Source organism: Vibrio sp. Scap24 (genome assembly GCF_013394185.1).
Taxonomy (GTDB): domain Bacteria; phylum Pseudomonadota; class Gammaproteobacteria; order Enterobacterales; family Vibrionaceae; genus Vibrio; species Vibrio pomeroyi.
The window spans coordinates 2,940,838-2,998,508 of record NZ_CP041332.1; the positions used below are offsets into that span (position 1 = coordinate 2,940,838).

General features: G+C 44.8%; 55 protein-coding genes (1 of these 55 running past the window's edge). 36 read left to right on the forward strand and 19 right to left on the reverse strand.

Annotated features, from left to right (window positions below; all coding sequences use genetic code 11):
- Nucleotides 1–380 precede the first annotated feature (380 nt).
- The 5 genes from cyoA to cyoE are packed head-to-tail and all read left to right on the forward strand — an operon-like array spanning nucleotide 381 to nucleotide 5,160.
- Nucleotides 381–1,277 carry a ubiquinol oxidase subunit II gene (gene cyoA, locus FLM53_RS13170; protein ID WP_080968015.1) on the forward strand — a complete coding sequence of 299 codons (897 nt, stop codon included), beginning with the start codon at nucleotides 381–383 and terminating at the stop codon, nucleotides 1,275–1,277.
- Nucleotides 1,278–1,282: 5 nt separating this feature from the next.
- A complete protein-coding gene (cyoB, locus tag FLM53_RS13175) occupies nucleotides 1,283–3,364 on the forward strand; it encodes a cytochrome o ubiquinol oxidase subunit I (protein WP_176681675.1) in 2,082 nt (693 codons plus the stop codon).
- Nucleotides 3,354–3,971, forward strand: a complete 618-nt coding sequence (gene cyoC / locus FLM53_RS13180; RefSeq protein WP_010439790.1) for a cytochrome o ubiquinol oxidase subunit III — start codon at nucleotides 3,354–3,356, stop codon at nucleotides 3,969–3,971. Before cyoB ends, cyoC begins: the two co-directional genes overlap by 11 nt.
- Nucleotides 3,971–4,282 carry a cytochrome o ubiquinol oxidase subunit IV gene (gene cyoD, locus FLM53_RS13185; RefSeq protein WP_010439794.1) on the forward strand — a complete coding sequence of 104 codons (312 nt, stop codon included), beginning with the start codon at nucleotides 3,971–3,973 and terminating at the stop codon, nucleotides 4,280–4,282. The genes cyoC and cyoD overlap by 1 nt, the downstream gene beginning before the upstream one ends.
- An 8-nt stretch (nucleotides 4,283–4,290) precedes the next feature.
- Nucleotides 4,291–5,160, forward strand: a complete 870-nt coding sequence (gene cyoE / locus FLM53_RS13190) for a heme o synthase (protein ID WP_048664128.1) — start codon at nucleotides 4,291–4,293, stop codon at nucleotides 5,158–5,160.
- A gap of 108 nt (nucleotides 5,161–5,268) precedes the next feature.
- On the opposite strand, the gene lepB is transcribed toward cyoE, so the two are convergent.
- From lepB to FLM53_RS13215, 5 genes are all read right to left on the reverse strand, one after another.
- A complete protein-coding gene (gene lepB, locus FLM53_RS13195) occupies nucleotides 5,269–5,916 on the reverse strand; it encodes a signal peptidase I (protein ID WP_176681674.1) in 648 nt (215 codons plus the stop codon).
- On the reverse strand, nucleotides 5,903–6,145 hold the full coding sequence (locus tag FLM53_RS13200) for a hypothetical protein (RefSeq protein WP_176681673.1): 243 nt from the start codon (nucleotides 6,143–6,145) through the stop codon (nucleotides 5,903–5,905). The genes lepB and FLM53_RS13200 overlap by 14 nt, the downstream gene beginning before the upstream one ends.
- A 395-nt stretch (nucleotides 6,146–6,540) precedes the next feature.
- The gene (locus tag FLM53_RS13205) at nucleotides 6,541–7,614 is read right to left on the reverse strand and encodes a YafY family protein (RefSeq protein ID WP_176681672.1); all 1,074 of its coding nucleotides are present in this window, start codon (nucleotides 7,612–7,614) and stop codon (nucleotides 6,541–6,543) included.
- Nucleotides 7,615–8,080: 466 nt separating this feature from the next.
- Nucleotides 8,081–9,070: an efflux RND transporter periplasmic adaptor subunit gene (locus FLM53_RS13210; RefSeq protein WP_048658256.1), complete on the reverse strand. Its 990-nt coding sequence runs from the start codon at nucleotides 9,068–9,070 to the stop codon at nucleotides 8,081–8,083.
- Nucleotides 9,070–9,690 (reverse strand): hypothetical protein, encoded by a 621-nt coding sequence (locus tag FLM53_RS13215; RefSeq protein ID WP_048658257.1) that lies wholly within the window; start codon nucleotides 9,688–9,690, stop codon nucleotides 9,070–9,072. The genes FLM53_RS13210 and FLM53_RS13215 overlap by 1 nt, the downstream gene beginning before the upstream one ends.
- A gap of 774 nt (nucleotides 9,691–10,464) precedes the next feature.
- On the opposite strand from FLM53_RS13215, the gene FLM53_RS13220 reads away from it, so the two are divergent.
- From FLM53_RS13220 to FLM53_RS13235, 4 genes are all read left to right on the forward strand, one after another.
- Nucleotides 10,465–11,400 (forward strand): LysR family transcriptional regulator, encoded by a 936-nt coding sequence (locus FLM53_RS13220; protein ID WP_123923869.1) that lies wholly within the window; start codon nucleotides 10,465–10,467, stop codon nucleotides 11,398–11,400.
- Nucleotides 11,401–11,604: 204 nt separating this feature from the next.
- A complete protein-coding gene (gloA, locus tag FLM53_RS13225; RefSeq protein WP_008221701.1) occupies nucleotides 11,605–11,982 on the forward strand; it encodes a lactoylglutathione lyase in 378 nt (125 codons plus the stop codon).
- A 14-nt stretch (nucleotides 11,983–11,996) separates the two neighbouring features.
- A complete protein-coding gene (locus FLM53_RS13230) occupies nucleotides 11,997–13,094 on the forward strand; it encodes an alkene reductase (RefSeq protein WP_176681671.1) in 1,098 nt (365 codons plus the stop codon).
- A gap of 110 nt (nucleotides 13,095–13,204) precedes the next feature.
- Nucleotides 13,205–14,071: a DMT family transporter gene (locus FLM53_RS13235; protein WP_176681670.1), complete on the forward strand. Its 867-nt coding sequence runs from the start codon at nucleotides 13,205–13,207 to the stop codon at nucleotides 14,069–14,071.
- 78 nt (nucleotides 14,072–14,149) lie between these two features.
- On the opposite strand, the gene FLM53_RS13240 is transcribed toward FLM53_RS13235, so the two are convergent.
- Together FLM53_RS13240 and FLM53_RS13245 are read right to left on the reverse strand one after the other, a co-directional pair.
- Nucleotides 14,150–14,578: a MarR family winged helix-turn-helix transcriptional regulator gene (locus FLM53_RS13240; RefSeq protein WP_017633082.1), complete on the reverse strand. Its 429-nt coding sequence runs from the start codon at nucleotides 14,576–14,578 to the stop codon at nucleotides 14,150–14,152.
- A gap of 17 nt (nucleotides 14,579–14,595) precedes the next feature.
- Nucleotides 14,596–15,237, reverse strand: coding sequence for a cytochrome b/b6 domain-containing protein (locus FLM53_RS13245; RefSeq protein WP_176681669.1), 642 nt, complete (start codon nucleotides 15,235–15,237; stop codon nucleotides 14,596–14,598).
- 150 nt (nucleotides 15,238–15,387) lie between these two features.
- On the opposite strand from FLM53_RS13245, the gene FLM53_RS13250 reads away from it, so the two are divergent.
- Nucleotides 15,388–15,810: a cytochrome c gene (locus FLM53_RS13250; protein ID WP_176681668.1), complete on the forward strand. Its 423-nt coding sequence runs from the start codon at nucleotides 15,388–15,390 to the stop codon at nucleotides 15,808–15,810.
- Between the two features lie 115 nt (nucleotides 15,811–15,925).
- Here FLM53_RS13250 and FLM53_RS13255 read toward each other — a convergent pair whose 3' ends face one another.
- The 3 genes from FLM53_RS13255 to FLM53_RS13265 form a co-directional block, all read right to left on the reverse strand.
- Nucleotides 15,926–17,068 (reverse strand): BamA/TamA family outer membrane protein, encoded by a 1,143-nt coding sequence (locus tag FLM53_RS13255; RefSeq protein WP_176681667.1) that lies wholly within the window; start codon nucleotides 17,066–17,068, stop codon nucleotides 15,926–15,928.
- Between the two features lie 237 nt (nucleotides 17,069–17,305).
- A complete protein-coding gene (locus FLM53_RS13260) occupies nucleotides 17,306–17,800 on the reverse strand; it encodes a peptidylprolyl isomerase (protein WP_176681666.1) in 495 nt (164 codons plus the stop codon).
- Nucleotides 17,801–17,923: 123 nt separating this feature from the next.
- On the reverse strand, nucleotides 17,924–18,532 hold the full coding sequence (locus FLM53_RS13265; protein WP_176681665.1) for a TetR/AcrR family transcriptional regulator: 609 nt from the start codon (nucleotides 18,530–18,532) through the stop codon (nucleotides 17,924–17,926).
- A 238-nt stretch (nucleotides 18,533–18,770) separates the two neighbouring features.
- Between FLM53_RS13265 and FLM53_RS13270 the strand changes: the two genes are divergently transcribed.
- Entirely contained in the window at nucleotides 18,771–19,727 is a 957-nt protein-coding gene (locus FLM53_RS13270; protein ID WP_176681664.1) for a glycosyl transferase family protein, read from the forward strand.
- A 164-nt stretch (nucleotides 19,728–19,891) separates the two neighbouring features.
- On the opposite strand, the gene FLM53_RS13275 is transcribed toward FLM53_RS13270, so the two are convergent.
- Together FLM53_RS13275 and FLM53_RS13280 are read right to left on the reverse strand one after the other, a co-directional pair.
- Nucleotides 19,892–20,188, reverse strand: coding sequence for a hypothetical protein (locus FLM53_RS13275; RefSeq protein WP_176681663.1), 297 nt, complete (start codon nucleotides 20,186–20,188; stop codon nucleotides 19,892–19,894).
- A gap of 180 nt (nucleotides 20,189–20,368) precedes the next feature.
- The gene (locus tag FLM53_RS13280) at nucleotides 20,369–20,602 is read right to left on the reverse strand and encodes a hypothetical protein (RefSeq protein WP_017632180.1); all 234 of its coding nucleotides are present in this window, start codon (nucleotides 20,600–20,602) and stop codon (nucleotides 20,369–20,371) included.
- A 304-nt stretch (nucleotides 20,603–20,906) separates the two neighbouring features.
- Between FLM53_RS13280 and FLM53_RS13285 the strand changes: the two genes are divergently transcribed.
- From FLM53_RS13285 to udp, 4 genes are all read left to right on the forward strand, one after another.
- Entirely contained in the window at nucleotides 20,907–21,323 is a 417-nt protein-coding gene (locus FLM53_RS13285) for a CBS domain-containing protein (RefSeq protein WP_017632179.1), read from the forward strand.
- Between the two features lie 151 nt (nucleotides 21,324–21,474).
- Nucleotides 21,475–22,938 (forward strand): MATE family efflux transporter, encoded by a 1,464-nt coding sequence (locus FLM53_RS13290; protein WP_176681662.1) that lies wholly within the window; start codon nucleotides 21,475–21,477, stop codon nucleotides 22,936–22,938.
- A 165-nt stretch (nucleotides 22,939–23,103) separates the two neighbouring features.
- Nucleotides 23,104–25,458: a zinc/cadmium/mercury/lead-transporting ATPase gene (locus FLM53_RS13295; protein WP_176681661.1), complete on the forward strand. Its 2,355-nt coding sequence runs from the start codon at nucleotides 23,104–23,106 to the stop codon at nucleotides 25,456–25,458.
- 283 nt (nucleotides 25,459–25,741) lie between these two features.
- Nucleotides 25,742–26,500 carry a uridine phosphorylase gene (gene udp, locus FLM53_RS13300; RefSeq protein WP_017632176.1) on the forward strand — a complete coding sequence of 253 codons (759 nt, stop codon included), beginning with the start codon at nucleotides 25,742–25,744 and terminating at the stop codon, nucleotides 26,498–26,500.
- 226 nt (nucleotides 26,501–26,726) lie between these two features.
- On the opposite strand, the gene FLM53_RS13305 is transcribed toward udp, so the two are convergent.
- Both FLM53_RS13305 and FLM53_RS13310 read right to left on the reverse strand, forming a co-directional pair.
- Complete coding sequence (locus FLM53_RS13305) at nucleotides 26,727–27,893, reverse strand: DUF1887 family protein (RefSeq protein ID WP_017632175.1); 1,167 nt, start codon at nucleotides 27,891–27,893, stop codon at nucleotides 26,727–26,729.
- 197 nt (nucleotides 27,894–28,090) lie between these two features.
- On the reverse strand, nucleotides 28,091–30,082 hold the full coding sequence (locus FLM53_RS13310; RefSeq protein WP_176681660.1) for a methyl-accepting chemotaxis protein: 1,992 nt from the start codon (nucleotides 30,080–30,082) through the stop codon (nucleotides 28,091–28,093).
- 276 nt (nucleotides 30,083–30,358) lie between these two features.
- Between FLM53_RS13310 and hinT the strand changes: the two genes are divergently transcribed.
- The 7 genes from hinT to FLM53_RS13345 all read left to right on the forward strand — a co-directional run bounded on the left by hinT (nucleotide 30,359) and on the right by FLM53_RS13345 (nucleotide 36,956).
- Complete coding sequence (gene hinT, locus FLM53_RS13315; RefSeq protein WP_004736268.1) at nucleotides 30,359–30,709, forward strand: purine nucleoside phosphoramidase; 351 nt, start codon at nucleotides 30,359–30,361, stop codon at nucleotides 30,707–30,709.
- A gap of 238 nt (nucleotides 30,710–30,947) precedes the next feature.
- Nucleotides 30,948–32,339: a COG3014 family protein gene (locus FLM53_RS13320; protein WP_176681659.1), complete on the forward strand. Its 1,392-nt coding sequence runs from the start codon at nucleotides 30,948–30,950 to the stop codon at nucleotides 32,337–32,339.
- A complete protein-coding gene (locus FLM53_RS13325) occupies nucleotides 32,339–32,722 on the forward strand; it encodes a YcfL family protein (protein ID WP_017632173.1) in 384 nt (127 codons plus the stop codon). Before FLM53_RS13320 ends, FLM53_RS13325 begins: the two co-directional genes overlap by 1 nt.
- 138 nt (nucleotides 32,723–32,860) lie before the next feature.
- Nucleotides 32,861–33,451 (forward strand): penicillin-binding protein activator LpoB, encoded by a 591-nt coding sequence (gene lpoB, locus FLM53_RS13330; protein ID WP_017060223.1) that lies wholly within the window; start codon nucleotides 32,861–32,863, stop codon nucleotides 33,449–33,451.
- A 203-nt stretch (nucleotides 33,452–33,654) separates the two neighbouring features.
- Entirely contained in the window at nucleotides 33,655–34,509 is an 855-nt protein-coding gene (locus tag FLM53_RS13335; protein WP_176681658.1) for a phosphotransferase, read from the forward strand.
- Nucleotides 34,510–34,617: 108 nt separating this feature from the next.
- Complete coding sequence (ycfP, locus tag FLM53_RS13340; RefSeq protein WP_017632171.1) at nucleotides 34,618–35,157, forward strand: alpha/beta hydrolase YcfP; 540 nt, start codon at nucleotides 34,618–34,620, stop codon at nucleotides 35,155–35,157.
- A 509-nt stretch (nucleotides 35,158–35,666) separates the two neighbouring features.
- The gene (locus FLM53_RS13345) at nucleotides 35,667–36,956 is read left to right on the forward strand and encodes an NAD(P)/FAD-dependent oxidoreductase (RefSeq protein ID WP_017632170.1); all 1,290 of its coding nucleotides are present in this window, start codon (nucleotides 35,667–35,669) and stop codon (nucleotides 36,954–36,956) included.
- A gap of 130 nt (nucleotides 36,957–37,086) precedes the next feature.
- Here the strand turns inward: FLM53_RS13345 and FLM53_RS13350 are convergent, their stop codons facing one another.
- The 4 genes from FLM53_RS13350 to FLM53_RS13365 all read right to left on the reverse strand — a co-directional run bounded on the left by FLM53_RS13350 (nucleotide 37,087) and on the right by FLM53_RS13365 (nucleotide 42,647).
- On the reverse strand, nucleotides 37,087–37,632 hold the full coding sequence (locus FLM53_RS13350) for a GNAT family N-acetyltransferase (RefSeq protein WP_176681657.1): 546 nt from the start codon (nucleotides 37,630–37,632) through the stop codon (nucleotides 37,087–37,089).
- 146 nt (nucleotides 37,633–37,778) lie between these two features.
- Nucleotides 37,779–38,546 (reverse strand): peptidoglycan binding protein CsiV, encoded by a 768-nt coding sequence (locus FLM53_RS13355; protein WP_176681656.1) that lies wholly within the window; start codon nucleotides 38,544–38,546, stop codon nucleotides 37,779–37,781.
- 63 nt (nucleotides 38,547–38,609) lie between these two features.
- Entirely contained in the window at nucleotides 38,610–42,071 is a 3,462-nt protein-coding gene (mfd, locus tag FLM53_RS13360; protein WP_176681655.1) for a transcription-repair coupling factor, read from the reverse strand.
- Nucleotides 42,072–42,077: 6 nt separating this feature from the next.
- Complete coding sequence (locus FLM53_RS13365) at nucleotides 42,078–42,647, reverse strand: PilZ domain-containing protein (RefSeq protein WP_176681654.1); 570 nt, start codon at nucleotides 42,645–42,647, stop codon at nucleotides 42,078–42,080.
- Nucleotides 42,648–42,874: 227 nt separating this feature from the next.
- Between FLM53_RS13365 and lolC the strand changes: the two genes are divergently transcribed.
- The 3 genes from lolC to lolE are packed head-to-tail and all read left to right on the forward strand — an operon-like array spanning nucleotide 42,875 to nucleotide 46,013.
- Nucleotides 42,875–44,083: a lipoprotein-releasing ABC transporter permease subunit LolC gene (gene lolC, locus FLM53_RS13370; RefSeq protein ID WP_176681653.1), complete on the forward strand. Its 1,209-nt coding sequence runs from the start codon at nucleotides 42,875–42,877 to the stop codon at nucleotides 44,081–44,083.
- The gene (gene lolD / locus FLM53_RS13375; protein ID WP_048669046.1) at nucleotides 44,076–44,768 is read left to right on the forward strand and encodes a lipoprotein-releasing ABC transporter ATP-binding protein LolD; all 693 of its coding nucleotides are present in this window, start codon (nucleotides 44,076–44,078) and stop codon (nucleotides 44,766–44,768) included. Before lolC ends, lolD begins: the two co-directional genes overlap by 8 nt.
- Nucleotides 44,769–46,013, forward strand: coding sequence for a lipoprotein-releasing ABC transporter permease subunit LolE (lolE, locus tag FLM53_RS13380; protein WP_176681652.1), 1,245 nt, complete (start codon nucleotides 44,769–44,771; stop codon nucleotides 46,011–46,013).
- A gap of 224 nt (nucleotides 46,014–46,237) precedes the next feature.
- Here the strand turns inward: lolE and FLM53_RS13385 are convergent, their stop codons facing one another.
- Nucleotides 46,238–46,750 carry a DUF2062 domain-containing protein gene (locus FLM53_RS13385; protein WP_017631697.1) on the reverse strand — a complete coding sequence of 171 codons (513 nt, stop codon included), beginning with the start codon at nucleotides 46,748–46,750 and terminating at the stop codon, nucleotides 46,238–46,240.
- Between the two features lie 17 nt (nucleotides 46,751–46,767).
- Here FLM53_RS13385 and FLM53_RS13390 point away from each other — a divergent pair, with 17 nt between their 5' ends.
- The 11 genes from FLM53_RS13390 to pyrF all read left to right on the forward strand — a co-directional run.
- A complete protein-coding gene (locus FLM53_RS13390; RefSeq protein WP_218113564.1) occupies nucleotides 46,768–49,089 on the forward strand; it encodes a DNA internalization-related competence protein ComEC/Rec2 in 2,322 nt (773 codons plus the stop codon).
- Nucleotides 49,090–49,120: 31 nt separating this feature from the next.
- Nucleotides 49,121–50,869, forward strand: a complete 1,749-nt coding sequence (msbA, locus tag FLM53_RS13395) for a lipid A ABC transporter ATP-binding protein/permease MsbA (protein WP_176681651.1) — start codon at nucleotides 49,121–49,123, stop codon at nucleotides 50,867–50,869.
- A gap of 15 nt (nucleotides 50,870–50,884) precedes the next feature.
- Complete coding sequence (lpxK, locus tag FLM53_RS13400; protein WP_176681650.1) at nucleotides 50,885–51,892, forward strand: tetraacyldisaccharide 4'-kinase; 1,008 nt, start codon at nucleotides 50,885–50,887, stop codon at nucleotides 51,890–51,892.
- Complete coding sequence (locus FLM53_RS13405) at nucleotides 51,873–52,052, forward strand: Trm112 family protein (RefSeq protein WP_176681649.1); 180 nt, start codon at nucleotides 51,873–51,875, stop codon at nucleotides 52,050–52,052. Before lpxK ends, FLM53_RS13405 begins: the two co-directional genes overlap by 20 nt.
- Nucleotides 52,052–52,798, forward strand: coding sequence for a 3-deoxy-manno-octulosonate cytidylyltransferase (gene kdsB, locus FLM53_RS13410; protein ID WP_017086094.1), 747 nt, complete (start codon nucleotides 52,052–52,054; stop codon nucleotides 52,796–52,798). The genes FLM53_RS13405 and kdsB overlap by 1 nt, the downstream gene beginning before the upstream one ends.
- 276 nt (nucleotides 52,799–53,074) lie before the next feature.
- Complete coding sequence (cmk, locus tag FLM53_RS13415; protein WP_017060237.1) at nucleotides 53,075–53,755, forward strand: (d)CMP kinase; 681 nt, start codon at nucleotides 53,075–53,077, stop codon at nucleotides 53,753–53,755.
- Nucleotides 53,756–53,861: 106 nt separating this feature from the next.
- Nucleotides 53,862–55,532: a 30S ribosomal protein S1 gene (gene rpsA, locus FLM53_RS13420; protein ID WP_061031784.1), complete on the forward strand. Its 1,671-nt coding sequence runs from the start codon at nucleotides 53,862–53,864 to the stop codon at nucleotides 55,530–55,532.
- Between the two features lie 100 nt (nucleotides 55,533–55,632).
- Nucleotides 55,633–55,917 carry an integration host factor subunit beta gene (gene ihfB / locus FLM53_RS13425; RefSeq protein WP_017060238.1) on the forward strand — a complete coding sequence of 95 codons (285 nt, stop codon included), beginning with the start codon at nucleotides 55,633–55,635 and terminating at the stop codon, nucleotides 55,915–55,917.
- Between the two features lie 129 nt (nucleotides 55,918–56,046).
- Entirely contained in the window at nucleotides 56,047–56,319 is a 273-nt protein-coding gene (locus FLM53_RS13430; protein ID WP_010439925.1) for a LapA family protein, read from the forward strand.
- A gap of 12 nt (nucleotides 56,320–56,331) precedes the next feature.
- Nucleotides 56,332–57,507 carry a lipopolysaccharide assembly protein LapB gene (gene lapB, locus FLM53_RS13435; protein WP_176681648.1) on the forward strand — a complete coding sequence of 392 codons (1,176 nt, stop codon included), beginning with the start codon at nucleotides 56,332–56,334 and terminating at the stop codon, nucleotides 57,505–57,507.
- 130 nt (nucleotides 57,508–57,637) lie between these two features.
- Nucleotides 57,638–57,671, forward strand: partial view of an orotidine-5'-phosphate decarboxylase gene (pyrF, locus tag FLM53_RS13440; protein ID WP_017078954.1) — the 5' portion only. Its footprint extends 662 nt past the window's final position; the window shows 34 of its 696 coding nt (coding positions 1–34); it begins with the start codon at nucleotides 57,638–57,640; the stop codon falls past the right edge of the window.

Consider the following 57,671-nt stretch of genomic DNA (forward strand, 5'->3'; position numbering starts at 1 on the left):
TTACATGTGTAGCACGCCCATGTCGTGCAGCTGGTTTTCTATCTATTTCCCATGTTTCACTTTCATAACTGGAAGGTTAGTTTCCAAGTTTGTTTGGTGAGCTTTCAATTTCGACTCCTCATAATGCGCTAAATGTAACAATGTATTTCAAAGTGTAACAATTAAGTCATATTTTTTGTGTGGTTTTAACCGCGCGGCAATGTTTCGGCTGCGTTGTGCTGTCGTTTTAATTTGGCAGTTTTGACGATGCAGAAATGGGCTTAATTCAGTTTCGCTTTGAGATGCGTCGTTTCACATGCTCAACACATAAATATTCTAATGACCATGACAACCAGTACTCGGGCGTTCGTTCTGAGGCTGGATAACCATCGAGAAAGTTAATGGAAGCTTCAAGATATAAACGCATTTTATCGAGAGCAAATCTGTCGAGGATTGGTTTGGTGGGAACCGTCCTGATGCTCGAAGGATGTAACTCCGCATTGCTCGACCCAAAAGGTAGCGTTGGCGTTCAGGAAAAGGAGCTGATTATCACGGCTTTGTTGCTGATGCTAATAGTCGTCATCCCCGTGATTCTGATGACCATCTACTTTGCTTATAGATACCGCGAAAGTAATACCACAGAAGAGTATGCACCTGACTGGGCGCACTCAACCAAGATCGAAGTGGTGGTATGGACGATTCCAATCATCATCATCGCGATTCTTGCCACCATCACTTGGCGAACAACACATGAACTAGAGCCTTCAAAGCCTCTGGAAAGTGATGTGCAACCTATGGTGATCGAAGTGGTCTCTCTGGACTGGAAGTGGCTGTTCATCTATCCGGAGCAAAACATTGCGACGGTTAACTATGTTGCGTTCCCGAAAGATGTTCCGGTGACGTTTAAGCTAACTTCAGACAACATCATGAACGCGTTCTTTATCCCGCGTCTTGGTTCGCAGATCTATGCGATGCCGGGAATGGTGACCAAGCTGAACTTGATTGCTAACCATGAAGGTGACTTCAAAGGTTTTGCATCGAACTACAGTGGTAAAGGGTTCTCGCAGATGAAATTCACTGCATCAGCCATGCCTGATCAAGTGGCATTTCTAAACTGGGTGGAAAAAGTGAAAGCAAGCCCTGACCGCATTGAAGATTGGGAGCAGTTCCGTTCATTGGCTGCGCCAAGTGTGGCTGAACCCGTCACTCTGTTCTCCAGTATCCCACCATTTTTATTCACCGATGTCGTGACCCAGCACCCTGGTTCAATGAACTGTTTGCCGGAAACCCAAGGATAATCGTCATGTTTGGAAGATTAACTCTAGACTCAATTCCCTACCACGAACCCATTATTTTGGTCACGTTAACCATGATCGCTCTAGTGGGCAGTTTAGTGGTGTATGCGGTAACCAAAGCCGGTAAGTGGCAATACCTTTGGAATGAATGGTTTACTTCTGTAGACCACAAAAAATTGGGCTTCATGTACATTGCTGTAGCAATGGTGATGTTAGTTCGTGGCTTTGCCGATGCGGTCATGATGCGTAGTCAGCAATTGCTTTCTGCTGCCGGTGAAACGGGCTATTTACCGCCACATCACTACGACCAGATCTTCACGGCTCACGGCGTGATCATGATTTTCTTCGTAGCGATGCCTTTGGTTATCGGTTTGATGAACATCATCGTGCCGCTGCAAATCGGTGCTCGTGATGTTGCATTCCCTTATCTGAATAACCTGAGCTTCTGGCTGTTTGTTGTGGGTATTATCCTCACCAACATGTCGCTGGGCTTGGGTGAATTTGGCCGTACGGGTTGGTTGGCGTATCCGCCGCTTTCCGGCATTGAGGCAAGCCCTGGAGTGGGTGTCGATTACTGGATATGGGCGCTGCAAATATCTGGTGTGGGTACCACATTAACGGGTGTGAACTTCTTCGCGACTATTTTGCGCATGCGTACTCCGTCTATGCCAATGATGAAGATGCCAGTATTCACGTGGGCGTCTCTGTGTGCCAACATCCTGATCATCATCTCTTTCCCAATCCTGACGGTGACCATCGCGTTACTGACTTTGGATAGATACATCGGCACGCACTTCTTCACCAATGACCTTGGTGGCAACGTGATGATGTATGTGAATCTGATTTGGGCATGGGGACACCCTGAGGTGTACATCCTAATCTTGCCTATCTTCGGTGTGTTTTCTGAAGTGACTGCAACCTTCTCTCGCAAAAAACTGTTTGGTTATACCTCGCTGGTATGGGCGACGGTGGCTATCACTATCCTTGCGTTTGTGGTTTGGCTGCATCACTTCTTTACCATGGGTTCAGGCGCCAATGTGAATGCCTTCTTCGGCATCGCAACCATGATTATCTCTATCCCGACCGGGGTTAAGATTTTCAACTGGTTGTTCACTATGTACAAAGGTCGCATCCGTTTCACAACGCCTATGCTGTGGACAGTTGGCTTCCTTATCACCTTCACCGTTGGTGGTATGACGGGCGTGTTAATGGCGGTACCGGGCGCAGATTTCATTCTGCATAACTCAGTATTCCTGATTGCTCACTTCCACAACGTAATCATCGGTGGCGTAGTATTCGGTTGTTTTGCTGCGATTGGTTACTGGTTCCCGAAAGCGACCGGTTTCACTCTTAACGAGCTTTGGGGTAAACGCGCATTCTACTGCTGGATCATCGGTTTCTTGATGGCGTTCTTACCGCTTTACGCTCTGGGCTTTATGGGTATGACGCGTCGTTTGAGCCAAGACATCAACCCTGAGTTCTTCCCTCTACTGGCGGTTGCAGCTGCAGGTACAGGCGTAATTGCGATGGGTGTTGTTTGTCAGTTCGTTCAAATTTACGTGAGTGTTCGTGACCGAGACCAAAACCGAGATCTAACGGGTGACCCGTGGGGCGGACGTACATTCGAATGGGCAACATCGTCACCACCGCCGTTTTACAACTTTGCAAAACTGCCTAAGGGCGATGAACTAGATGCGTTCTGGTACCAAAAGCAAAGTGGTGAGTTTGACCCAACTCAGGAAGAAGAATACGAACGTATTCATATGCCGAAGAACACACCGACAGGCATTTATGTGTCTGCATGGGCGTTGGCATTTGGCTTCGCAATGATTTGGTACATCTGGTGGCTAGCAGCTGCAAGCTTAGTGGGTATCGTGGTGACGTGTATTCAACACAGCTACAACGACGATGTGGATTACTACGTAGAAGTTGAAGAGATCAAAGCGATTGAAGCGGCTCGACGTGCACAGCTTGAAGAAGCTAAGAAACAGTCAGTGAAAGGCGACAACTCTGGTCGTGGTAACAGCGCTGACGGTGACAGTGATAACAACGAAAACAAAGATGATTTGGAGACGACGTATGCAAGCTAATACTCCGTCACACACTTATGATCTTGCACACTCGCATGATCATCACCACGAAGCTGCGGGCAACAAGTTGTTTGGCTTCTGGGTTTACTTGATGAGTGACTGTGTCCTGTTTGCCACGCTTTTCGCGACTTATGCCGTGCTTGAGAGTGGATCTATCGCAGGCCCTACAGGAAAAGACATCTTTGAACTACCGTTCGTGTTTGTCGAAACCATGATGCTGCTGTTCAGTAGTATTACCTTTGGTTTTGGCATGATCGCAATGAAGCGCAAAGACGTGACCGGACTGAAGCGATGGATCAAAGTTACTTTCGTTTTGGGCTTAGCCTTTATCTGTATGGAAGTGTATGAATTCCACCACTTGATTGCAGAAGGTTATGGTCCTCAAGAGAGTGCGTTCCTTTCAGCGTTCTTTACCTTGGTTGGTACACACGGTTTGCACGTAACGTTCGGTCTTATCTGGATGGCGGTGGCTTATCACCAGCTTTCAACCAAAGGCTTGAACGACAACATGTCGATGCGTTTCCAGTGCTTGAGCTTGTTCTGGCATTTCCTTGATATTGTTTGGATTTGTGTATTTACCATCGTGTACTTAATGGGGGTGATGTAATGGAACAGCATCTAGATAGCGGTGCAACGGATTACGTGAAAGGCTTTATTGCGTCACTGATTCTAACCATTATTCCGTTCTACATTGTGTGGTCACATGCGCTGCCAAGCACTGAAACTTACGTAATCTTGTTCGGTTGTGCGCTGGTGCAAATCTTTGTGCACTTTAAGTACTTCTTGCACATGGAAGCGAAATCTTCTGATGGGCGTTGGAACTTGGTGTCGCTGATGTTTACCGCCATTGTTGTATTGATTCTTATCGCTGGCTCGGTATGGATCATCTACAACATGAACGTCAACATGAAGTTGTAGGCTAGGGTATGCTGAAAAGTTATTTGTCTATTACCAAACCGGGCATCATTTTCGGCAACCTGATTTCTGTTGCGGCGGGGTTTTTCCTCGCTGCAAAAACAGAACCAGCCAGTGCGATGTTGTTACTGACGACATTAGCGGGTGTAGGGCTTGTGATTGCATCAGGTTGTGTGGTCAACAACATCTTTGACCGAGATATCGACCAGAAAATGAAACGAACCCAGAACCGTGAATTGGTTCAGGGCAACATCAACACCGACGTCGCATTTATCTATGCGTTAGTCATGTTGTTGGCAGGCACGGCGCTGCTGTTTCAATTCGTTAATCCGATGTCTGCGGTAGTGGTGTTGCTTGGCTATGTGTTTTACGTCTTTTTCTACACCATGTGGTACAAGCGTAATTCGGTTTACGGCACCTTAGTGGGTAGCATCTCTGGCGCGGTTCCGCCACTGGTTGGCTACCTTGGCGTGACAAACTACCTGAGCTTAGAAGCCGTTCTGCTGTTCATCATGTTCTGCTTATGGCAGATGCCACACTCGTATGCGATCGCGATGTTCCGCATTCAAGATTACCGCGATGCAGGCATTCCTGTGTTACCGGTGAAGGAGGGGGTCGACAAAGCACATCAGCACATGAAAGCGTATGTAGTCGCGTTTGGCGCAGTTGCTCTGGGACTATTTTTGCTCGGAGAAGCGGGTTACGAATACCTAGCGGTGTCGGCGGCTGTTTGTTTTATGTGGACCAAAGTGACATTCCGCAAGGTCGATTGCCTCAACTACATTCAGTGGTCAAAGACCGTCTTCAAGGTCTCTCTACTGGTGGTGATGAGCATCAGTGGTGTACTCGGGCTAGAACTGATTCCGTTACCTTTTTCTTAAGGTAAATCGCGAGTATGACAAAAGCCGAGCTATATTGAATAGCTCGGTTTTTCTTTCAGCTTATTGCTTATTGCTCAGCGCTTGGTGTGTATCTAATATCTGTGCTTTCTAACATGTTCTTTGGAAAGGCGAGTAGCTCTCGACCATGGTTAAGGAGCAATTTAACTTGCGATTTCCATTGGCAACATTGAGTAGAACTTTGTTATAGACACCATTAACGCTATTTATATCGACATAACCAAAGCTCTCATAGGTTGAGTCGTATGAGTAGTCTCGATTGTCGCCAAGAACAAATAACTTTCCTTCTGGTACATGCCAAGTAATATTGTTTTCAAGTATGTTTGAATCTTCTTTGAGATACCTAACATTATATTGGCTATTACCTATTTGTTCTTTTATATAAACAAACCCATTTTCTTTTTTAGTTATGCCATAGGATAATTTATTATCATTGATATAAAGATCACCATTGTCTAATGTGACAGTATCTCCAGGTATTCCAATCACTCTCTTTCTGAAGGTTATATTTTCACTTCGATGTTTAGGTGGATGTCGAAACCTAATGACATCGCCATACTCTGGTGTATATCGCCCCGGTCGAACGCCACTTACCGTTGTCCAGTATTTACCTTCAAAGGTTGGCGCCATACTTAATCCTGTATTGGTATTGATCGAGCTAGAGAAAAAGTAAAATAGCACGAATATCCATAACGCAAGCGAAGTCGACATTGATAGAAGTAACTTAAAGCTCTTCATAACGGTTTCTCCTGCTGCAGTACTTCTCGGCAAGTAGGGTGATACTGTAGTTCGCGGCAACAAATGAGCAGTAAAATAGTCCTAAAACGACAATGATTTCAATGATGTCATTGAAGCCACCATTGAATAGGTTTTTACAGAGTGAGTAGTAGAGGAATAAGCTTAAGCTTAGAAAAATCGCAGCTATTGCCAGCAGAATCCATTCTACCTTTGATAAATTACGGTTCATTAATTTTACACCATGAAGAATAAAATAACAGGTAACGCAAGCAGTCGGCTAAATACTTTTAAAGGTCGATACCAATAAAAAGGAAGACGATGTACTAAGCTGTTTGATTTATAATTAAGGTGATAAAGCTCATCAATAAATGATCTTTTTATATTGTCTATCACGGTTAAGCCTAATTGTATTTTTATTTGGAATAGTATTGTGTCAACAAAATCTGACATTTTCTGTCTAAAACAACAAAAGTTATTAAATTTAATATTATCGAGTAGTATTTAGAGCGCTATTGTTCGTTGTAATGTATTTGTATTTGTTATAACTTGCTTATGTTGTATTTATAATGGTGTTTTAATATTGGAGGAGCCAATATTGAACTTCATATATGGTGGTGTTTGAACTTAATGTGCATAGACGTTCATTGCGTGTTTAATATCTTGTATTACATCAGTACGTAGCTGCTTTGGCTTTAGAATTTCAACGCAATCGGCATTGTTAATAAGCCATCTTTTGAAATCGACGCTATCTTGAGCTTGGGCTTTTACGATGTAGTGGCTGTGAGCTGTCTCTTCTATATTTTGACATTCACTGAGTTTGTACTCGTCGACAAATCGGTTTTTGCCATCAGTATCTCTTGTCATTTTTAAAAGCACTTCACAGGTTTCACCACCGTTGACCGTTTTACCATTGCTTGTTGAGAGGTAAGTTGTGAGGCAAAAATTCTCTTGATTACCCATAGAGAAGTTCTGACCTGAGTGAAGCTTAACATGGCTAATGTTATGCACAGTGTAGGTGCGATATTTACCAGGCATTGAACTGCTCTCAGCATTTTTTTTATAACGCTCTAATCCAACGAGGTAAAAGGCTTTTTGGTAAACGAAAGAGGCATAAGGGTCGACTTCGCAACGGCTTCCTTCATATTCAAATGAGACCACTTTGCGATTTTCTAGCGCACTCTCGAGCTTGCTTAGCACAGTGTAATCGGCCTTGGGAGCAACAACATCGTAACTGCTGACCTGTATTTTAAAAGGTGCCGAGTTTGATACGTTCTTTGCTCTGGAAAGCAGTGTTAACGCTTCACTTAGTTTCGTTCCTGCAGACGGCAGTATACGTTCAAGTACTTGGCTACCTATGATACCTAGGATCGAGATCGATTCATTTAGCCCAGGGTTCACATTGAACTCCGCGCCTTCTTTTACCTTATAGCGAGCTTTTGATGCGATTCCTTCTCGAACCAGAAGATCATTGTGTCCGTTTGGTCCGTCTCCCTGATCTCCATGATACTTGTAGATCGAATCTAAGATGCGCTCCGCCCACTTTTGCTGGGCTTCTTTAGAGGTATCTCCACGGTAGTAAAAAGGCTGTTTTCGCACATCATCTAGGTACTCTTTTGGCGTTATTCCTTGCTCTTTGATTGAAAGCAAATTGAGGCAATGTAAGTAACAATAAAAATCACCGAACGCTTTTGCTGACACGTTATTCCTCCATCTCTAATTGATATTTATCGTATTTAATCACAAATTTATTTCAAAGAATGGCAGGAAATCACACTTTTCATGTGGGATTAGATGAAACAGTTCGTTTTTACATCAGTTTTATCGCGTATTTTGTAACTGTTTGTAATGAGGTTATTTTTTGAACGGAAATTGCAAGGTTATCGGTAAAATTAAAACATTGCTCCCATAAATAGGCGGTTGGTTTTATTGCCACTTTTTGGTAATTGTGATTTGTTTTTTATGGCTATTGAGTTTGGGTGTGAGAAGCACTTGATTAAGAGCGCATTTTTAAGGGAAGGAGTCGATTAACTGTGTATTTTTAAAGGAGAGGTGTGCTGTTTCTTAGTTTGTTTAATCTTGAGAGTTATGCGCTGCTGCAATAAAAATACCCCGACGAGCGGGGTATTTTTGTTTGTCTTCTATTCAACTCTTACGCGTAGCTTGTTTACCAAGCGCCTAGGTAAGACTTGTACGATTGTAGGCGAACGGTTGCTGCGCCAATCACGTCAATGAAGCCCCAAAATGGATGCGGTTTTTCTGCTGAAATCCAAGCCGAACCCGCTGCGCCAATCGGGATGTTGTAACCTTCTGGTTCAAAGATTTCTAGGACGATTGTACGACCTAGGCCATTGCCATTTTGCACTACGTGTTGGCCAACGCTTTGTGGTCCTTGAAGTGGTGAAATGCTTGCCTCACCCGTACCCGCGGTAAAACTGTGTACCTTTGCTCGGAACACGTGACCCGGATAAGCATCTACGAAGAACTCAGCAAAGTCACCCACCTGGACATAGCCGTATGTTTGGTCTGAAATACGCATCTCTAGGAACTTTTTGCTGGTGTTGTAAAGGTGCATGTTGCCCATGACAGAGCCTTCCGCAATGTTCACAATAGAGACTTGGCCATCAAATTCAGCTCGGATGGTTTTTTTCTCTTGTGCCCAGTTAACTTTCTGCAAGTCGGCTTCTAATGACGTCAGCTCAGCGTGCATGACACGAAGGTCTGAATTGTATTTCTCCACGTCGCGCATGTTGAAGATTTCTGGCGATGTTTCTGCGCGGTCTAAGTCGCGAGTCATCTGTTTGATCTCTTCTTCTTTCTGCACGATTGAAGATTCGATCTTCGCTTTGTCTGCGGCAGAGTCGATATCAACGAGTGTGTAGATGATGTCGCCTTCTTTTACCATTTGGTTGTGGTCGACAAACACTTTATCGATTTGTTGGCCAAAGATTGGAGACATCACTGCATGTGGTGCTTTCACTGTCGATGAGTTGGTCATATCAACCGGTGCCCACAGGCGAGATACGATAGCTAATAATCCAAGAATCACAGCACCGCCAATGGCAGCCCAAGTGTAGTTCTTAATCGTCTTCTTTAATGCGCCAGTCGCAAATAGGGACCATACAATCAGAATGTATGGAATCATCATCTCTTTCATTATGCGGCCTCGTGTTTGGTTGGTGCCTGCTCAGACGTTGCTTTTTCTGTCGCTTGTGTGTCGATTGCTGTTTGTTCGTCAGTGACATTTTGTTCATCACTTGCCTTGGACGAACCTTTAGTTTTTACAGCCTCATTACTAGAAGGCTCATTTTCGGAAGACTTAGGTTGAATACCACGACGAATTACGTCGCTGATCGACTGACCAATGTGTTTCCAGTTAGCAAGGGCGATAACCAAAGCGATAACCCAGAAGGTTTTGCTAATGAATAGGCCACAAAGAGAGAGTGCGAAGACGATTTGAACGTGTGCACTTTTATGTTCTTTTGCTTTATGAACACCCAACTCATGGACTTGCCACATGCCATATATCGCAGCAAGAACAACAGCGAGCGTTACTGAGAATAGGTAACCAGAGAAGAACTCGGTTTGAAAGAAGTTCATCATCATTTCGTTCGGGTGGTTATTGAACTGAGAAAGATCGATGTCTTTGGAGTGGATTTTACCCATTGGAGCCAGTGCCCACGCACCCGCTAGCATGAGTGCCATAAATAGACAGAATTTGATGAGAACCATCGCGACGGCCCCAACTTTCTGCAGAACGATTTTAAGAAATTTCATATCTCAACCTAAATAAGGAGAGAGAAAGTGCAGCCTTGGTACAAGACTTTTAGATGACATCTGAAAGAGGTGTTGAACTCACTTAATCGTATAGACCGACTGAGTCAAAAGTACTAGATGACAATTAAAAATCGCTTTGACCACGTAGACAACGCATTCTCGCGAATAGAGTGTTAAAAACACCTGGCGAAATCATTCTTAAGTAACGTCAACCATTGATAGGTTCGTTTGCTGCATTGGGTTTTAAGGCCGTCTTCCGTGATGTGTGCAACACCATCATCTACACATTTTTAGGTTTTCTGTTTAAGTTAAGAATTGATTTGTTGGCGAAATAATAGGAAGTGTAACTGGAGCTATCTACGCATTATTACGATATTGAATTATCGTAATTGCGATGAGTCGAGTGGTTGTTTAGACGTGAGGTGGGTTTATTTGAACAGGCTCAAACTCGGCTTATAAAATATGTCTATTTAATTAGCCTGGATCATAGAAGTGGCTATAAAAGTATCAATAAAGCAGGTAGGAAATATTAAATACTCCGACCAGTCTAAGTGGGATTTGGATGGATTAAGCGGCGCTAGCACAACGCAGAGCTTTAGATTCCAGTCTGGCAAATATGGCAGCTATTCGAAAGAGTGAGTTGTTCTTACATTTCTGTTCTTTACCGTATGATGCTTCTTTCTCAGTTTTGTTTCCTCAATGAGCATCCGTCGTTTCATTCTATCGGTTTTACGATAAGATAATTAAATCTATCGCCTAAGTGAGCACTGAACCATGAGTAATGACATTCCGAATTTTAACTTATTGGCTGTGTTTTCAGCGGTGATGGAGCAGGGCAGTTTGAGTAAGGCTGCCGATCATTTGAATACCAATCAATCGACAATCAGCACTGCGCTCGGCCGACTGAAAAATGAAATTGGCCAAGAGTTGTTCGTGCGCAGTGGGCGAGGGGTTGTGCCTACCGCGTATTCGCAAAGCCTGTATGAGCAAATCAAAGCGCCAATACACGAGCTCAACGGCGTGTTTCAAGGTATGGCTGGGTTTGATGAAGCGAGCACGGAGCGCAGGTTTGTGGCTTCGGTTCCCGAGCATTTAAAGTGGATGTTGCTTGATCGATTTTCTCAGTTACCCAATCAAGGTTTGTCTCTTGAGGTGTATGATCAACCAGATAGTGATGATCAGGTCCATGAGGATCTATTAACCCAGAAGTTTGATTTGATGATCGACATTGTGTTGCCTGAACATCCAAGCATGATGAGCGAAAAGCTCTACGACAGTGAGTTTGTGATCGTTTGTCGAAATGGACATCCTAGGATCAAAGGTGAGATCACCGAGGCGCAATATCTGAGTGAGCAACATGCGGTTTTGGCCAGAACACGTCGCCAAGTAAGAAGTTTGACTCACTACACTTCGTTAGACTTATCCTCGCGTAAAATTGTCATTCACGGTAGCTCTATGGCCAGTAATCTAATGCTGTGTAGCCAGACTGATTACATCACAGTTGCGCCGCTTTCTATGGCTATCCAGTTTCAGGAACGTCTTGGTTTACAGTTGTTCAAACCGCCTTTCGATTACCAACCTATCTCTCATTATCTTATCTGGTTGAAAAAACAGAACACCGACCCTGCACATAAGTGGTTCCGAGAGCAGATCATTAATACGACTAATGACATGTCCAAGTCGCTAAACAGTTGGCGCTCCGCTTTCTGATTATCGCCCTATCTTTTGTTTGCCAAATATCTCCATAACAAATCATCTATATTAGGTGTGTCATAACAAAAAATTATCACAATGAGAATTTATGATAATTTCATTTATTTGCTGCCGAATCGTATATTAACCCTAACAAAGAAGTGGATAACCTCCGCTCATGATTATATTGGCTCAGGTTGCTGGGCTTAAAAAGGGTGAAATATGAAATTCCTACACACAATGATTCGAGTTGCTGATCTAGATAAGTCTATTGAGTTCTACACCAAGGTATTGGGTATGAAAGAACTTGAGCGTCATGACAATAACGATTACCGCTACACATTGGTTTTTGTTGGTTATGAGCAAGGTGGTACAACCATCGAACTGACTTACAACTGGGACACCAACGAGTACGAAATGGGCAACGCATTTGGCCATTTAGCATTGGGTGTGGAAGATATTTACGCGGCATGTGACAAGATTAAATCGCTGGGTGGCAATGTGACTCGTGAAGCGGGCCCTGTAAAAGGTGGTTCAACACACATCGCTTTTATCACTGACCCAGACGGCTACCAAATCGAACTGATTCAACTAGGTTAATCGAGGAAATGACAATGACAAACGCACTATTTCAACCAATTCAACTTGGTAATATCGAACTAAAAAACCGTATTGTTATGCCTCCGATGACTCGCTCTCGTGCAACGCAACCTGGTAACTCAGCAAACGACATGATGGCGGCTTACTACGCTCAACGCGCTTCTGCGGGTTTGATTGTCGCAGAAGGCACACAGATTTCTCCATTGGGTCAGGGTTACGCTTGGACACCGGGTATCTACTCTGACGAGCAAATTGCTGGTTGGAAAAAAGTAACCGATGCAGTACATGAAAAAGGCGGCGTTATTTTCGCTCAGCTTTGGCATGTAGGTCGTGTAACACACCCAGATAACATCGGTGGTGAACAGCCAATTTCGTCTTCTGCTATCAAAGCGGAAAACGTAAAAGTCTTCATCGATAACGGCACTGATGAGCCGGGTTTTGTTGACGTGGTTGAACCTCGTGAAATGACCAAAGAAGACATCAAAGAAGTGGTTGAGCAATATCGCCAAGCGGCGCTTAACGCAATCGAAGCAGGCTTTGATGGCATTGAACTTCACGCGGCAAATGGCTACCTGATTAACCAATTCATTGATTCTGAAGCAAACAACCGTACCGATGAATACGGTGGTTCAACTGAAAACCGCCTACGTTTCCTAGGTGAAGTGGTTGAAGCTATGGTTGAAGCGATTGGTGCAGAGCGTGTTGGTGTTCGTCTTGCTCCGTTTACTTCGCTAAATGGCACCGTTGACGCGACACCAGTTGAAACTTACACAGCAGCGGCTGCGTACCTAAACCTATACAAGATCGTTTACCTGCACATCGCTGAAGTAGACTGGGACGATGCGCCTGAAACGCCAAAAGCATTCAAAGCTGCGGTTCGTGAAGCATTCAAAGGTGTACTGATTTACGCAGGTAAATACGACAGTGAACGTGGCGAGCAAGCCGTCGCAGAAGGCGTGACAGATATGGTTGGCTTTGGTCGTCCATTCGTAGCAAATCCAGATTTGCCAGCTCGTATTCAAAATGGTTTTCCTCTAGCTCCGCACGATCCAAACACGCTGTTTGGCGGCGCTGAAAAAGGCTTAACGGACTACCCAGAATACGCAGGCTAAAAACTGCTGCCTGAAACAGAGTATTAAGATAGTATCTTGATCCTGTTAAGAGTTTATAAAAAGCAACCTTGCAGAGTCGGGTTGCTTTTTTGTTATTGGAACGAATAAAAATGATGAACGTAAAAGCGATGCGTGGCGAGCTTTACCTCTTGTGTGCCACTTTATTGGCAGGGGTAGGATGGATTGCATCTAAGCTGGTGGTCATGGAAATGCCGGGGCCTGTGTTCATTGGTGTGCGTTTTGTTGTCGCGAGCCTGATTCTACTGCCATTCTGTATTCATCATATTCGCAAGCTGTCATTTAAGCAGATCCTGTCATTGTGCGGTGTCGGTTTACTCTTGTCTGCTTCACTTCAGGTGTGGGTGTTTGCCGTTTCGGTCACGGAGAGTTTATCGGAAGGGGCTTTCATCATGAGCTTGGCGATGATCATTGCGCCGTTTGTCTCTTGGGTTCTGTTTCGAGTGAAGCCAAATCGTGCATTCTGGATGTCATTTCCTATCGCGATCCTTGGTATGTTGCTGCTTACTCTCACCAACGGTTGGCACGTTGAGCAAAGCCAGATCTACTTCTTGTTAGCGTCGATGTTGCTCTCGATTCATTTTGTGATGAACAAGCGTGTGATCACCAACATCAAGCCAATTGCCTCGATCTGTATTCAGCTTTTCGTAGTCGGAGTCAGTGGTTTGGCGTTTGCGTCTATGACGACCCAGCCGGAATTTGAAATCACCAAAACGTTAGTGTTCTGGTTCATCGTGTCGGCGGTTGTTGCGACGTCTATTCGCTACCTATTACAAACGGTAGGCCAGCACTCAGTGAACATGGAAGTGGCGGCACTTATCATGATTCTAGAGCCAGTATGGACACTGCTACTCAGTGTGAGCATGCTAGGTGAAACGGTCGAGGTGCAAAAACTGATTGGTGGAGCAGTGATCATTGCTTCGCTGTTTTGCTACATCAAATGGTCGCGGAAAAAATAAACCCTCGTTTAGGGCGAGGGTCTTATTCAGTTTCTAAGTGGTTACTTTAGTGTTAGCTTCGATAGTATTAGATTTGAGCTAGACAGCGGCGACCATTTTTTTAAGTAGACCGATCATCTGTTGCTGCTCTTTTGCATCAAGTGCTGCCATTAGCTCTTCATTCAACTTAACTGGGATGGGTATTAACACTTCTTCAAGTGCTTTACCTTTCTCTGTTAGGTAGATTCTAAAAGAGCGGCGACTGTGTGGATCAGCTCTGCGTTCTACCAGTTCAAGCTTTTCCAACTTATCTAATGTTCGTGTTGTCGTTGAGTTTTCTACTTTCGACTTAGCGGCAATATCACGCTGGGTAACGCCTTCTTCTTCCCATAAACACATCAGGGTTGGCCACAATGCGATGCTTAAGCCGTGCTTCTTTAGCTCAAGATCGAAATCTTTGGTCGCTTTGTTGGCGATCACATTGATCATCCATCCAAAACTATTCTGTCTATCAAACTCTTCTGGCATTGGTGAGCCCCTAATTCTTATGACATAACAACTATTGCCATCGTAACTAATACCGACGCAATTAGCACCAACAACGCTTTTCTATTTGATGAAAAAGCCAATTGAGTGCCATTTCCGAAATGAGCGGTAGATAACGATTGATTTTGTTTACCTGTGATCATTGCGAGCACTAAAGGCTTTGAGCGCAGTTTGTAGACCAAGATAGCCAATAAATGCAGCACAACAAAGGCGATTAACATACGTGCAGCAATAGCATGAGCTGTGCCGAGTAGGTCAAAAACACCGTCTGTGATGATGACTTCTGAATACGGCAATGTGTCGAAGAACCCCGCTATCGCTAGGCCAGTGATGCACTGGACGAATAAGGTTGTAATCATCCCCACAACCATCCAAGCACCTAGAGGATTATGCCCCGGCTTAGGTTGAACTCGGCCTCGTAGGTATTGCCAAGCAGATCTAGGCGAGCTCATAAACTGCGAAAACCGGTTGGTATCACTACCAATCATTCCCCAGACCAAGCGCCACAGAACCAAACTAAACAGTGCGAGCCCTAGATAAATATGTGGGCCATTGCCGCTAAAGCCTGATCCAGCAAGGCCAATAAACAGAGCGGCTTGCAGCCAGTGATAGAGTCGAGTTGGTAGATCCCAGATTTTCATTGTTCAATTTCCTGCTTGTCATTTTTAAAGTGAGATTAATTTACACAACAATAGTTGCGTGCGCAACTGTTGTTGTGTAAATTAAATGCATCCATCGATTCCCGATTGAAAGATCAACAAATCAACTGACCAATGAATAGGAATAACACTATGAAAAAACTGACAATCGCTTTACTTATCGCCGTGCCAGTAATGGCTATTGCTGCAACGGAAGTTGTGAATAATCGCCAACAGGCTTTCAGCTCCATTAAAAAACTCAATAAACAAGTGTCTTCAGAATTAGGAAACCGAAATACAGATTGGAAAAAGGTTGAGGAGTTAAGTGAGAGTTTGGTTGAACATGGAATGGTACTAAACAGCAGTTTTGCTGAGAGTGACGCGGGTGGTAAGGCAAAAGAAACGGTGTGGAGTAAGCCGGAGAAATTCAATCAGCTGATGCTACAGATGAACCAAGGTTTTACGGAGTTACAACAAGCGAGTGTTGAGCAGGACCTTAGCAAGGCTGAACGTGGTTTAGATGCGGCCAACAACACATGCCGAGCGTGTCATCGTACTTATCGCTCGCGTTGGTAAGTCATTTTGAGAGGCTTTAAAAACATCAAGCCTGTACGAATCGAATCGCGACAGGCTTGATACGGTATGCAAATAAGTAAGCAAGTACGCTAGAGCTTAGGTTAGATAGGCTGGGTTAAATGTTCTCACCCAAACTAAAATAAGCCAGCACTTCATCTTCGTTGTTGTAGGTGAAGTCCATACGTACATTGATGCGTTCTTGGCGCATTAGTCGATAGCGCAATCCAAGGCCAACCATGGTCAGAAGGTCGCCATCATCAAAGCTATGATAAGGGTCTTTTGGGTTAAGCCTTTCACCAAATACCTTGCCCACCCCCGTTAAACCTACGACGGCTACGTTGTTCAAGACGTTAATCGACGAGCCAGAAATCGAGTAGCGATATTCCATTTCAAGGTTGGTCATGTGTGAGGCGATGTGGTCTCCGGCAACAAAACCGCGTTGAACGTTTCGTCCTTGTCTACCATAGGTACTGTAGGCGCTACTTGGGGCATTTTCGGCATCAAGTAGGTAACGCGTTACCCATCGGCTAGCGATAATGTGGTTATCATTATGAGTCAAGCTGTAGAAAAAACGATAGTCAGTGAATAGCGAAGAGTAAGTCGCATCTTCATCGTTTCCAAGCCACGCGCCGTGGTTTTCGTACGTCAGCTCAAACAAGAAGCCATGATACGGGTAGTAGTAATGCTCTCGCTCATCCCATAAGAATGAAAGCTTGGCACCCGTGTCCGCTTCATACTCTTCACTGAACCCTGTGAGTTTAAGCAGCAGCTTGTCGCGTGGTGTATCTGCTAGGTAGCGAGCCGTTGAGTAGTCTAAACCCATACCAAGGTAGATGTTGTCGTAAACCTTAAAGTAGAAGTCACCATCGAAGCTGTACTCTTGGTGATTAGTATCGACCAAATCGACCAAGGTAATGTTGGTGCTCGAAAAGCCCATCTCACCGGTAAAGCGCAGGGAATCACCGTTCAATAAAAGGTCGGCGTTGGCTTTGATGTAGTAGCTGTCGTTCTGGGTATAAGTCAGTGTTGCTGATAACGTTGATGCATTTTTGGTTTCGCCATCTGCATAGAAGTTATAGATGGGAATAACAGAAAGCCCAGTGTCGACACTTGGATCGTAAAAAGGGATCGCAATGACACGAAATTGGTCATCAAGTTCAGGTTCTTGTGATTCTCGGCTATCAACTTCAAAGGCAGATACAGAGAAGCTGGCAACAGAACAAGAGAAGGCTGCTGTCAGAAAAGAGTGTCGAGTCATGGTTGGTGTTACGTTCAATGTATAGTGAATCGCATTCAACTTTCATAGTCGGCGAGCGGCGATAATAACACGTCATTAATACTGATGAATAGCAGGGGAATGGTAGGTATTGGAAATATACCGTACAAAAATAAGAGCAATTGATAACATGGACAGTAAAAATGGTGAGAAGGGCTCCCACCATTTGAGGGTTGTTTCTTGGTTGCTACTTATAGCTCGTAGCTTATTGAATCTGATTTAGTCGTTAATAGTAACTTTCGAGATCACAATGTCTTCACAAGGCACATCTTCATGTCCCCAACGAATGGTCGTTGGCGCGGCTGCGATCTTGTTTACCACATCCATACCTGCCGATACTTTACCAAATACAGCGTAACCCCAACCCGCGTTGGTGGTCGATGTATGGTCTAGGAAATCGTTGTCATCAAGGTTGATAAAGAACTGCGCCGTTGCCGAATGTGGTGCGTCGGTACGAGCCATAGCTACAGAACCAATCACGTTCTTTAGGCCACGGTTTGCTTCGTTGACAATAGGTGCACGCGTTGGCTTTTCTGTCATGTCGATAGTGTGACCACCACCTTGAATCATAAAACCTTCGATAACACGGTGAAACGTGGTGCCTTCATAGAAGCCATCTTGGCAGTATTTCAGGAAGTTTTTCGAGGTTACTGGTGCTTTTTCAAGGTTCAGTTCAATCTCGATATCGCCAAAGTTGGTGGTGAAAGTAATCATAGGGCTACCTAAAGTTTGAATTTGTTGAATCGTGAGTCACGAAATTGGGTTGCAGTATAGGGAAAATAACCACGGATACCAGTGATGGTTTCATTGTGGTTGAATTCCCATTAACCGCCAGTATTACGCTTGATACTGTTTGAGGAACATCTCGACACTTGAGTCTATGATCAATTTCTTGTGCTGTGCGTCAGGTGACGGTGCGTGGCCGATGATCTGTGGCCAAAAGGCGAACGATTTAAGCAAAGCGATGAATTGAGTTGAGGCAAACAGTGAGTCGAGTTCAACTAAACGACCATCGGCTAAGGCGGCTTTGATCCAAATCGTCAGGCCACTCTCGGCTTGGGAGTATTTCTCCATCGCTTGGTGAGCAAGCTCAGCGTTATGGAAATACTCAGAGAACAGCACACGAGATAAGTCGATGAAGCCTTCGGACTCTAAAAGCTCAAGCTCTTGATTGGCAATAGACGCAAGCTGTTCGGCCAATGGTTGTTCGGCTTGGTATGGGAAATGAGTCGCCGCGAGTGTTTTGCTCCAAATACTGTCTAAGATCTCATCCAGTAGTAACTCTTTGCTGGCGAAGTGGTTATACACCGTGCGCTTCGACACTTCTGCTCGGCTAGATATTTTATCCATGCTGGTGGCCTTATAACCACGCTCGGTAAACTCTGCGATAGCGGCAGCAACGATAGATTCACGTTTCTTCTGGCTCAGTGTTTTTTTGACAGTCATTTGGGTACTACTCAATCTGGCGGTTAGTATTGCATACGCCAATTTTACACCACTAAGTTTACTTTTAGAACCGCAGTCCGTTTCCTTTTCGACTCCTAATTCAGTTGCCGTTAGATTGAAGAAGTGGGGTGGGATAGCGATGATAAGCACCTGAATCGCTTTGCAACGCGCTATCGGTGTCATAGAATCGAAGAGGTATTAAATTTTATTGATGTCTACGGAAGAGAATTAATAGTCAATGAGTAGTATTTTAGAGTGTATTCGTACTGTTGGACGAGGGGAAAGAGGGCGCAAGCCTTTATCGTTCGAACAAGCCTATCGCATCATGGATGAGTATTTAAGCGGTGAGGTCGGTGACGACCAGATGGCAATGCTACTTATGTTGATTCGTGTGCAGAATGAAACTAATGAAGAAATTGCAGGCTTTGTAAAAGCATTTCAATCTCGTGTGCCTGACTTAGGTGCCGACATTGATTGGCCTTGCTACGCGGGTAAGCGTAACGACACTGCGAGTGGCAAGCCTTGGAATTTGCTAGCAGCGAAGATACTGGCGGACGATGGTTACAAGGTATTGATGCACGGCTACATGGATAAGCCAAGTGGACGCACACATGTAGAGACTCACCTCGATCTTGTCGGTGTTCGTAGTGCAGCAGATCCGCAAGAGGCCAAGCAAATTCTGGAAGAGGATGGTATCGCTTACTTACCGCTCGCCAACTTTGCGCCGGAAGCTCAAACGATGATTGGTTGGAAACACCGTTATGGTTTGCGTACGCCAATCAACACTGTGGTTCGTGCATTAAACCCTGGCGGCGGTCGTTTAGGTTTACGCGGCAGTTTCCATCCTGGTTTCCCACAACTTCATGCAGAAGTAGAGAATGTTATTGGCAATAAATCCCACTCGGTGATTTCATTCAAAGGCATGAACGGCGAGTCGGAATACAACCCAAAGGTTAGCCAAACTGTGTGGATGAGTTCTCCTGATAAGGTTGAATCTTTCTATTGGGAAGAGATGATGAACTCTGATATTTCACTGCCTAGTGAGTGTGTGCTGGGTACGCCAGAAGATGAGATGGAATTGATGGCAAACACGGTTGTCGACAGCATGACGGCGATTCTTTTCGCTGAAACGCACGATAAAACCGAAGCCTACACAAAAGCCATCCGCCTTTGGGATGCGTATTGTGCGCACTAGCACTTGGTCATAAGTGTATAGCGGTTCGAAAAATCATTAAGAGAAGGTCAGCGAGCGCTGGCCTTTTTTGTATCTGCTTCATTTGAGTCTAGTTCATTTGCGTATGATTGGTCGTGAGTACCTTTCTGACATAGGCATGACTGACAATGAACCGATATTAAAGGTTACTTAACTCGCATCAGTCGGTGCATCTTATCTTCAAACTGAATCTCAATCACTTGTGAGATTTTCATCTTATCAACACGATCAAGCATCTTGGCTTGGTAATCACGTTTTTTCATCCACTCTAACGGTTCTTTAAAACCATCTTCGTTTATCACAAATGATTGGTCAGTGATGGAATCTTCAAAGATATGCACAACCCAAATACGCGATTGGAAATCCAATAACTCGTTGAAGTAGGCCTTTAACTTTGAGCGATACTTAGAGGCATAGGTTTGATTTGAGCTTGGAGAGGGCATAGCGAACCGTGTTGAGACAATGAAAAGTGGTAAAGGCACCGTTGTCTTTATTATAACGCTTCACAGTTAAGATTGTCAGATCGAATTAGGCAGCCGTGGTAATTGCTATTGAGGCAGCGTCCGTAACGCCGTTGCAGTCGCTGCCTATGATCATTCCACCAAACTTGTGCTTTTGACGGATTACTTTACGAAGAGACCGAAGTCGATCTCTTGTTCTCTCTGATATTTGATGAGCTTCACTTTCAGGTTGTGTTGCGCCGCTAAATCAATCGCCAAGCTCGACATGCGTTTTATCTCGTGAACACAGCTCGAGATAAGTGGCTGCTCTTGGTTATCGACAGTGGCGATGAGTGTGTTTTCTGTACCATCGTTACCTGAATAAACGTACGCGTACATGTTGTTGTCGTGTTGCATAAACTACCTAAATCGGGACTTTCTAATTATTAGTGTGGTGAAGATTACAGGGTTTATCTATTCAGGCTAGTTCGGCTAAGTAAGGCTAAGCAAGAGAAAGTAAGGCTTTGTAAGGGCTCTTTTTTTTCTTTTTTCTGTGCCACAAAAACTCTCCCGAGCCTTTTGCTGTCTCGTTTTTAAGGCTTGTTAGGTTTTGCCTATCAATAAAATTGTTGAAATCCATTTAGTAAAATCAAGATTTTAGACAACAATTAAGTTAACGAGATAGATAAAGACATCACGAAAAGTATTTAGGGAGAACGCAATGCATTCAATTAAAGTGAAAGATTACATGACGCAGCAGGTTGTGACATTCACTCCTGATATGCCGTTAAGTCTAGCGCTAGACAAAGTGATGCGCAGTCATCACATGGGCGGCCCAGTTATTGATGATAATGAGCAAGTAATTGGTTTCCTTTCAGAGCAAGATTTATTAGAAAAATTGGTTAAGGTCAGCTACTTCTGTCAAGACACACACATTGTTGGTGATTGCATGTATCAAGAGGTGCTATCGGTATCGCCAGACTTATCCATTATTGAATTGGCAGACATGATGCAGGTGGGTAAACCAAAAGCTTACCCTGTGATCGACAACAGAAAGTTGGTCGGAATTATTACCAGAACAGATGTTTTAAGAGCAATTGGCAAGAACTTAGATGAATGCTTCAAACATCCTGTATAGTGGCGTGTTAAGAACGATTATTTTTCTCAACACCCATAAATGACAAAAGGCGCACTAGCGCCTTTTTCTTCGTAGAGTTTTTGTAGATCTGTTGTCATAGAGCTCAAACAGCGAAGCTTTGACTTGTGGTGTTCCAGCTTTTGGAGGTTTCATGTCAAACCAAACTGCAAAGTTTGTAGAAGGTTCAACGATGCGCCACATCTTGGTGATGTCGGGGGCTGGCTCTGTTGGCTTGATGGCACTGTTTGTGGTCGATTTACTCGATATGCTGTTTATCAGTATGTTGGGACAAGTCGAATTGGCCGCCGCAGTTGGTTTTGCAGGTACTCTCACTTTCTTCTCTACTTCCGTTTCTATCGGTACCTCTATTGCAATGGGCGCGTTGGTTTCAAAGGCGATAGGCTCTAAAGACAGAGACCACGCAAGAAATCTCAGCACCAGTATCATGTTAACCGCGTTTGTGATCAGTTCGACGATCACTGCTATTATGTACGCTTATATCCCTGAGTTGCTCGCGGCGATTGGTGCGAAAGGTTTGGCGGCAGAACGTGCACAAGCGTACTTACAGATTTTGCTCCCTAGTGGGCCATTCTTAGCCTTGGCAATGGCGGCGGGTGCCGGGTTAAGAGCCGCAGGAGATGCGAAGCGTTCGATGTGGGCGACCTTGTCTGGCGGCATTGTGAATGCAATCTTGGACCCTTTATTTATCTTTGGTTTTGGTTGGAACATCGAAGGGGCGGCCATCGCTTCTGTCGTTGCACGTTTTTCAGTTCTCTTCTTCTCGCTTTATCCTTTGATTCGCAGTCATGAGCTGGTGGCTCCACCTTCAATGGTGCAGTGGCGCATCAATATTCGCCCAATTCTGGCCATAGCTATTCCCGCAATTATCACCAATACTGCAACGCCGATTGGTAATGCAATTGTGACGACCGGTATTGCGCAATATGGTGAAGACTTCGTGGCAGGTTTTGCTGTGATTGGTCGTCTGACGCCCGTGTGTTTTGCTGTGATTTTTGCCTTGTCTGGCGCAGTCGGGCCAATCATTGGTCAAAACTTCGGTGCTGAGCGAATGGACAGAGTCAAAGAGACGCTGAATAACTCGCTGTTAGTGACCACGGTGTACACCATCGCTGTGTGTATTCTTTTGTACTTCATGCAAGGTTATGTGATTCAAGGCTTCAGTCTGCAAGGTGATGCGGCCGTTATTGTTGCTGCATTTTGTACCTATGTGGCGCTGACCTTCACCTTTAACGGCGCACTGTTTGTCGCGAACACTTCATTCAATAATCTAGGTAAGCCTCTTTATTCAACGGCGTTGAACTTAGGTAAGGCGACACTGGGTACTCTGCCATTCGTTTACTTAGGTTCACAATGGTATGGCGCGTTAGGGGTGCTGTACGGACAAGCGCTGGGTAATATCTTGTTCGGTTTGTTGGGTATCTTGGTGCTTCGTTACCATATCTCAGAGTTGATGGAAGGATCTCAGGTCGACCCTGTTGAAGATGATGTGTCTATTGTAAGCTTGAATACACAGCCTTTCTGTTCACACGATGCCGTTCTGATTGATGATGTATCCGCGAATAGAGAAGAGTGTGCCGAGCTTAAGCCTCAGTAAGAGCGACCTACTTGGTTGAGACTCTTAAATAAATTGCATTAAACGATAACTTCTCCTTGACCTTGGAGCTACCTCCAAGGTTTATACTTTCGATGAACTTAAGGTTCCGTTGTTGTGCTTAAACGACAACGGCCTCAAGGCTTTTGAGTATTAAGGAGATACATTATGTGCGCAAAACACGCAGCGTGCCGCTCAGCAAAAGTGGACGTTCAACCTCAAGCGGTGGGAGCAGGTTGCTCTAGCCCTAAAATTTCAAGCATCACTGCAGCTGGCGTTTCGTCAGGATGTTGCAGCTCTTCTGCCGCGGCGTCATCGTCGTCTGGAGATGATTGTTGTGGATCGGACAGTGGAGAAGAAGACAGTCAGCCCTCAACTTTATCTCTCGATGCCCAATTTTCAAAAAGTTGGTTGGTTGCCGGAATGGACTGCCCAGCTTGTGCAAGAAAAATAGAAAACGCGATCAGTAACATTGACGGTGTGATTCAAGCGAAGGTTCTCTTTGCTACCGAAAAACTGGTTGTGAAATTCGATAATGAAAGTCTTGCTGACACCATTGAACAAGTCTCTATCAAAACTGGCTTCCCATTAACGGAAGTGGGTTCTAAGAAAGAAAAACAACAATCAGAGACCTTTTGGCAAGCTCATATTCAATCCAATTTACAGATCATAGCGATTGCAGCCGCAATGCTGTTCGCTGCGCTTCTGAAAAGTACTTCTCCTCAATTAAGTGAAGGCTTATTCACTGTCACCTGTTTACTCGGTTTATACCCAGTAGCTAAGAAAGCCGTACAATTGGCTCGCTCTGGTACGCCTTTTGCCATCGAAACCTTAATGAGTGTCGCTGCGCTCGGTGCTTTGTATCTTGGTGAAACCGCAGAAGCGGCGATGGTGTTGCTGTTGTTCTTGATTGGTGAACGCCTAGAAGCGTTTGCGTCATCAAGAGCAAGAAGTGGCGTTCAAGCTTTAATGGCATTAGTACCAGAGAACGCGACCAAGATTATCAACGGTGAACGTGTTGAAGTGGCGGTAAGCGAACTTGTCCCTGGCGATGTGATTGAGGTGGCGGCGGGCTCTCGTTTGCCTGCTGATGGCAAGCTGATGACCGATGCCGCGAGCTTTGATGAAAGCGCGTTAACGGGCGAGTCTGTTCCTGTTGAACACATCGAAGGTAACAGCATCATGGCGGGCGCTGTGGTGGTCGATAAAGTTGTGCGTATTACTATCACCTCTAAGCAAGGTGAGAATGCGATTGACCGTATTCTTCACCTGATTGAAGAGGCGGAATCTCGTAAAGCACCACTGGAACGTTTCCTTGATAAGTTCAGCCGTTGGTACACACCGTTAATGATGTTTGTTGCCTTGTTGGTGATCATCACGCCTCCACTGTTGTTTGCTCAACCTTGGGAAACATGGGTATACCGCGGCCTAGCGTTATTGTTGATTGCTTGTCCATGTGCCTTGGTTATCTCGACACCCGCGGCGATTACTTCTGGTCTAGCTGCAGCAGCGAAACGTGGTGCGCTAATTAAAGGCGGCGCAGCACTAGAGCAGCTTGGCAAGATTCAAACCATCGCTTTTGATAAGACGGGTACATTGACTGAGGGTAAACCTCAGGTAACCGATATTCAGGCACTATCAGGTTGGCAACAAGACGCGATGCTTCGTGTGGTTGGTGCTATCGAAGTGGGCTCTACTCACCCGTTGGCGCAGTCGCTGGTAGCGAAAGTAAAAGATCTGAATATTGAGATCCCAGAATCGCATAACAAGAAAGCGTTGATTGGTAGCGGTGTGGAAGGCGATGTCGATGGTGTTAAATACCAAGTTCTAGCTCCTTCTAAAGTGACTTTCGATCTTGATACTGATGTTGTGTCTCAGGTGGAAGCTCTAGAAGGTGAGGGCAAGACGGTTGTTATAGCCTTAGAGTTTAAGCATCAAGAGGAGTCAGCAGAACAATCGACAGCGATTGGTTTGATTGCGTGGCAAGATACGCTGCGCAGTGACGCTAAGGTTGCAATTGAAAGACTTAACGACTTGGGTATTCAATCTATCATGCTGACGGGTGACAACCCACGCAGTGCGGCTGCTATAAGTAGCAAGATAGGTATGCAGTACAAGGCGAGCCTACTTCCAAGCGACAAAGTGTCTTATGTTGAAGAGCTTTCTCAACAATCGCACGTTGCGATGGTCGGGGATGGCATCAATGATGCGCCAGCGATGAAAACCGCCAACGTGGGTATCGCGATGGGCGGAGGTACTGATGTTGCCTTGGAAACGGCGGATTCAGCCCTGACTCATAACCGCTTAACGGAACTGCCAGCGATGATTGAGCTATCGCAAGCAACCATGAATAATATTCGTCAAAACGTGGCTCTCGCGCTCGGTTTGAAAGGTGTGTTCTTGGTGACGAGCTTGTTCGGTATTACCGGTCTGTGGGTTGCAGTGTTAGCCGATAGTGGTGCAACTGCATTGGTCACATTGAACGCATTGCGTCTGCTTCGATTCAAATCTAAAGCGGATTAAATCGAGCTCACCGACATAGAGTATTCTTAATATAAAAAGCGCCTTTAGCGGTAATACGTTAAAGGCGCTTTTTGTCTCATTAGTATGCAACACAGGCGTATGGATTGCTTATTTTTGTGATGCCAATCGGTTTTTCGTGAAACTTGAAATCTTGTTGCGATCATTCATGTGACGGGTATCACTTCATTTTGTGGTGAGCTTGGTTAGAGTGTGTTCGTACCCCACGAATTTACTATGAGCTTAAATAAGGGTAAAAAGCCCAATAAGCCAAAAGGAGCGAACTATGTCTCAAGCTGTTTTCCATTTAGGTGTTACTGAAGCAGATCTTAACGGTGCTACTCTTGCGATCATCCCTGGTGATCCTGCTCGTGTACAAAAAATTGCAGAAGAGATGGAGAATCCAGTATTTCTTGCTAGCCATCGTGAATACACACTTTACCGCGCAGAACTAGACGGCAAGCCAGTTGTTGTATGTTCAACAGGTATCGGTGGTCCATCTACTTCTATCGCTGTAGAAGAGCTAGCTCAACTGGGTGTTCGCACTTTCCTTCGTGTTGGTACTACTGGTGCTATCCAACCTCACGTAAACGTGGGTGACATGATTGTTTCTACTGGTTCTGTTCGTCTAGACGGCGCTAGCCTGCACTTTGCTCCAATGGAGTTCCCTGCAGTAGCTGACTTCGAAGTGGCAACAGCAATGAAAGCAGCCGTTGAAGAGTCTGGCGCTGCAGTTCACATGGGCGTAACGGCTTCAAGTGACACTTTCTACCCAGGTCAAGAGCGTTACGACACGTTCTCTGGTCGTGTTGTTAAGCGTTTCCAAGGTTCAATGCAAGAATGGCAAGACATGGGCGTTCTAAATTTCGAGATGGAATCTGCAACACTGCTAACTATGTGTGCAAGTTCGGGTCTGAAAGCAGGTTGTGTTGCGGGTGTAATCATCAACCGTACTCAAAAAGAGACGCCTGATCACGATACGCTAAAAGTAACTGAAGCACGTTCAATCAAAGTGGTTGTAGAAGCTGCTCGTAAAATGCTTTAAGTCTTAAAGTGCTCTGAGTTTTAGAGAGCATTAAGTCTTCAAGTGACATTAAATTTTGAAAATGGCCGCATCGAATGATGCGGCCATTTTTTATGTGCTCTTTGAGTGATAGAGAGAAAGTAGACAAGACAAAGCATCAGATACAAAAAAGGCGAGTGACTTAATGGTCATTCGCCTTTTTAAGATTTTTTTAAGAGCGTTGAGACTCTCAAACGTTTACTTGTTTTTAGTACTCTAAATCTTCATTACCGCCAGCAGCTGTAAACCATGCCGTTAGGTGTGTTTTAAGGTCTTTTAACTCGTCAGGGCCAATCAGTGCAAGGCCAAGATCTTCTGCTCGTGTGATGTCATTATGGCGAAGCGGGCGGAAACTCACCAACATTGCACGTGCTTGTAGGCCACCTAGAAGGTCTCTCAGCGATTCAAGTTTGTATAAGGTGTCATCACCATCGTCACGCATACCTTTGGTCTTACATTCGATGATGTGTAGCTTATTGTTCACTACTGATGCTACGTCAAGCTCGTTTCGAACCTCACGTTCACCAAGTTGACGATATACCTGAACATTCAACGAACGGTCTTGGATAGTCGGCATGTCATCTTGGATTTGTTTCACAGTGCTGTGAACCAGAGTTTCTAACCATTCACCGTTTGAGAAGCGTCGCGCGTCTTCGTTGGCAAAGGTCAAAATACCGTTGTCGTAAGTCGCAATCTTCGCTTCAACCAAATCACTCAATAGCATGTTCAGTTCACGGTAGCCTTGTTGCTTCTCAGATAGTCCAACATCAAGTTTCTGTTCTTTACGGCAGGTCGTTGCTAGGTAGTTCAATGTAGCAAGGCCAGGACCTAATTCGAGTGCGTTACTTGCCCAACGTTCACCCAGTTCATACAGTTTCTGATCAAGTTGCGGAGACAGCTGTACATCGCTGAATTCACCACGAGCACCAAATACCGTTAGGTAGTCGTCGATAGTAATGCGGTCTTGAACTTGTGCGTCTTCTTTGCCATTCGGGTACAACCAGCAAAGCTTGTCACTGTTTGGTTCAACCACGAAGATTGGCCAGTGGTAAGTGCGGAATACTTCGTAAACAGAAAGTAGGCGGTGACGTAAGCCACAACTTGCGTTGAGCTTCACTTCTTGACCGCGAGCTTTGAGGTCTTCGGCAAGAGTTTGGATAGATTCTTTAATAACGGACGTGTTTACGATGGTCGGAATTTCGAAAAACTCACTGGTAATGTCGCGCTTCTGCAAAACGCTGTCTAAACGTTTGTACATACTGACTTGATTTTTGTCGCCGATAAACACGATGTGAGTGCTGACCGTTCGGTTATCAAGTAAAGGGGTGAGCAAGCGAATGGGGTCTTGATCGATAATGCCAACATGAACAGCCATATAAATTCCTTAATAGCGGCTCGCTCATAAAGGTGAAAGAAAAAACGGGAAGCAGCAAGCCTTAATAATCATATAATGACAAAGCTCATAAAAAACAAGGGCAACCCTTGATAAAAGTTGCCCTAGCTCAATTAGTTACCACTATTGGGTAAGAAGTCTCAAGAATCTCACTAAATATCTATCGATTCTTCATTTATCTATAGTTTGAATTGATGTACTAAATCACCTTGCTGATTTGCCAGAATCGTTAGGTTTTGGCTCGCTTCTGCAATTGATGACATCGCTTGATAACTCTTATCTGCGATGTGGTTGATGTCTTCAATGTTACGTGCAATATCGCCCGACGTTTCACTCTGCTCAGCGGCTGCTTGAGAAATATGTGTACTCATGTGGCTGATCTCTAGAATCAATGCTTGGATTTCTTCCATCGCACTGTTCGCACTTGATGCTTGTTGAACCGACATGTCCATATCGTTCATGCAGCTTTCAATCACGTTGCTTGCTGTCTTCGAGCTTGATTGTAGGTTGCTGATCATGGTCTCGATTTCAGACGTCGATTGCGTTGTCTTCTGCGCCAACACTCGAACTTCATCGGCAACGACCGCAAAGCCCCGACCTTGCTCACCCGCACGTGCTGCTTCGATGGCTGCGTTCAGTGCAAGTAGGTTGGTTTGCTCAGCGATGCCACGAATCACATCTAGGATTGAACCAATTTGGCTACTCATCTGTTGCAGCTCACCCACCGCACCGACAGATTCGTTCAAGCGAACCTCTAGTTGGTTAATGGTGCTGATGTTGGTGTTCATGATTTGACGACCAGATTCAGACGCTGACTCTACTTGTTGAACCATGGTTAATGAACTTTGCGCGCTGTTCGCCACTTCTTGCACAGAATGAGACATTTCTGTCATTGCTGTCGCAACGGTCGCGGTTTGTTCGCGCTGGCTGTTCAGTTGAGCCTGCGTTTCAGAAGATGTTTTCTGGTTAACGCTTGCCGTTTTAGTTAAGTCATCTGAAGCGTCATTCAACTTCACAAGGATATTGTGTAGATTATCGGCCAAGGTGTTGATGTGACGGCTCACGCGGCTGAATTCGTTGTCGTAACGAATGTCGATACGCTGAGTCATGTCACCTTCAGTTAGGCCTTCTAATGTCCCTAAAATGCGAGTTAGTGGCTCTCTTACACTGTGTGCAATGTGGTAGCCGATTGCAGCAGCGAATACCGTTACAACAATTCCAATCGTAATTGCGTTGAATAAGCCCTTGTCGTAAATGCTGCTTGCGTCTGCCAGTGAAGCGTTAAGTTGCTCTTCGGCAGTTACGTTGAATGAATCTAAAACCGCCATCGCTTGGTCAACTTCAACCGCTAGGTTTGCGATGTTGACGTACAGCGCTTGTTTCGCTTGTAGGTAGTTGTTGTGTTTGTCTAACACGCCGCCTTTTTGGCCAACGTCTTTGGTAAATTTCTGAACTGATTCATCGAACACGTTTTTAAGTGCAGGAAGCTGTGTCGCCAAGCCGCGGTATGCGTAGTTTAGGTGAGTCACTGCTTTCTTGTTTTGGTTAACGGCTTTTTGTACGAAGGCAACATCAGAGCTTGCTAGTGCATCTGAAGTGATTACTTCAGCGTCTTGCAGTTTGATGAAGTAGCTCTTCGCCATCACTTTTACAGAGATACTTTTTTGGTCAGCAACGTACTCTTTCATGCCAACCGTTAATTCTGAATGCAGGCGTTGGAAGTCACGTGATGCTTTTTGTACTTGTTCTTGTGCTTCAAACATTGCGACGTAGTTGTTCATCGCTTCGTCTGCTTCTGTAAAGTAGCGTTCTTCCATCGCTCGTAATTGTGCGATGCGTTCGATGAGTGTTGAGTCGTTCTGGCTTGCCGCTTCTAGATTGCTTAGAACTTCAGAAAAAGAGTTTTGTGATGCAGCAAACTCTGTACGCATTGCAGACATGCGTTCAGCGTTTTGTGTGGTTAAGAAGTCTTTGAATGACTTGTCAGCAGAGAGCAATTGAACACTTGTTTGATTTGAAAGCGCAACAAGCGGTAATGAGGTTTCTGAGACACTCTCAAAATTGCTGTGTATCTGATTCATGCTGTTCATCATGATGGTTATCGTGACTGCGAACATGATGATGATCAGTGCGAAACCAGCGTACATACGCTTGATCACAGATCCCTTCATGGCTTTCTCCCTAATAAAAATGCAGACCTAATGTCAGGTCAAAGTAAAACTAACAAAATTGTCAGCATTCTATTGAGCTCCGCTTACGCATTTTATGACGCATACGGCAAAAATAACCCTCAGTTATAATCAACATGCCATTCTTGAGAGCTAACACTGGTTTTCTTTGATTTGAACGGTGTTTTTTATTATGCTTTAAAGCGGATTTATTGTGGTTTGTTGCGGCATAGCGCATACTCAAAACATTAAAAAGTAAATGTTTTATCGGAGAAAAACATGGCTGAAGAAACCATCTTTAGTAAGATCATCAATAAAGAAATTCCTGCAGATCTGCTATACCAAGACGACTTAGTAACGGCGTTTCGCGATATTAACCCTCGCGCTCCTAGCCATATCCTAATCATCCCGAACAAGCTGATTCCAACAACCAACGATGTTGAAGTAGAAGATGAAGCGATGATGGGACGTATGTTTACCGTTGCTCGTAAGTTAGCTAAAGAAGAAGGCATCGCAGAAGATGGTTACCGTCTTATCGTGAACTGTAATTCTCACGGTGGCCAAGAGGTTTACCACATTCACATGCATTTAGTAGGCGGCCGTCCGCTTGGTCCTCTGCTAATGAGCTAGTGCGTTAGTTAATGAGCTAGCCAAAAAAGCTAACGAGTTAAGTAACATAAGTAGCTAGTTGGAAAATTTGTAGTTTGTATGCCAACTTTAAGTTTTATCTGTTGTCTGAATATCGGCATCGATTAGGTAGAGCCTAAAAAGCAAGGTATCCACTTGCTTAAGATCCTTTTAACAACACGTTTCGTTTTGATAATGAGACAACTAAAGTTGGCATTTTAAACATGCACGGAGACGATAAGTGAAGCAACAGTTTAGATTCGCTTCCATTGCCCTGTTATCGGCGTTGACCGCGGGTTGTGCGAGTATGTCTGCAGGCAGCCTGTTCAGTCATTACAGCGCGCAAAACAAAGCTATCTATCAAGCAGTGAAATCTGGAGATTATTCAGAGGCTCAACAAGAGCTACCAGATTACGCAGCAGGCGACATCCTTGATAACTTTGAAAGAGGCAGAATTAACCTGCTGGATCAAAAGTACCCTGAGAGTAAGTCTTCGTTAGAACTGGCTGATCAGGCCGTAAAAGATCAACAAAACAAAGCTGTGATCTCTATTTCAGACAGTGCAACCAGCGTAGGTGCGTTGGCTGTAAACGACAATATCACCGAGTATGTGCCGCCTGATTACGAGTTAGGCTTTCTTCATCTCTATCTCGGTTTGAACTACCTAAAGAAAAACGATTTAGAAGGTGCGGTGATTGAAATGCGTCGCGCCAACCAAGTTCAAGAACAAGCAAAGAAGCAACGTGAAGCTGAGCTAGAAAGAGCCGCTAACGATGCGAAGAAGCAGGGCTTGTCTGCCAATGTTGGTAGCATCCTTGCCAATTATCCGGATGCGGGTAAGAAGTTACAGTCAGTTCAGAATGCGTATTTGATGTTTTTGTCGGGGCTGCTTTATGAAGCTTCAAACGATTTAAACAGTGCTTATGTCGACTATCGACGTGCTTTGGCTGTCATGCCGGAGAACCAAGAGATCATCGATAGAACGATGGCGACAGCCGCTCGTTTAGGCATGCGACAAGATTTAGAGACACTTGAAAAGCGTTACAAGCAATCTTCTAAGCTTGGCGGCGGTCAAGGCCGTGTGATTGTTCTTCAAGAGCAAAGCGCTGTTCAAGCAATGGACAGTTGGCGATTGGATTTACCTGTTTATGACAGTCGCGATCAAGGGGCAATATATTCTCTTGCGCTGCCATATTACCCGAGCCAAAACGTAGAGCGCTTTTCTGCGTTACGAATCAGTGGACAACCGTTACAAGAACACTTGATTACGGATGTAAACGCGATGGCTCAGAACGATTTATCTGAGCGCATGACGACAATTGTTATTCGCCAAGCGCTGCGTGTGGTCGCGAAAGATCGCATTCGTAAAGAAGCAACCAAGGGCGATGATGTCGGTAACATCTTGTTCAATGTGTGGAACACACTGACAGAGCAACCAGACACGCGCAGTTGGCAATCTTTGCCTGCTGAGATTAAGAGCAGCACGTTTGTAGCAAATAGCGGTCAATATACGTTAGAAGCGGGCGCTAAAACGTATGACTTTGATATTCGAGAAGGGCAGACCACCTTGGTTTGGATTTCTCGACAAGGGAATAACGCAACAATGTGGCATAAACAGCTAGGGAGGCTGTAATGAAAAAGTGGTTAGTGAGCTTAGCAGCGGTTATGGCTCTGGCTGGTTGTGCTGATAATACAGCTGGCGTAAGGGTTGATAGTCTGACTCAGAACGTTTTCTTTGGTGACAAGGTATTGGGTAGCCGTTTACAGGTTGAAGATATACGCACCGATCTAGTCGACGGTCATACACGAGGAATCGTTCGTTTAAACAGTAACTATAAAGGTGATCAACATATCCTTTATCGTTTTTACTGGTACGACGATGCCGGGCTTGAGGTCAACCTAAAACAAGGTCCTTGGAAACAAGCGATTGTTCGTGGCTTTGAAAGTCTGTCGTTGTCGGAAGTGTCGGTAAACCCGAAAGCAACTCAGTTCCGAGTTCAGTTCCGAGAGCAGTAAGCTCGATTAGAATAGATTTAGTGACAACTGGCTTTAGTTAACATCGACTAGAGTTTCAGAAAGCGGATTCATTGATTCGCACAGACAAGAATTTAAGAGTGTGGGTAACCCCACTCAGTGATAAGTTGAGGAAACAAAATGAAAAAGAGTGTCATTGCGCTACTAGGTTTAGCGGTTATTTTAGGCGGTTGTTCGAACAAGGTAAGCTACGGTGATGCACAAGCAGTAGAAACCACGACAATCGATTTCGGTTCAACTGACCTTCAAACGATTGCGGGTGAAATGGTCGATAGCATGATGGCTTCTGGTTCAGTGTCTTACATTACTCGTGAACAGCGTCCAATCGTGTTCGTTGAGCGCATCAAGAACAAAACAAGTGAGCACATCGATACTGAGTCAATCACTGACACAATCAGTACTAAGATGCTGAACTCTGGTAAGTTCCGTTTCGTTGATATGGACCGTGTAGAGTCTGTTCGTGACCAACTGAACTTCCAAAACAATGATGAGCTAGTAAACCAAAGCTCAGCAATCCAGTTCGGTAAAATGGTTGGTGCTCAGTACATGTTGTACGGCAACCTATCAAGCATCGTGAAGAAAGCGGGCAGCGATGAAGACGTATACTACAAAATGACTATGCGTCTTATGGATCTTGAGTCTGGCTTGATTGAATGGGCTGACGAGACTGAAATCCGTAAGCAACAATCTAAGAGCCTTTTGGGTCTTTAATTTCGCTTAACTGCCAACTATGTGCCGCCAGTTTTGATAGCACTTACTCTTGAAAGTACTTGATTTTGACGGTGCTTGATCTTGAGTGAGCATAGGTTGGTCACACGCCAATGCAGTACATGATGTGCTGTTAATGAAGAGGCACTGGCTTTTGGTCAGTGTCTTTTTTGTAGGGAAACAAAGACGTTTATAGGGAATAAGCAATGGCAATTTTTTCTTGGTCTGAGGCTAAGCTTCTTGATACCAGTTTGAGTTCGCTCGATGGTTACTTTTCTGAACCACCGATTAGGGCGCAGACTCTGACAGGCGGTTTGACTAATCGATGTTGGAAGCTGGTTTCATCCGATGGCACAGCTTATGTGTGGCGCCCAATCACACCGATCACCAAAGCCTTCTTTATCTCTCGTCATGAAGAATATCAAGTGCTCTCTGCTATTGAGCGTCTTGGTATTGGCCCAAGCCCAATGGTAGTGAATGAGCAAGGGCTACTGGTTGAATGGATTGATGGTGAGACCCTTTATGAAGGGTTAGACATTGATGACCTGTTGAAAACTCTGATCTCTGTGCATCTGGTTAATACAGCGCGTTTGCCGCTCCAACCATTCAGCTTTACAGCAAGAGTCGACCATTATTGGCTACAGCTTGATGCGATTCATAAAACAGAAACCTGCACCAAGATTTACCAAGAGTGGCGAACTGCTCCAAGTATTCCAAGCGTTGATCTATCTTTGTGCCATTTTGATTTAGGTGGTTACAACTTAGTAAGAAGCAGCGATGAGATTAAGATTATTGATTGGGAATACGCAGCGCTAGCCGACCCTAGGCTTGATCTAACCTTAACCATTGCCGTTGCAGGTGTGCCAGTTTCGGAAGCGGTTAACAAGTATTGTCAGCTGCGAGGCATTCATGATGTTCAGCCTTGGCTTGATGGTGTAGAAGCATGGTTACCAAGAAGTCAAATGATGGCAATGCTGTGGTATTTGCTCGCTCACCAGTTATGGGGCGACGAAAGTTACCTGCGCGAAGCAGAGGCTCTAAGTCACACTTTATGTAGCTAGGATCACGTTTAGGAAGTGAAAAATATAATTTCGGTGGTCTTCCCTTTAAAACCTTGTTTTTCGTGTTAGATTGATCAGAACGTACCAATATTCAACGGGGGAGGTACAATGATTATCTATCTACATGGCTTCGACTCAACAAGCCCGGGCAATCACGAAAAAATACTGCAGTTGCAATTCATTGATGATGACGTTCGTTTCATTAACTACAGTACTTTGCATCCAAAACACGATATGCAGCATTTGCTAAAAGAAGTGCATAAAGTGATAGAGCAATCCGATGATCCGCATCCAATCATTTGTGGTGTTGGTTTAGGTGGTTTTTGGTCTGAGCGTATTGGTTTCTTATGTGGCATTAAGCAGGTGGTCTTCAACCCAAATCTGCACCCTGAGAACAATATGGTAGGTCGCATTGACCGTCCAGAAGAGTACGAAGACATCGCTACTAAGTGTGTTGCTCAATATCGTATGAAGAACAAAGGTCGCTGTTTAGTGGTGCTTTCTCGTGAAGATGAAATTCACGACAATAGCAAAACAGCCGCTGCGCTCGAAGATTACTACGACGTAATCTGGGACGAGAAAGAGAGTCATAAATTCAAAAAGATCTCTCAGCACCTTCAGGCAATGAAAGCGTTTAAGAACGCCTAATCACTCCGGTTATTTTATAAAAGCAGCACTCATTTGGGTGCTGCTTTTTCACATTTGAATCTTGGGGATCGGTATTGATAAAACAGTTGTATATGTTTTATTGCTCAGTTTGTGCATTTATAGATAAGTTTGCGCAAACGTTAACTAATTAGCCGCGAATCCTCATTGCGGGTAAGGATTTTTGTTGCGGTCATCTTTTTGCTATATATAATGTTCCCAAGCAAAATATTTTGACAAATATCAAAAAAAATTGAGAGCGAGTGAAAAACTTGCCCATAATTTGCGTTCTATCTCTCAGCTAGACGCCTTTTTTATCCATGTGAGCAGAGCGACAAACGAATGTTTGTTGTTTGTAATCCCTCTAACTACTCGGTGAGCTGTCGTTATTCTTTTTCGCGGTTATCCAATATGTCACAGCCTTATCAACAAGGCCGAGTAGATACATAGAATTTATCGGTTGGAGCAATCGGACCGAACCCCATTTATTCATTTTGTAGAGGATTGTCATTGTGACAAAAATTATCGTAGTAGGCGGCGGTGCTGGTGGTTTAGAACTAGCAACTAAGCTAGGCCGAACTTTAGGTCGTAAGAAACGTGCCCAGATCACTCTGGTAGACCGTAAAGCAAGCCACCTATGGAAACCATTACTTCATGAAGTAGCAACTGGCTCACTGGATGAAGGTGTTGATGCATTAAGCTACCGCGCACACGCAAAAAACCATTACTTCGACTTCCAAATGGGCAGCCTGAACGACATCGATCGTGAACGTAAAGTGATTGCACTGAGCGAACTGAAAGATGAGCACGGTGAACTGCTGATGCCAAGCCGTGAACTTGAATACGACATTCTTGTTATGGCACTAGGTTCAACGTCGAACGACTTCAACACTCCTGGCGTTCGTGATAACTGTATTTTCCTTGATAGCCCAGAACAAGCGCACCGTTTCCGTACTGAAATGAACAATCAGTTCTTAAAGCTTCATGCTAAGAACGGTCAAGGTACGGTAGATATCGCGATTGTTGGTGCGGGCGCAACGGGTGTTGAGCTTTCTGCAGAGCTTCACAACGCAGTAAAAGAGCTTCGTACTTACGGTTTCGGTGATCTAGATTCAAGCAAGCTGAACGTAAACCTAGTGGAAGCGGGTGAGCGTATTCTTCCAGCTCTTCCTCCTCGTATTTCAAGCGCAGCACACTCTGAGCTAACTAAGCTTGGTGTGAATGTTCGTACGAATACTATGGTGACGCAAGCTGATGCTGATGGTCTAACAACCAAAGATGGTGACAAGATCCCTGCACAAATCATGGTATGGGCAGCAGGTATTAAAGCGCCAGATTTCATGAAAGATATTGGTGGTCTTGAGACTAACCGTATCAATCAACTGGTTGTAAAAAACACGCTGCAAACGACGCTGGATGACAACATCTTTGCTATCGGTGACTTGGCGCAATGTACACAAGCAGATGGTTCATTCGTTCCACCACGTGCACAAGCGGCTCACCAGATGGCAAGCTGCGCATTCAGTAACATCATTGCTAAGCTGAACGGTCGTGACCTGAAAGACTACATCTACAAAGATAAAGGCTCACTGGTTTCACTAAGCCGTTTCTCTACTGTAGGTAGCTTGATGGGTAACCTGACTAAAGGTTCTATGATGGTTGAAGGTCGTATTGCTCGTGTGGTTTACATTTCTTTGTACCGCATGCACCAGATGGCACTTCACGGCTTGATCAAAACATCACTGATGATGTTGGTTGGTCGTATTAACCGTGTACTTCGTCCAAACCTAAAGCTTCACTAATCAGCTAAGCCTGATAATGGCTTCACGCTGATAATAAAAAAGAGCTCTTCGGAGCTCTTTTTTGATCGTGCCAGTTAAGTGACATTTACCCAGTTTAGTGATGTTCGCGCTTATCACTGAGTAGTAACGTTTAAGCCGTTGGCGGCAATACCGAGTAAACCACGCCATCTTTCGGTTGTCCGTTAAACAGAAATCGATTCTTGGCAATGGTTTCTCGCTCTGCACCGCACTTCTCTATCAGCTTTTGGCTTGGTAGATTTTCGGTATCACAAACGATCTCTAAGCGCGTAAGCTTAAGCTGAGCAAAGCAGAACTCAAATAAGGCCAGCATCGCTTCTTTGGCAATGCCTCTCCTTTGAAACTCGTCACCGACCCAATACCCTAAACTCGCCATATTGAAGGTGTGGTAAAGCTCATTGATCGCCACCATTCCGACCAGCTTATCGGTTTTTCGCTCAAAGATTCCAAAACCAAACGCATCGGCTTTCACCCAGTTCAGGCGAGTTGCCAGAATGAATTTTTCGGCTTCGACGATAGAAAACTTATCATGACACCAGTCTACCCAAGGTAATAAGCTCGGTGAGGATTTGATCAGCTGAGCAAACTCTTGAGCATCTGAGGCTTCAATGATTTTGAGGCTTAGATTCTGTGTATTGATCTGAAAGTCTGGGCTCATAGGACGCACCAAATAACATGTAATGGCTAATAAAACGCCCTCACAATGGAGGGCGTATTCAATGCTTAATACAACTTCAATTCTTTATATCAAGTTCCACTTTCTATAAGGATAGTGGAACTCTAGCTGAAGACTGATTACGTGGCTTATTGAGCGACGCGACGTACTTGAATCACCATGCCAAGAAGTGGGTGGTCTAGATAGTGAGTCTCAGTACTGCGCATGCGACGTTTTTGGTCCATACGGTAGCTCTTAAGGAACTCTTGCACTTCAACGGTCGGAGATATCTCGGTAAGGTTACCCACCTGAATATTGCTCTCTGCACCACTTACTGGCGAATCTAGTTCGATTTGCTGTTCTTGCAGCGTCACTTCACGAACGCTTGGCGCTTTTAAATCCAGCGTCGTTTCAGCATATAGATAGTGCTGTACGTAGATTTGTAGCTTGCCATCTAACTCGTAAAGTGGCTTATCAATGGTCTCTTCTTGGAAACCATCTGGATTTGATGCAGTGGCAGTACCTTTCTCAGAGCCATCGGCATTGAACTGTTTAGAGAAGTCTTTACCTGCTTGAATGTGGAAAACAGGTGCTGAACTCTTACCTTGGTCACCTTGACGCCAAGCTGTATGCATCAGAACTTCAAAGCCTGCGTGTTTGCGTAGCTTGTCTTTCTGAGGTGTTAACTTGTATTCCGAGTAAGGAAGCATCTGCACGCCTTTCTTCGCTCGGTATTGGGTATCTTGAAATGAACCAACGCGCTCAAGTGAAATCTTAGGCTGTGTGTTTGGCCAAGATTCATTTACTTTTTCTGCATCAACAGCGCGCTTAAAAATGATCACTTCTATATCAAATTGTCTCTGCGCCAAACTTGGCAGTGAGACGAACAATAGTAGCAGTGGGATCAGTCTTTTCATTTTTACTCCGTCTTCCAGCCGAACTACCGGCTGGATAATTTATATGTGCAAGTGGATTGGGTCTTATGCTGAAGGCAGCAAGTTCTGTCTGAATTCGCCCAATAAATCACTAACAAATTGAATTCGTTTCCGTCTGTCGACCAATGGTATCGTAAACTTGAACTTAGTTGGTCCTTCCATTGAAAACTTTTGCGGTTGAGATTGCAACAGTTTAACAAGGTAGGCCGGGTTTATGTCAGCATCCGGGTAGAATTCTAAGAATCCACCCTTATCGTGAGCCTCAATTTTCTTCGCTTTAATTGACGCAGCCGCTAACTTAAGCTCAGAAACTGACAATAAGTTCTTGGTGGCATCTGGAAGAATACCGAAGCGATCGATCAACTCAACTTTAAGCTCAGCCAACTCATCGGTATCACTCACGCTCGCAATACGTTTGTAGGTCGATAGACGCGTGTTGATGTCTGGGATATAGTCGTCTGGCAATAGTGCCGGCAAGCGCATTTCAATCTCAGTTTGCTCACGCAATAGGTCATCAAGTGAAGGCTCGCGACCTTCTTTCAATGCCTCTACTGCTTGCTCAAGCATCTCCATGTACAAGGTAAAGCCAACCGACTGAATCTGACCACTCTGCTCATCACCCAATAGCTCACCTGCACCACGAATCTCTAAATCGTGAGTTGCTAAGGTGAAGCCCGCGCCCAAGTCTTCAAGTGAAGCAATCGCGTCTAGTCGCTTAATCGCATCTTTGGTCATTGCCTTTGGATGCGGCGTTAACAAGTAAGCATAAGCTTGGTGGTGAGAACGACCCACACGGCCACGTAATTGGTGCAGCTGTGCTAAACCAAGGTTATCGGCTCTGTCCATTAAGATAGTATTCGCTGTTGGAACATCGATACCGGTCTCAATGATGGTTGTACACACCAGAAGGTTAAAGCGTTGGTGGTAGAAGTCATTCATGATGCGCTCTAGCTCGCGCTCTCGCATTTGACCATGAGCCACCGTCACGCGTGCTTCTGGAATCAGTTTCTGTAGTGATTCAGCCGTTTTCTCAATCGTATCGACTTGGTTGTGCAGGAAGTACACCTGGCCACCACGCATGATTTCACGCAGTACCGCTTCTCTCACCACGGCATCATCACTTTGACGCACAAAGGTTTTGATTGCTAAGCGTCGTGCAGGCGGCGTTGCGATGATAGACAAGTCACGCATACCACTCATCGCCATATTTAGCGTTCGTGGAATAGGCGTTGCGGTTAACGTTAAGATGTCGACATCCGCACGCATCGCTTTTACTTTCTCTTTCTGACGCACGCCAAAGCGGTGTTCTTCATCGACAACCAGCAAGCCAAGATCTTTAAACTTAATATCACTAGAAAGCAGCTTGTGAGTGCCGACCAAGATATCGACCTTACCGTCGGCGACATCTTGCATGATTAATTTCTGCTCTTTGGCTGATTTGAATCGAGACAAAACTTCGACACGAATCGGCAAGTTGGCGAAACGGTCGCGGAAGTTTTCGAAGTGTTGCTGCGCAAGTAGGGTAGTCGGAACCAACACTGCCACTTGTTTGCTGTTATCGGTACACACGAATGCCGCGCGCATCGCCACTTCTGTCTTACCGAAACCAACATCACCACACACTAGGCGGTCCATGGCTTTTGCTTGGCACATGTCAGACATAACCGCATTGATTGCCATCGCTTGGTCATCGGTTTCTTCAAACGGGAAGCCAGATTTGAAGGTTGCGTATTGACCGCGATCCAATACAAATTTGTAGCCAGGTTTGAGCTCACGCTTGGCGTAAACATCAAGTAATTCTGCGGCCACGTCACGGACTTTTTCAGCGGCACGCTTACGTGCTTTTTGCCATGCTTCACCGCCCAGTTTATGTAAAGGTGCCGAGTCTTCAGCACCACCAGAGTAGCGTCCAATGAGATTCAAAGAAGCAACAGGCACGTACAACTTGGCATCGTTTTGATACTCAAGGGTTACGTACTCAGTTTTCATGCCACCGGCTTCGAGTGTTTGCAAGCCGATGTAGCGACCAATACCGTGGTCAATGTGAACAACGGGCTGACCCGGTTTCAACTCCGCAAGGTGACGAATTACCGTGTCGCTGTTGACGCTTTTCTTATCTTTCTTACGACGCTGAACAACACGATCGCCAAGTAAGTCGCTTTCACAGATAAGTGCAATGTTTTGTTCTTCATGGATAAAGCCGTGTTCAGCTGAACCAAGAATGAGGCTGAACTTGTCTTTCGCTTTAATTGCGCCATCGAGGTTTTCAACTTCGCTTGGTCGTACTTTAATACCACGAAGCAGTTCACTCAGTGCTTCACGACGACCTTCTGATTCAACTGAAAAAACCACTTTGCCGTCGAAGGCTTCTGTGAACTTTCTTAGGTTAGCTAAAGGTTCTTTATTTTGATGCTGAACGCTGAGGTCAGGCAATGACACGACAGGCAAGTTAGTGCGGCCTGCTTTTTCTTCAATCGACTCTAGGCTTAGGTTGACCTGTGGCTTCTGTTTGAAGTGAGCGAACAACTCGTCTTTCTTCAACCAAAGTTGCTCAGGTGTCAGCAGTGGTCGTAGTGGATCAACACCACGTTGCTCGTATCTATGAGCGACATCAGCAAGGAAAGAATCAACAGCGGTTTCTACATCACCCAGAACCAAGAGTTGCGCTTCATCGGCAACATAGTCAAAAAGCGTTTCTGTGTGATCGAAGAACAGCGGTTGCCAATACTCAATACCAGCTGGCCATGTGCCTTTAGATACCTGCATATAAACCGATTCTGGTTCGCGGCGGGCATCAAACTGTTGACGCCAACGAATACGGAAATCTTCAATCGCCGTTTCCGAGGTTGGGAATTCGTGAGCAGGTAATAGGCGGATCTCAGAGATGTCTTCGATAGAACGTTGATTTTCAGGGTCGAAGGTACGAATGGTATCGATCTCATCATCGAAGAAGTCGATGCGATACGGGTCTTTGCTGCCCATAGGGAACAGGTCGAGAATCGAACCACGACTTGCGTATTCACCTGGGCCAAACACTTGATCAACGTAACGATAGCCCGACTTTTCAAGTTGCAGGCGCAGTTTCTCTAAAGAGTAGAGATCGCCTGTCTTCACCATTAGAGTGTGTTGCAGCAAGAAGTCACGCGGCGATTGACGCTGAAGTAGCGTGCTGATCGGTACGATCGTAATACCGTCTTTTAATGTTGGTAAGGCATAAAGGCGTGCGATACGATCTGAAATGATCTCTTGGTGTGGAGAAAAGCTGTCGTAAGGCAGTGTTTCCCAGTCTGGGAATAGTGCGACTTCATGTGCCGTAAACTGTTCAATTTCAGATTGCAGCTTAAGTGCCACTTGTGGGTCTGGCACTGCAAGTACGGTATGGTTGTTGTGCTGCTCTGCGAGTTTCGCGATGGCCAGAGCGAGAGACGAACCGACTAGGTTACCGATGTGCTTCTTGTCACCGGCTCCTTTAAGTGTAGGTAGTGTAAAAATAGATTGTTTGGTCATGTTAATTTACTTGTTATCTCGTTCTAGAGAGCGTTGACGCAAAAGTTTCTGTTGTTGATGAAGTGCCGCTTTGATTAGCAGGTCTTGGTCGGTGTCGCGAAGATGAGCGTATTTGAAGTTGATTTCGAAACCTGAATCTTTAGGTTGGCTTGTAAACACTTCCGCGTAGCAGTAAATGGCTGCGGCAGGGTGCTCTAGGAACAGTTTAGCTTTTACTAAACGTCCCGCTTCGATATCTGTTTTTGAAAAACAGGAAAATTGACTCGCACCGAAAGAGTAGGTGTGAGTACGAAACTTCTCTTCATCTTGCTGCGATAACATAAAGCTCAACAACAGGTTTAATTTAGAGTTCTGTGCATCCAATAAACTGGTGACATTCTTCAAGTCGCTGTTTTTCAGTTCAGCGCGAGCACTGTCGGCTAACAGGTCCAATTGGCTAAATTCACTCGCCACAACGAAAGGGGCAGGGATCTCGGATTCGAACTGAATTTGAGAAGGTAAAGTGAAGTTACTTTCCATTGGTTCTATATTAGCGGTAAGGCTGTGGTGAACGGTGAAAAACTCTTGTTCTGTCATGCGTTAGTTCCTTGAAGTGATCTATTGATTATCGCTATGTGGCCGCAGTAATCAAGGTCAGTTAATTGAAAGTCTCAAATAGTTGTTTGAAATATCGCTATTTGACAAGGTTCTGTTTTTGAAGCCTAACTAATTGAGTTAATTCACTCTATATTTTCAATTAACCCCTACACAGTAACAGCAATACCCGTTACATTAACCCGCATCCCTTTTTGATGGTTCAAAGTATGTTTCATCCTATTTCAATGTTTGTTGGCCTGCGTTATTTGAAAGGCCGTTCAGGTGATCGCTTTAGCCGTTTTGTTTCTTACATGTCGACGGCAGGTATCACCATTGGTGTGCTGTCTTTGATTACTGTTTTATCGGTAATGAACGGATTCGAAGCGCAGTTAAAAGACCGAATCCTCGGCGTTCTTCCTCAAGCTGTAGTTTACGAGCAAGGAGGCACGACCTCACTTTCTGAAAAAGCCCCAAGCTTCGCAGAACAAATCTCTCTTAATGGTCATGTCGAACCAATTGTACGTAGTGAGGCGGTGATTCAGAGCCCGGCTCAATTGTCGGCTGGCCTTTTAATCGGTATCGAGCCAAATTCCGATGACCCACTTCAGGACCACTTAATTGCAGGTCGCTTGTCTTCACTCGAAGCTGGGCAATATCAGTTGTTCCTTGGTCATACTTTGGCGAGAAACTTGAAAGTATCCATGGGTGATAAAGTTCGTTTAATGGTGACCAGCGCAAGTCAATACACACCATTGGGGCGTATTCCAAGCCAACGAAATTTCACCGTAGCCGGCATCTTTAACACGGGTTCGGATATTGATGCTCAGCTCATGGTAAGTAATATTCAAGATGCAGGGCGTTTGATGCGTTACAAGTCAGACACGATTTCAGGCTGGCGACTGTTTTTTGATGACCCGTTTGAAGTGGCGGAGCTATCAAATCAACCGTTGCCAGATGGCTGGTTGTGGAGTGATTGGCGTGACCAACGCGGCGAGCTGTTTCAAGCCGTGCGCATGGAGAAAAACATGATGGGCTTGATGCTTGGACTGATCATCGGTGTTGCTGCATTCAATATTATCTCTGCACTGATTATGGTGGTAATGGAGAAGCAATCTGAAGTTGCAATCCTTAAAACCCAAGGTATGACTGATGGTCAAGTAATGGGTATCTTTATGGTTCAAGGTGCAAGTAGCGGCGTGATTGGTGCGCTCTCAGGTGGCGTGTTAGGCGTTGTCTTGGCCATGAACTTGAATACTATCTTAGAGGCGATGGGTGTTGCTCTGTTCTCGTTTGGTGGTCAACTGCCAATAATGATTAACCCAATTCAAATCGCAGTTGTTGTGGTTCTGGCTATTGCACTTAGCTTGATTGCCACTGTTTTCCCTTCTTATCGTGCATCATCTGTGAAACCTGCTGAGGCCCTTCGTTATGAGTAATTTTCTTCAATGTAATGATATCCGTAAAACGTACCGTGAAGGCTCGTTGGATACTGAAGTCCTTAAAGGCGTCAGCTTTGAGATTGAGAAAGGGGAGCTGGTCTCGATCATTGGTACCTCTGGTTCAGGTAAAAGTACGTTACTGCATATTTTAGGCGCTTTAGATGATGCCTCTGCGGGCAGTGTGAGTTTTCTTGGTCAAGATTTAGCGTCTTTAAGTTCGAACAAGCAAGCTAAACTGCGCAACCAGCATCTAGGTTTCGTTTATCAATTCCACCATCTTCTTTCTGATTTTTCTGCGCTAGAGAACGTGGCTATGCCATTACTTATCGGCGGCGAGAAACCTGCGAAAGCAAAACAAGAAGCACAGCTGTTACTTGATAAAGTCGGACTGAGTCATCGTGTTGATCACCGACCTTCCGAACTTTCTGGTGGTGAAAGACAGCGTGTGGCCATTGCTCGCGCATTGGTAAATAAACCTGCTTTAGTTTTGGCTGATGAGCCGACGGGTAACCTTGACCACAACACCGCGCTGTCTATTTATGATTTAATGCGTGAGTTGAACCGTGAATACGATACTGCCTTCTTGGTGGTGACGCATGATGGTGAACTAGCTAGCAAGATGGATCGTCAACTGCATATGCAAGATGGCTTGTTGGTTAACGTAGAAAAAGAGGAGAGCTAAGTGTTTTCTTCTTTATCTCTATTGATAGGTGGCCGCTTTAGTCGTGCTAAACAACGAGACAAGATGGTGTCTTTCATCTCCTTGTCTTCGACGATCGGTATTGCGGTTGGTGTGGCGGTGATCATTATTGGTTTGTCGGCCATGAATGGTTTTGAGCGTGAGCTCGAATCACGCGTGCTTTCGGTTATTCCACACGGTGAGTTTGAAGGCGTGAATGAACCAGTCACTCGCTGGGAACATGTGATTGAACAGTCTGAGAAACACGACAAGGTTGTGGCTGCAGCGCCTTATGTGAAAATTACAGCGCTTGCTGAAAAGGGCAAAGAGCTGAAAGCGATCGAAGTGCGCGGTGTTGATCCTAAGCGTGAGCAAGAAGTATCAAGCCTGTCTAAGTTTATCGATAAACAAGCTTGGAGTGAATTTAAAGCAGGGCAACAGCAGATCATCTTAGGTTCTGGTGTTGCGAATGTGCTCGGTGCGAAAGTCGGCGATTACCTAACCCTGATGATTCCAACTGTGAATGGAACGGTGAAGGTTCAAGCGCCAAAACGAGTTCGAGTCAAAGTGGTGGGTTTGCTGACTCTTAATGGCCAGATTGACCACAGCTTGGCTTTGATCCCTATTGGAGATGCTCAGGTTTACGCAAACCTAGGTGAGGCGGTAACAGGGGTTTCTTTGAAAGTAACCGATGTACTGAATGCCAACTCGATTGTGCGTGAAGTCGGAAATCAGCTTGATGTGTATGTGTACCTGCGCAGTTGGCAACAGAAGTTTGGTTTCTTGTATAGAGATATTCAGTTGGTTCGCACCATCATGTACCTAGTAATGGTGTTGGTGATTGGTGTAGCTTGTTTCAACATTGTCTCTACTTTGATGATGGCAGTAAAAGACAGAGCATCAGAGATTGCGATACTAAGAACCATGGGTGCATCTGATGGATTAGTGAAACGCATCTTTGTTTGGCAGGGTGTGTTCTCGGGTATATTGGGTAGCTTAGTCGGCAGTGCGATAGGTGTTTTGGTCGCGCTCAATCTCACCACGATTATAAAAGGGCTTGAGAAGTTGATCGATCATCAGTTCCTATCGGGCGATATCTACTTTGTCGACTTCCTGCCATCACAGCTGAATATGACAGATGTTATTGTCGTGTCTGGTACTGCGATTGTTTTAAGCTTATTGGCGACATGGTACCCAGCATCACGAGCCGCGAAGTTGAACCCTGCCTCGGTGTTAAGTTCTAAATAATGGTAGCTCTAAATCACATTGGTCTTTAATAACCAACAAGACCTATTTCTCTAGATGCAAAAAAGGATCCCCGATGGGATCCTTTTTTATTGAATTCAAACTGCATTTCTTACGACTTTTCTTACATGCCAATGTTGCAGAGGTAAGTTGTTCATCTGATTTTTGCTTGTTTACGTTTCACTTGGATCGAATACAAGGATAGATCTAAAAACAGAGTAGGTCGCTCAGTACCTTGCTTTTCGTTTCTTCCAGCTTCTCACTACTGAGTAACGCCATAAGCCGCGAATACCAAAGTAGCCAATCATCGCTGAAACCACGCCACAAATCAGACAACCTAACAGGAACGGAGGTCCTATCGTGCTCATTTGCGCCAAGATAAAGTCCCAAGACAACTCGAAGTGAAAGGCTTGAGGTGGCACATGCATCACAAACGCCCCGACTTTATACGCAAAGTAGAAGAGTACAGGCATGGTGACCGGGTTGCTGATCCAAACAAGAGCGACAGACAACGGTAGATTAACGCCACATGCGACAGCGAGGCCTGCAGACATAATCATTTGACTTGGTAGAGGGACAAACGCCATGAATAACCCAACAGCAAACGCGCCAGCCGCAGAGCGACGATTAAGGCACCATAAGTTGGGGTTGTACAAAACATTGCCAAAAACTTTCAATGCTTTCTGACGCTTGATGAGCTCATGGTCAGGCATAAATCGTTTGATAAACTTTCTTGGCATAGGAGGAAGCTACTCTCTTGTTTAACACTTGGTTCTTGATTTCATTCGCTGCGACAGTTGTGTCTGCCAGCTTTTGGCCTGTGATGCCACATTGGGTTTGGGCACCATTGATGCTGTTGTTACTGATAGCATCAACAAAGTATAGCGTTTTCCGGAGTGCAAGAGGTCCAGTAACAGCATTGATACTAGTTATCTGCCTAGGGAATGCAATTGAAATACAAACGAATCGATTATTCCAATCAGGGCAGAATACTACCATAAATGCGTCGGTTGTTAGCCTTTTTAGTGAAAATAGCCACGGTTTTGAAAGCGTAATAGTAGTCAGATCAATTGGCGGCGAAAAATTAATCTTTCCTCAATTGATAAAACTGCGGTTGTTTACGCCTTTTAAGTTAACACTCGGAGATTATGTCCATTTGTCGGCTTCAATAAAGCCAGTATGGGGCAAGCTCAACGAGGCGGGCTTTGATCTGGAAAAATACCTGTTCAGTACAGGTGTGGTGGCTAATGTCACTTACCGAGCAGGTACAAGATATCGGATTCACTCTAGCACCAACTTACGTTCTCAGTGGTTTGAGAGCAGCCTACAACGGCTAAATAGGCTAGCCAACACCGATCTTATTGTGGCTCTGAGCTTTGGTTATCGAGAGCTCATTCATCCTCAGCGGTGGGGCTTGCTTAAAAGTAGTGGGTTAATTCACTTGATGGCTATTTCAGGGCTCCATATTGGGATTGCTTTTGGTATTGGTTATCAATTGGGGAAGGCAGTTCGATTGATGTCGCCTTCACTGCTCTGGTTGCCCACGCTATTTGGTCTTGGTTTGGCCTATTTCTACAGTTGGTTTGCAGGATTTACTTTGCCGACACTCAGAGCTCTGGTGATGTGTGTTCTCGCGAGTTACTTTTTGTGGCGTGGGCAAAGTATCAGTTTGATTCGCTATGTGGCATTGAGCTTGTGTGTAGTCTTGTTGATTTGGCCATTTTCAGCCTTATCGAGTAGCTTTTGGCTATCCTTTGGTGCGTTAGGCGCGGTGCTCTACATTGCTTTGAACAACAACTCATCTTCTTCAAGCCCCACCTTTATCGGCCGAGTGTTCACGCTCATCAAGATACAGTTCATGTTGACGTTATTAATTGCTCCTTTTTCGATGTTGTTTTTCCAAGGGGTAAGTCTGGTCTCTGTTTTCTATAACCTGCTGTTGTTGCCTTGGGTGTCGATAGTGACGATTCCATTGCTGTTTCTGGCGATGTTTTTCAGCTTGTTCACCGATTTTTTGTTTGGAGCGAGTGCTTTAACTCATGGCCTAGCTTTCAAGTTGTGGAAGCTGGTTGATTTGTCACTTGAGCCTCTGGTTTTCAGTCTTCCTTTCTCTGAACAGTTTTGGATTCAGGTGGATAACCACACGAGTGAGCTAATTGTATTCCTGCTCGTGTTTTTCGGTTTTTTCAGCCGATATATCCAATCGAAATTATCAATATTAACCGTCTCTGTATTTGTATTGTGGTGGGAACTTGGCGAATCCAAACAAGATAGTTTTACCATCGATGTCTTGGATGTCGGACATGGACTGTCTTTGGTTTTAGAGAAGAACAATCAAGTTTTGGTTTATGACCTTGGTAATGCATGGCCGGGAGGGTCGATTGTCGAATCTTTGCTGATTCCTACATTGAACAGTAGAGGCATAAGAGGTATCGAAGGTGTGATAGTCAGCCATTTTGATTCCGACCATGCTGGTGGCTTTCCGGCATTACTTGAGAGTTACTATCCTAAGTGGGTAAGAACTAGTCAGAACATTAACCTACAAACCCAATCTACCACTCAAGCTCAGTCTAATATTCAAGCATGTACTATTGGAGAGGCTTGGGACTGGCAGGGTATTGAGTTTGAGGTGCTGTGGCCTCCTCAACGAGTGAAGAGGGCATATAACCCACATTCGTGTGTTGTCAGAATATATGAACCAGACTCAGAGTTTTCGATGCTGTTAACGGGTGATATCGAACTAGTAAGTGAGTGGTTACTTGCTCGTCAAGGCGAACTACTCAGGAGTGATGTCATGTTGGTTCCGCATCATGGCAGCGATTCGTCATCGATTAAGCCGTTTATTGAGGCAGTGTCACCTCAGTTGGCGATAGCTTCTCTAGCTAAAGGGAATCAATGGGGAATGCCGAGCGAGTCGGTGATTGCACGTTATCAAGAAGTGGGAAGCACATGGCTTGATACAGGAGAAAGCGGACAAATAACCATCACTCTTACTCAGGAAGGTTGGCAATATCATACGATTAGAGAGGAACAAGGTAGGCAGTGGTATAGGCAGATGCTCCGTAAGGGAGTAGAATAGATAGATTATTGTGAGAAAATTAAGCGATTCTATGTCAACACAAACAGATGAAACTACCTGGGTCACGTTTAAAAGACTTTGGACTTATATTCGATTATATAAGGCTGGCCTTGGTGTTGCGGTTATTGCGCTTATTATAAATGCCGTCTCTGATACCTATATGATTTCCTTACTAAAGCCGTTACTTGATGAAGGCTTTGGTAATGCTGAATCTGACTTTTTACGCACGCTTCCAATCATTATCTTTGCCATGATGTTCATTCGTGGTGTCAGTGGTTTTGTCTCAACCTATTGCTTGAGCTGGGTTTCTGGCAATGTGGTGATGGAAATTCGTCGCAAAATTTTCAGCCATTTCATGCATATGCCTGTGTCTTTCTTCGATAAAGAACAGACAGGTGCGTTGCTATCTCGAATTACTTACGATTCAGAGCAAGTGTCTGCCGCGACGAGTAAAGCGCTAGTCAGCATTGTACGTGAGGGTGCAAGCATCATTGGTTTATTGACCTTGATGTTCTGGAACAGTTGGCAGTTGTCTTTGGTTCTATTCGCGGTTGCTCCTCTTGTTGCGTGGGCGATCAGCATTGTATCGAAGCGATTTAGAAAGATTTCTAAAAATATGCAAACCAGCATGGGTCACGTTGCTTCTTCAGCTGAGCAAATGTTGAAAGGCCACAAGGTGGTCCTTACTTACGGTGGTCAGGATCTAGAAAAACACCGCTTTGACAAAGTAAGTAACCAGATGCGCCAACAAAGCATGAAGTTAATCACCGCTCAAGCCGCTGCGAACCCGATCATTCAAATGATCGCTTCAGTGGCGATTGTGGTGGTTCTTTTCTTGGCGAGTGTCGATTCTATTAAAGCAGAACTAACGCCGGGTACATTCACTGTTGTGTTCTCTGCAATGTTTGGTTTGTTGCGTCCACTAAAAGCGCTAACTAACGTAACGTCTGAGTTCCAGCGCGGTATGGCAGCAAGTACCACACTATTTGGTTTGATGGATCTAGAGACTGAGCAAAACACAGGTACGTTGAAACCTAAAACGGTAACTGGTGAGGTTGCTGTAAAAGATGTGACGTTTACTTATGATGGTGCAGAGAAGCCTGCTCTCGATAAGGTCAGCTTTAATATACCGAAAGGTAAGACAGTCGCACTTGTCGGCCGTTCAGGTTCGGGCAAGAGTACCATCGCTAACCTGTTTACTCGTTTCTATGACGTCGATTCGGGCTCTATCGAATTGGATGGACACGACATTCGTGATTACGAATTGAGAAACCTACGTGAGCACTTTGCTCTTGTTTCTCAAAATGTTCACCTGTTTAACGATACGGTCGCGAACAACATCGCTTATGCAGCAGAAGAGCAATATACTCGCGAACAGATTGAACACGCAGCTAAGCTTGCTCATGCAAGTGAGTTCATCGAAGGCATGGAAAATGGCATCGATACCGTTGTTGGTGAAAATGGTGCGAGCCTTTCTGGCGGTCAAAGACAGCGTATTGCAATTGCACGTGCTCTATTAAGAGATGCGCCTGTGCTGATTCTTGATGAGGCGACGTCTGCATTGGATACTGAATCAGAGAGAGCGATTCAGTCTGCATTGGAAGAACTGCAAAAAGATAAGACTGTGTTGGTGATTGCTCACCGTCTATCGACTATCGAGCAAGCCGATGAGATCTTAGTGGTTGATGATGGCCAAATTGTAGAAAGAGGCGCACACGCAGAACTTATTGAACATGACGGTGCTTACGCGCAGCTGCACCGAATTCAGTTCAGCGGATAAGATTAGGTCGTTGTTGTGATCGAAAAGATTTGGTTTAACAATCATCCGTTGAAATATCTATTTTGGCCACTTCTGTGGCCAATGAGCCTGCTGTTCAAAATGATCAGTGGGCAGCGTCGTAATGCGTATCTTTCTGGCAAAAAAGAGACCTATCGACCACCTCTGCCAGTGATTGTTGTTGGTAACATAACCGCTGGTGGGAACGGCAAAACCCCCGTCGTGATCTGGCTAGTTGAGATGCTGCAAGCCAGTGGTTTTAAACCTGGTGTAGTATCTCGAGGTTATGGAGCTAAAGCGCCCAATTACCCCCTCGTTCTAGATGAAAATACGCCAGCTGAGCATTCGGGTGACGAACCTCGTTTGATTCGCAAGCGAACCGGTTGTCCTGTTGCGGTTGACCCTGTACGTGCAAATGCCGTGAAGGCTTTGCTGAGTGAAGGTGTTAATGTCATTATTACTGATGATGGCCTGCAGCATTATGCACTTGAGCGCGACATTGAATTTTCTGTTATTGATGGTGCAAGACGTTTCGGTAATGAGAGCCTAATTCCACTCGGCCCATTACGAGAGCCAGTATCACGTTTAGATGATGTTGATTTCTTGATTAACAATGGCGGAAAGGCGCAAGGGCGAGAGCTCTCAATGTCTTTGCAACCAAGCCAAGCAGTCAATCTAAAAACGGGTCAGAAAGTATCGGTCGCTGAATTACCAAAGCTGGTGGCTTTTGCAGGAATAGGTCATCCGCCACGCTTTTTTAAAACATTAGACGATCTTGATGGTGATGTGGTTTTCACCCAAGGCTTCGTCGACCATCAGGATTTTGATAAAGATGAACTTCATGCCTTAGCAAAAAAAGGTATGAATATGATTATGACAGAAAAAGACGCTGTTAAATGCGGAGAATATGCTCAAGATAACTGGTGGTATCTTCCAGTTTCTGCGCAGTTCGACGAAGATTCGCAACAGCAAATTTTAAAAAGAATAAATGAGGTTATGGAATACTATGGATCACCGTCTGCTTGAGATCGTTGCTTGCCCTGTATGTAAAGGTAAACTAACTTATGACAAGGATAAGCAAGAGCTTGTTTGTAAAATCGATCGCCTAGCTTACCCAATCAAAGAGGGTATTCCTGTTCTTCTTGAACCTGAAGCTCGCACTCTTTCAATGGATGAGGGCAAGTAATGTCTTACACGGTTGTTATACCGGCAAGATACCAATCGAGCCGTTTGCCAGGTAAGCCTTTGGCTGACATTGGCGGCAAGCCGATGATTCAATGGGTATACGAACAGTCAATGAAGGCAGGTGCTGATAACGTTATTATCGCTACCGATGACGCTCGAGTTGAAAAAGCGGCGAAAGCATTTGGCGCGACCGTTTGTATGACATCACCGAATCATGAATCAGGTACTGAGCGCTTAGCTGAAGTGATTGAGGTAATGAAGATTCCTGATGACCACATCATCGTGAATGTTCAAGGTGATGAACCTCTTATCCCGCCAGCCATTATTAATCAGGTGGCGAATAACCTCGCAAACAGCACGGCACCAATGGCAACGTTAGGTGTAGAAATTACTCACGCTGATGAAGTGTTTAATCCTAACGCTGTAAAAGTTGTGACGGATAAAGACGGTTACGCATTGTATTTTAGCCGTGCGACGATTCCTTGGGATCGAGATGCTTACGCGAACAACGGTACTGCTGCGGAATCTCCATTGCTTCGTCATATTGGTATCTACGCTTACCGAGCGGGTTTCATCAATACGTACATCAATTGGGAGCCAAGTACCCTAGAGCGTATTGAGTGCCTAGAGCAACTACGCGTGCTTTGGTACGGAGAGAAGATCCACGTAGACGTTGCGGTTGAAGCGCCTGCAGCGGGTGTCGATACGCCGGAAGACTTGGAAGCGGTTCGCGCCATCATTGGTTAAGCCTCTTTGAGCTAACACTTCTTTACGCTACGAATTGCAAAATCATGAGCCTTGCTTATCGCGAGGCTTTTTTATGCCTGTAGAAAATGTGTACGTGTCTTATTGACCTAAGCTGGTGGATATTGAGTCGGTCGCATTCGCCAATGCATCATCAACTCTGAATTATCTGAGATTTACCTCGCTCGACTTCCAATTTTTCTCTATAATATGCCGCCTATAAAGTAGTGGCGAATCGCTAGTACAGAATAAAACTTACGACAAAACGTGGAGTAAAAGATGCCTTCTCAAAGCCCAGTGATTACGGTTGATGGACCAAGTGGTGCAGGTAAAGGTACCCTGTGTATGTTGCTAGCAGATAAGCTAGGCTTTCATCTTCTAGACTCAGGTGCGATCTATCGCGTACTGGCGTTAGCGGCAATTCATCACGGTGTAGATACTGAATCAGAAGACGCTTTAGTACCTCTTGCAACTCACTTAGACGTGCAGTTTATTGCTGAAGGCGACCTAGTTAAGGTTATCTTAGAAGGTGAAGACGTGTCTGGTGAACTTCGTAAAGAAGAGACCGGCATGGCGGCTTCGAAAGTAGCTGCTCTACCTCGCGTTCGTGAAGCTCTGCTTCGTCGTCAACGTGCATTCAGTGCAGCGCCTGGCCTAGTGGCTGATGGCCGTGACATGGGAACGGTTGTGTTTCCTGAAGCTGAAGCGAAAATATTTTTAGATGCAAGTGCTGAAGAGCGTGCGAGTCGCCGCCTTAAACAGTTGCAACAGAAGGGGTTAGATGTTAAATTTGACGACCTTTTGAGCGAGATCCAAGAGCGAGACGACCGAGATCGTAATCGCCCAGTGGCGCCACTTCGCCCTGCAGAGGACGCTCTAGTGCTTGATTCCACCTCAATGAATATTGAGCAGGTAGTAGAAAAAGCACTACACTATATTGAATCGAAACTAGCTGGGTAATTCTACCCGGCTGGCAAGAACGTTGGTCGCAAGGATGATGACCGGCGAATTTATCAACCCCATGCGGTAGGATACCCATGGACGTTTAATTATTGAAGATTAAATAATGACTGAATCTTTTGCTCAACTCTTTGAAGAGTTTCTAAACGAAACAGAATTCCAACAAGGCAGCATCGTTAAAGGTACTGTAGTAGCTATCGAGAACGGTTTCGTTCTTGTAGACGCTGGTCTTAAGTCTGAATCTGCTATCCCTGCTGAACAATTCAAGAACGCTGCTGGCGAACTTGAAGTTGAAGTTGGTGCTGAAGTAGACGTAGCTCTAGACGCTGTTGAAGATGGTTTCGGTGAGACTCAACTTTCTCGTGAGAAAGCTAAGCGCCACGAAGCTTGGATCGTACTTGAGAAAGCTTGCGAAGAAGCTGAAACTGTTGTTGGTATCATCAACGGTAAAGTTAAAGGCGGTTTCACTGTTGAACTTAACGGTATCCGTGCTTTCCTTCCAGGTTCTCTAGTAGACGTACGTCCTATCCGTGACACTGCTCACCTAGAAAACAAAGAGCTAGAGTTCAAAGTAATCAAGCTAGACCAGAAGCGTAACAACGTTGTTGTTTCTCGTCGTGCTGTTATCGAATCTGAAAACAGTGTTGAGCGTGACGAACTTCTTGAAACTCTACAAGAAGGTACTGAAGTTAAAGGTATCGTTAAGAACCTTACTGACTACGGTGCATTCGTTGACCTTGGCGGTGTTGACGGTCTTCTACATATCACAGATATGGCTTGGAAGCGCGTTAAGCACCCATCAGAGATCGTTAACGTTGGTGACGAAATCCTAGTTAAAGTTCTTAAGTTCGATCGTGAGCGCACTCGTGTTTCACTAGGTCTTAAGCAACTAGGCGAAGATCCATGGGTAGCAATCGCTAAGCGTTACCCAGAAGGTCACAAGCTTTCTGGTCGTGTTACTAACCTAACTGACTACGGCTGCTTCGTTGAAATCGAAGAAGGCGTTGAAGGTCTAGTACACGTTTCTGAAATGGATTGGACTAACAAGAACATCCACCCTTCTAAAGTTGTTAATGTTGGCGACGAAGTTGAGGTTATGGTTCTTGATATCGACGAAGAACGTCGTCGTATCTCTCTAGGTCTGAAACAGTGTAAAGCTAACCCATGGCAGTCATTTGCAGAAATGCAAGCTAAGGGCGACAAAGTTACTGGTAAGATCAAGTCTATCACTGACTTTGGTATCTTCATCGGTCTAGAAGGCGGTATCGACGGTCTTGTACACCTATCTGACATTTCTTGGAATGTTGCTGGCGAAGACGCTGTACGTGAGTACAAGAAAGGCGACGAAATCTCAGCAGTTGTTCTAGCAGTAGATGCAGAGCGTGAGCGTATTTCTCTTGGCGTTAAGCAAATGGAAAACGACCCGTTCAACGCATACGTTGCTGACAACAAGAAAGGTGTTCTTGTAAACGGTACTGTTACTGCAGTTGACGCGAAAGGCGCTACTATCGAGCTAATCGAAGGCGTTGAAGGTTACATCCGCGCTTCTGAAGTTTCTCGCGACCGTATCGAAGATGCATCTCTAATCCTAAGCGTTGGCGACAGCGTTGAAGCGAAGTTCACTGGTGTAGACCGTAAGAACCGCGTAATCAACCTATCTATCAAAGCTAAAGATGAAGCTGATGAGCAAGAAGCAATGGCTTCACTGAACAAGTCTGAAGAAGGCGCGTTCGGTAACGCAATGGCAGACGCATTCAAAGCTGCTAAAGGCGAATAATTTAATTTTTCGCTAAGAAAGGAGCCGTAAGGCTCCTTTTTTTTTGCTTATTTTTCCGATAGGTCTATAATTTCTAAAAAGAAAACCAACGAGGGTAACTATGACTAAGTCTGAATTGATTGAAAGACTGTGCGCTGAGCAAACGCATCTTTCTGCAAAAGAAATTGAAGACGCTGTAAAAGACATTTTAGAGCATATGGCTTCAACACTAGAAAGTGGTGATCGAATCGAAATTCGCGGCTTTGGCAGCTTTTCTCTGCATTATCGTGAGCCTCGTGTTGGACGTAACCCAAAGACTGGTGACAAAGTAGAGTTAGAAGGTAAATACGTTCCTCACTTCAAACCAGGTAAAGAGCTGCGTGAACGAGTAAACTCAGGAATGTAGCCTACTTATCGGAATTAAGAAAAGCGGCATACTATAATGTATGCCGCTTTTTTATGACCATAATATGGTGGTCTGATTAGTAATTTTCCTGCATAATCGTACAGCTAACCAACCAATGAGTGATGAACTATGAAAATTATAAAAATAGTCGCCGTTATCGCACTTTTCCTAATTGCACTGGCTTTAGGCTCTCAAAACCAAACAACTGTGAATTTCAACTATCTGCTTGCACAAGGTGACTTCCACCTATCAAGTTTATTAGGTGTTGTATTCGTTTCAGGCTTTGGCCTCGCTTGGTTAGTCTTTGGTAACATGCACATGCGGTCACAGCTAAAAATTCATCGCTTGAAGAAGCAACTCAATAAGCAATCAAAGCAGGTCGCTGCTGATACTAAAGCTTAAAGGCTATATTTGATGTTAGAGTTACTGTTCTTACTTTTGCCTATCGCAGCCGCTTATGGTTGGTATATGGGTAATCGTAACGCTCAGCAAGAAAAACAAAAACAATCACACCAGATCTCCCGTCAATACGTGACGGGTTTGAACCTATTACTGTCAGACCAATCTGACAAAGCGGTTGATCACTTCATCGAGCTACTTCAAGTAGACAATGAAACCATCGATACTCACTTGGCTTTGGGCAACTTGTTCCGTTCAAGAGGCGAAGTCGACCGCGCTATTCGTATTCACCAAAATCTTATCTCTCGTTCGGGATTAACGCTCGATCAGAAAAACCTCGCACTGCAACAATTAGCTAAAGATTATATGGTCTCTGGCTTTCTTGATCGCGCCGAAAAAATCTTTGAACAGCTTGTAGAAGAACCCGACCATAAAGAGGGTGCTCTGCAACAGTTGGTTGCTATTTATCAGCAAACACGTGAGTGGAACAAAGCTATCCATTACGGAAATATCTTAGTTAAACTCGGCAAGAAGAAAATGAAGATGCGTGCCACAGTCGCGCATTTCTGGTGTGAGCTTGCGATGCAAGAACAAGCCGACGGTAACCGCTCTAAGGCGCTGCAACACTTCAAGAAGGCTCTGTCTGAGGATCCTAAATGTGTTCGCGCTAGCATTGCTTTAGGTAAGTTCCATTTAGCGAATGAAGATTACCAAAAGACCATCGATTGTCTTGAATCTGTACTCGAGCAAGATATCGACTTCATTAGCGAAGTGTTACCAACACTTGCTGAGTGTTACCACAAGCTGGGACAAGAAGCTCAACTGGTCGAATTCCTTAAAGCGTGTATCCAGAAGAAAGCAGGCGTATCTGCGGAACTGATGCTTGCGCAATTAGTTGCTTACCATGAAGATGTTGGCTCTGCTCAAGAACTACTGACCAAGCAACTTGTTAAAAACCCAACCATGAAAGGCTTCTATCGATTAATCGATTATCACCTAGCAGAAGCAGAAGAAGGTCGAGCTAAAGATAGCTTAACCACGCTTCAATCCATGGTTGGTGAGCAGCTTAAAGTTAAGCCTCATTACCGTTGCCGCCAGTGTGGTTTCTCAACACACTCAATGTATTGGCACTGCCCTTCATGTAAAGGGTGGGGGACGATCAAGCCTATTCGTGGGCTTGATGGTGAATAGATTTGTGGTCATTTTTAGACCAAATTTTTAATTGCAGCTTTCGGGCTGCATTTTTATGACTGTTATTTATCACCCGCTATGTGTAGGTGAGTAAATATTTTGTAGAAAGTTAACTGCGTTAGGAGATGAAATGAACGACCAAAAAATCATTGTAGCCTTGGATT

Coding starts and splice junctions, on each gene's coding strand:
- cyoA (WP_080968015.1), top strand. CDS start 381: ATGGAAGCTTCAAGATATAAACGCATTTTATCGAGAGCAAATCTGTCG.
- cyoB (WP_176681675.1), top strand. CDS start 1,283: ATGTTTGGAAGATTAACTCTAGACTCAATTCCCTACCACGAACCCATT.
- cyoC (WP_010439790.1), top strand. CDS start 3,354: ATGCAAGCTAATACTCCGTCACACACTTATGATCTTGCACACTCGCAT.
- cyoD (WP_010439794.1), top strand. CDS start 3,971: ATGGAACAGCATCTAGATAGCGGTGCAACGGATTACGTGAAAGGCTTT.
- cyoE (WP_048664128.1), top strand. CDS start 4,291: ATGCTGAAAAGTTATTTGTCTATTACCAAACCGGGCATCATTTTCGGC.
- lepB (WP_176681674.1), bottom strand. CDS start 5,916: ATGAAGAGCTTTAAGTTACTTCTATCAATGTCGACTTCGCTTGCGTTA.
- FLM53_RS13200 (WP_176681673.1), bottom strand. CDS start 6,145: ATGAACCGTAATTTATCAAAGGTAGAATGGATTCTGCTGGCAATAGCT.
- FLM53_RS13210 (WP_048658256.1), bottom strand. CDS start 9,070: ATGAAAGAGATGATGATTCCATACATTCTGATTGTATGGTCCCTATTT.
- FLM53_RS13215 (WP_048658257.1), bottom strand. CDS start 9,690: ATGAAATTTCTTAAAATCGTTCTGCAGAAAGTTGGGGCCGTCGCGATG.
- FLM53_RS13220 (WP_123923869.1), top strand. CDS start 10,465: ATGAGTAATGACATTCCGAATTTTAACTTATTGGCTGTGTTTTCAGCG.
- gloA (WP_008221701.1), top strand. CDS start 11,605: ATGAAATTCCTACACACAATGATTCGAGTTGCTGATCTAGATAAGTCT.
- FLM53_RS13230 (WP_176681671.1), top strand. CDS start 11,997: ATGACAAACGCACTATTTCAACCAATTCAACTTGGTAATATCGAACTA.
- FLM53_RS13235 (WP_176681670.1), top strand. CDS start 13,205: ATGATGAACGTAAAAGCGATGCGTGGCGAGCTTTACCTCTTGTGTGCC.
- FLM53_RS13240 (WP_017633082.1), bottom strand. CDS start 14,578: ATGCCAGAAGAGTTTGATAGACAGAATAGTTTTGGATGGATGATCAAT.
- FLM53_RS13245 (WP_176681669.1), bottom strand. CDS start 15,237: ATGAAAATCTGGGATCTACCAACTCGACTCTATCACTGGCTGCAAGCC.
- FLM53_RS13250 (WP_176681668.1), top strand. CDS start 15,388: ATGAAAAAACTGACAATCGCTTTACTTATCGCCGTGCCAGTAATGGCT.
- FLM53_RS13255 (WP_176681667.1), bottom strand. CDS start 17,068: ATGACTCGACACTCTTTTCTGACAGCAGCCTTCTCTTGTTCTGTTGCC.
- FLM53_RS13260 (WP_176681666.1), bottom strand. CDS start 17,800: ATGATTACTTTCACCACCAACTTTGGCGATATCGAGATTGAACTGAAC.
- FLM53_RS13265 (WP_176681665.1), bottom strand. CDS start 18,532: ATGACTGTCAAAAAAACACTGAGCCAGAAGAAACGTGAATCTATCGTT.
- FLM53_RS13270 (WP_176681664.1), top strand. CDS start 18,771: ATGAGTAGTATTTTAGAGTGTATTCGTACTGTTGGACGAGGGGAAAGA.
- FLM53_RS13275 (WP_176681663.1), bottom strand. CDS start 20,188: ATGCCCTCTCCAAGCTCAAATCAAACCTATGCCTCTAAGTATCGCTCA.
- FLM53_RS13280 (WP_017632180.1), bottom strand. CDS start 20,602: ATGCAACACGACAACAACATGTACGCGTACGTTTATTCAGGTAACGAT.
- FLM53_RS13285 (WP_017632179.1), top strand. CDS start 20,907: ATGCATTCAATTAAAGTGAAAGATTACATGACGCAGCAGGTTGTGACA.
- FLM53_RS13290 (WP_176681662.1), top strand. CDS start 21,475: ATGTCAAACCAAACTGCAAAGTTTGTAGAAGGTTCAACGATGCGCCAC.
- FLM53_RS13295 (WP_176681661.1), top strand. CDS start 23,104: ATGTGCGCAAAACACGCAGCGTGCCGCTCAGCAAAAGTGGACGTTCAA.
- udp (WP_017632176.1), top strand. CDS start 25,742: ATGTCTCAAGCTGTTTTCCATTTAGGTGTTACTGAAGCAGATCTTAAC.
- FLM53_RS13305 (WP_017632175.1), bottom strand. CDS start 27,893: ATGGCTGTTCATGTTGGCATTATCGATCAAGACCCCATTCGCTTGCTC.
- FLM53_RS13310 (WP_176681660.1), bottom strand. CDS start 30,082: ATGAAGGGATCTGTGATCAAGCGTATGTACGCTGGTTTCGCACTGATC.
- hinT (WP_004736268.1), top strand. CDS start 30,359: ATGGCTGAAGAAACCATCTTTAGTAAGATCATCAATAAAGAAATTCCT.
- FLM53_RS13325 (WP_017632173.1), top strand. CDS start 32,339: ATGAAAAAGTGGTTAGTGAGCTTAGCAGCGGTTATGGCTCTGGCTGGT.
- lpoB (WP_017060223.1), top strand. CDS start 32,861: ATGAAAAAGAGTGTCATTGCGCTACTAGGTTTAGCGGTTATTTTAGGC.
- FLM53_RS13335 (WP_176681658.1), top strand. CDS start 33,655: ATGGCAATTTTTTCTTGGTCTGAGGCTAAGCTTCTTGATACCAGTTTG.
- ycfP (WP_017632171.1), top strand. CDS start 34,618: ATGATTATCTATCTACATGGCTTCGACTCAACAAGCCCGGGCAATCAC.
- FLM53_RS13350 (WP_176681657.1), bottom strand. CDS start 37,632: ATGAGCCCAGACTTTCAGATCAATACACAGAATCTAAGCCTCAAAATC.
- FLM53_RS13355 (WP_176681656.1), bottom strand. CDS start 38,546: ATGAAAAGACTGATCCCACTGCTACTATTGTTCGTCTCACTGCCAAGT.
- mfd (WP_176681655.1), bottom strand. CDS start 42,071: ATGACCAAACAATCTATTTTTACACTACCTACACTTAAAGGAGCCGGT.
- FLM53_RS13365 (WP_176681654.1), bottom strand. CDS start 42,647: ATGACAGAACAAGAGTTTTTCACCGTTCACCACAGCCTTACCGCTAAT.
- lolC (WP_176681653.1), top strand. CDS start 42,875: ATGTTTCATCCTATTTCAATGTTTGTTGGCCTGCGTTATTTGAAAGGC.
- lolD (WP_048669046.1), top strand. CDS start 44,076: ATGAGTAATTTTCTTCAATGTAATGATATCCGTAAAACGTACCGTGAA.
- FLM53_RS13385 (WP_017631697.1), bottom strand. CDS start 46,750: ATGCCAAGAAAGTTTATCAAACGATTTATGCCTGACCATGAGCTCATC.
- msbA (WP_176681651.1), top strand. CDS start 49,121: ATGTCAACACAAACAGATGAAACTACCTGGGTCACGTTTAAAAGACTT.
- FLM53_RS13405 (WP_176681649.1), top strand. CDS start 51,873: ATGGATCACCGTCTGCTTGAGATCGTTGCTTGCCCTGTATGTAAAGGT.
- kdsB (WP_017086094.1), top strand. CDS start 52,052: ATGTCTTACACGGTTGTTATACCGGCAAGATACCAATCGAGCCGTTTG.
- cmk (WP_017060237.1), top strand. CDS start 53,075: ATGCCTTCTCAAAGCCCAGTGATTACGGTTGATGGACCAAGTGGTGCA.
- rpsA (WP_061031784.1), top strand. CDS start 53,862: ATGACTGAATCTTTTGCTCAACTCTTTGAAGAGTTTCTAAACGAAACA.
- ihfB (WP_017060238.1), top strand. CDS start 55,633: ATGACTAAGTCTGAATTGATTGAAAGACTGTGCGCTGAGCAAACGCAT.
- FLM53_RS13430 (WP_010439925.1), top strand. CDS start 56,047: ATGAAAATTATAAAAATAGTCGCCGTTATCGCACTTTTCCTAATTGCA.
- lapB (WP_176681648.1), top strand. CDS start 56,332: ATGTTAGAGTTACTGTTCTTACTTTTGCCTATCGCAGCCGCTTATGGT.